Annotated in this window: 51 protein-coding genes, 1 tRNA gene and 1 pseudogene; 32 read left to right on the plus strand and 21 right to left on the minus strand. The window is 72.5% G+C overall.

What is annotated here, in order from left to right; translation table 11 throughout:
• Nucleotides 1–249: 249 nt before the first annotated feature.
• Nucleotides 250–1,461, minus strand: a complete 1,212-nt coding sequence (locus ACFWJO_RS03085; RefSeq protein ID WP_386863104.1) for an IS701 family transposase — start codon at nucleotides 1,459–1,461, stop codon at nucleotides 250–252.
• Between the two features lie 549 nt (nucleotides 1,462–2,010).
• On the opposite strand from ACFWJO_RS03085, the gene crcB (ACFWJO_RS03090) reads away from it, so the two are divergent.
• From crcB (ACFWJO_RS03090) to crcB (ACFWJO_RS03100), 3 genes are read left to right on the plus strand one after another with little or no spacing between them, the layout of a single operon-like run.
• The gene (crcB, locus tag ACFWJO_RS03090) at nucleotides 2,011–2,424 is read left to right on the plus strand and encodes a fluoride efflux transporter CrcB (protein ID WP_386863105.1); all 414 of its coding nucleotides are present in this window, start codon (nucleotides 2,011–2,013) and stop codon (nucleotides 2,422–2,424) included.
• The gene (locus ACFWJO_RS03095) at nucleotides 2,421–2,804 is read left to right on the plus strand and encodes a DUF190 domain-containing protein (RefSeq protein WP_386863106.1); all 384 of its coding nucleotides are present in this window, start codon (nucleotides 2,421–2,423) and stop codon (nucleotides 2,802–2,804) included. The genes crcB (ACFWJO_RS03090) and ACFWJO_RS03095 overlap by 4 nt, the downstream gene beginning before the upstream one ends.
• Nucleotides 2,801–3,154, plus strand: coding sequence for a fluoride efflux transporter CrcB (crcB, locus tag ACFWJO_RS03100; protein WP_386863107.1), 354 nt, complete (start codon nucleotides 2,801–2,803; stop codon nucleotides 3,152–3,154). The genes ACFWJO_RS03095 and crcB (ACFWJO_RS03100) overlap by 4 nt, the downstream gene beginning before the upstream one ends.
• Here the strand turns inward: crcB (ACFWJO_RS03100) and ACFWJO_RS03105 are convergent.
• From ACFWJO_RS03105 to ACFWJO_RS03115, 3 genes are all read right to left on the minus strand, one after another.
• Nucleotides 3,151–4,275 carry a 4Fe-4S binding protein gene (locus tag ACFWJO_RS03105; protein ID WP_386863108.1) on the minus strand — a complete coding sequence of 375 codons (1,125 nt, stop codon included), beginning with the start codon at nucleotides 4,273–4,275 and terminating at the stop codon, nucleotides 3,151–3,153. The two genes, crcB (ACFWJO_RS03100) and ACFWJO_RS03105, sit on opposite strands and share 4 nt — an antisense overlap.
• Nucleotides 4,276–4,382: 107 nt before the next feature.
• The gene (locus ACFWJO_RS03110; protein WP_386863109.1) at nucleotides 4,383–5,915 is read right to left on the minus strand and encodes a DHA2 family efflux MFS transporter permease subunit; all 1,533 of its coding nucleotides are present in this window, start codon (nucleotides 5,913–5,915) and stop codon (nucleotides 4,383–4,385) included.
• 14 nt (nucleotides 5,916–5,929) lie between these two features.
• Entirely contained in the window at nucleotides 5,930–6,541 is a 612-nt protein-coding gene (locus tag ACFWJO_RS03115) for an NADPH-dependent FMN reductase (RefSeq protein WP_386863110.1), read from the minus strand.
• Between the two features lie 126 nt (nucleotides 6,542–6,667).
• On the opposite strand from ACFWJO_RS03115, the gene ACFWJO_RS03120 reads away from it, so the two are divergent.
• The gene (locus tag ACFWJO_RS03120) at nucleotides 6,668–7,372 is read left to right on the plus strand and encodes a TetR/AcrR family transcriptional regulator (protein ID WP_386863111.1); all 705 of its coding nucleotides are present in this window, start codon (nucleotides 6,668–6,670) and stop codon (nucleotides 7,370–7,372) included.
• Here the strand turns inward: ACFWJO_RS03120 and ACFWJO_RS03125 are convergent.
• From ACFWJO_RS03125 to ACFWJO_RS03135, 3 genes are all read right to left on the minus strand, one after another.
• Nucleotides 7,348–8,286: a hypothetical protein gene (locus tag ACFWJO_RS03125; RefSeq protein WP_386863112.1), complete on the minus strand. Its 939-nt coding sequence runs from the start codon at nucleotides 8,284–8,286 to the stop codon at nucleotides 7,348–7,350. The genes ACFWJO_RS03120 and ACFWJO_RS03125 overlap by 25 nt on opposite strands.
• A gap of 232 nt (nucleotides 8,287–8,518) precedes the next feature.
• Complete coding sequence (locus tag ACFWJO_RS03130; protein WP_386863113.1) at nucleotides 8,519–9,553, minus strand: serine hydrolase domain-containing protein; 1,035 nt, start codon at nucleotides 9,551–9,553, stop codon at nucleotides 8,519–8,521.
• 44 nt (nucleotides 9,554–9,597) lie between these two features.
• On the minus strand, nucleotides 9,598–9,753 hold the full coding sequence (locus ACFWJO_RS03135; protein ID WP_386863114.1) for a hypothetical protein: 156 nt from the start codon (nucleotides 9,751–9,753) through the stop codon (nucleotides 9,598–9,600).
• 160 nt (nucleotides 9,754–9,913) lie between these two features.
• Here ACFWJO_RS03135 and ACFWJO_RS03140 point away from each other — a divergent pair, with 160 nt between their 5' ends.
• Nucleotides 9,914–10,273 (plus strand): ArsR/SmtB family transcription factor, encoded by a 360-nt coding sequence (locus ACFWJO_RS03140; RefSeq protein ID WP_386863115.1) that lies wholly within the window; start codon nucleotides 9,914–9,916, stop codon nucleotides 10,271–10,273.
• 142 nt (nucleotides 10,274–10,415) lie between these two features.
• Here the strand turns inward: ACFWJO_RS03140 and ACFWJO_RS03145 are convergent, their stop codons facing one another.
• The 5 genes from ACFWJO_RS03145 to ACFWJO_RS03165 all read right to left on the minus strand — a co-directional run bounded on the left by ACFWJO_RS03145 (nucleotide 10,416) and on the right by ACFWJO_RS03165 (nucleotide 15,152).
• The gene (locus ACFWJO_RS03145; protein WP_386863116.1) at nucleotides 10,416–11,321 is read right to left on the minus strand and encodes an RNA polymerase sigma-70 factor; all 906 of its coding nucleotides are present in this window, start codon (nucleotides 11,319–11,321) and stop codon (nucleotides 10,416–10,418) included.
• Nucleotides 11,322–11,374: 53 nt separating this feature from the next.
• Nucleotides 11,375–12,691 (minus strand): NAD(P)/FAD-dependent oxidoreductase, encoded by a 1,317-nt coding sequence (locus ACFWJO_RS03150; RefSeq protein WP_386863117.1) that lies wholly within the window; start codon nucleotides 12,689–12,691, stop codon nucleotides 11,375–11,377.
• Nucleotides 12,692–12,870: 179 nt separating this feature from the next.
• Nucleotides 12,871–13,476, minus strand: a complete 606-nt coding sequence (locus tag ACFWJO_RS03155) for a dihydrofolate reductase (protein ID WP_386863118.1) — start codon at nucleotides 13,474–13,476, stop codon at nucleotides 12,871–12,873.
• Nucleotides 13,476–14,273: a thymidylate synthase gene (locus ACFWJO_RS03160; protein ID WP_386863119.1), complete on the minus strand. Its 798-nt coding sequence runs from the start codon at nucleotides 14,271–14,273 to the stop codon at nucleotides 13,476–13,478. The genes ACFWJO_RS03155 and ACFWJO_RS03160 overlap by 1 nt, the downstream gene beginning before the upstream one ends.
• Nucleotides 14,274–14,351: 78 nt before the next feature.
• Nucleotides 14,352–15,152, minus strand: coding sequence for a hypothetical protein (locus ACFWJO_RS03165; RefSeq protein WP_386863120.1), 801 nt, complete (start codon nucleotides 15,150–15,152; stop codon nucleotides 14,352–14,354).
• Nucleotides 15,153–15,507: 355 nt separating this feature from the next.
• On the opposite strand from ACFWJO_RS03165, the gene ACFWJO_RS03170 reads away from it, so the two are divergent.
• Nucleotides 15,508–16,971 carry an MFS transporter gene (locus ACFWJO_RS03170; RefSeq protein WP_386863121.1) on the plus strand — a complete coding sequence of 488 codons (1,464 nt, stop codon included), beginning with the start codon at nucleotides 15,508–15,510 and terminating at the stop codon, nucleotides 16,969–16,971.
• Between the two features lie 24 nt (nucleotides 16,972–16,995).
• Here ACFWJO_RS03170 and ACFWJO_RS03175 read toward each other — a convergent pair whose 3' ends face one another.
• A complete protein-coding gene (locus ACFWJO_RS03175) occupies nucleotides 16,996–17,403 on the minus strand; it encodes a four-helix bundle copper-binding protein (protein ID WP_386863122.1) in 408 nt (135 codons plus the stop codon).
• 163 nt (nucleotides 17,404–17,566) lie between these two features.
• Entirely contained in the window at nucleotides 17,567–17,914 is a 348-nt protein-coding gene (locus tag ACFWJO_RS03180) for a VOC family protein (RefSeq protein WP_386863123.1), read from the minus strand.
• Between the two features lie 374 nt (nucleotides 17,915–18,288).
• On the opposite strand from ACFWJO_RS03180, the gene ACFWJO_RS03185 reads away from it, so the two are divergent.
• The 3 genes from ACFWJO_RS03185 (at nucleotide 18,289) to ACFWJO_RS03195 (ending at nucleotide 21,450) form a co-directional block, all read left to right on the plus strand.
• On the plus strand, nucleotides 18,289–20,457 hold the full coding sequence (locus tag ACFWJO_RS03185) for a HEAT repeat domain-containing protein (RefSeq protein ID WP_386863124.1): 2,169 nt from the start codon (nucleotides 18,289–18,291) through the stop codon (nucleotides 20,455–20,457).
• Between the two features lie 158 nt (nucleotides 20,458–20,615).
• Nucleotides 20,616–20,957: an ArsR/SmtB family transcription factor gene (locus ACFWJO_RS03190; protein WP_386863125.1), complete on the plus strand. Its 342-nt coding sequence runs from the start codon at nucleotides 20,616–20,618 to the stop codon at nucleotides 20,955–20,957.
• Nucleotides 20,958–20,973: 16 nt separating this feature from the next.
• Complete coding sequence (locus ACFWJO_RS03195; RefSeq protein WP_386863126.1) at nucleotides 20,974–21,450, plus strand: GNAT family N-acetyltransferase; 477 nt, start codon at nucleotides 20,974–20,976, stop codon at nucleotides 21,448–21,450.
• 339 nt (nucleotides 21,451–21,789) lie between these two features.
• On the opposite strand, the gene ACFWJO_RS03200 is transcribed toward ACFWJO_RS03195, so the two are convergent.
• Both ACFWJO_RS03200 and ACFWJO_RS03205 read right to left on the minus strand, forming a co-directional pair.
• Nucleotides 21,790–22,551, minus strand: coding sequence for an aquaporin (locus ACFWJO_RS03200; protein WP_386863127.1), 762 nt, complete (start codon nucleotides 22,549–22,551; stop codon nucleotides 21,790–21,792).
• 32 nt (nucleotides 22,552–22,583) lie between these two features.
• A complete protein-coding gene (locus ACFWJO_RS03205) occupies nucleotides 22,584–22,892 on the minus strand; it encodes an ArsR/SmtB family transcription factor (protein ID WP_385691281.1) in 309 nt (102 codons plus the stop codon).
• A gap of 74 nt (nucleotides 22,893–22,966) precedes the next feature.
• On the opposite strand from ACFWJO_RS03205, the gene ACFWJO_RS03210 reads away from it, so the two are divergent.
• Nucleotides 22,967–23,389 carry an arsenate reductase ArsC gene (locus ACFWJO_RS03210; RefSeq protein ID WP_386863128.1) on the plus strand — a complete coding sequence of 141 codons (423 nt, stop codon included), beginning with the start codon at nucleotides 22,967–22,969 and terminating at the stop codon, nucleotides 23,387–23,389.
• Nucleotides 23,390–23,643: 254 nt separating this feature from the next.
• Here the strand turns inward: ACFWJO_RS03210 and ACFWJO_RS03215 are convergent, their stop codons facing one another.
• The gene (locus tag ACFWJO_RS03215) at nucleotides 23,644–24,009 is read right to left on the minus strand and encodes an ArsR/SmtB family transcription factor (RefSeq protein ID WP_386863129.1); all 366 of its coding nucleotides are present in this window, start codon (nucleotides 24,007–24,009) and stop codon (nucleotides 23,644–23,646) included.
• A gap of 206 nt (nucleotides 24,010–24,215) precedes the next feature.
• On the opposite strand from ACFWJO_RS03215, the gene ACFWJO_RS03220 reads away from it, so the two are divergent.
• Nucleotides 24,216–25,613 carry an NAD(P)-binding domain-containing protein gene (locus ACFWJO_RS03220; protein WP_386863130.1) on the plus strand — a complete coding sequence of 466 codons (1,398 nt, stop codon included), beginning with the start codon at nucleotides 24,216–24,218 and terminating at the stop codon, nucleotides 25,611–25,613.
• A gap of 241 nt (nucleotides 25,614–25,854) precedes the next feature.
• On the opposite strand, the gene ACFWJO_RS03225 is transcribed toward ACFWJO_RS03220, so the two are convergent.
• Entirely contained in the window at nucleotides 25,855–27,753 is a 1,899-nt protein-coding gene (locus ACFWJO_RS03225; RefSeq protein ID WP_386863131.1) for a TerD family protein, read from the minus strand.
• Between the two features lie 832 nt (nucleotides 27,754–28,585).
• Between ACFWJO_RS03225 and ACFWJO_RS03230 the strand changes: the two genes are divergently transcribed.
• From ACFWJO_RS03230 to ACFWJO_RS03240, 3 genes are all read left to right on the plus strand, one after another.
• A complete protein-coding gene (locus ACFWJO_RS03230) occupies nucleotides 28,586–28,909 on the plus strand; it encodes a hypothetical protein (protein ID WP_386863132.1) in 324 nt (107 codons plus the stop codon).
• 163 nt (nucleotides 28,910–29,072) lie between these two features.
• On the plus strand, nucleotides 29,073–29,516 hold the full coding sequence (locus tag ACFWJO_RS03235; RefSeq protein WP_386863133.1) for a GntR family transcriptional regulator: 444 nt from the start codon (nucleotides 29,073–29,075) through the stop codon (nucleotides 29,514–29,516).
• An 11-nt stretch (nucleotides 29,517–29,527) separates the two neighbouring features.
• Nucleotides 29,528–30,097 carry an HD domain-containing protein gene (locus ACFWJO_RS03240; protein ID WP_386863134.1) on the plus strand — a complete coding sequence of 190 codons (570 nt, stop codon included), beginning with the start codon at nucleotides 29,528–29,530 and terminating at the stop codon, nucleotides 30,095–30,097.
• Here ACFWJO_RS03240 and ACFWJO_RS03245 read toward each other — a convergent pair.
• Together ACFWJO_RS03245 and ACFWJO_RS03250 are read right to left on the minus strand one after the other, a co-directional pair.
• A complete protein-coding gene (locus ACFWJO_RS03245) occupies nucleotides 30,085–30,558 on the minus strand; it encodes an NUDIX hydrolase (RefSeq protein WP_386863135.1) in 474 nt (157 codons plus the stop codon). The two genes, ACFWJO_RS03240 and ACFWJO_RS03245, sit on opposite strands and share 13 nt — an antisense overlap.
• Nucleotides 30,555–31,325 (minus strand): helix-turn-helix domain-containing protein, encoded by a 771-nt coding sequence (locus tag ACFWJO_RS03250; protein ID WP_386863136.1) that lies wholly within the window; start codon nucleotides 31,323–31,325, stop codon nucleotides 30,555–30,557. The genes ACFWJO_RS03245 and ACFWJO_RS03250 overlap by 4 nt, the downstream gene beginning before the upstream one ends.
• A gap of 630 nt (nucleotides 31,326–31,955) precedes the next feature.
• Here ACFWJO_RS03250 and ACFWJO_RS03255 point away from each other — a divergent pair.
• The 16 genes and pseudogenes from ACFWJO_RS03255 to ACFWJO_RS03330 all read left to right on the plus strand — a co-directional run bounded on the left by ACFWJO_RS03255 (nucleotide 31,956) and on the right by ACFWJO_RS03330 (nucleotide 44,110).
• Nucleotides 31,956–32,210, plus strand: coding sequence for a hypothetical protein (locus tag ACFWJO_RS03255; protein WP_386863137.1), 255 nt, complete (start codon nucleotides 31,956–31,958; stop codon nucleotides 32,208–32,210).
• 137 nt (nucleotides 32,211–32,347) lie between these two features.
• Nucleotides 32,348–32,608, plus strand: a complete 261-nt coding sequence (locus tag ACFWJO_RS03260; RefSeq protein WP_386863138.1) for a DUF6284 family protein — start codon at nucleotides 32,348–32,350, stop codon at nucleotides 32,606–32,608.
• Nucleotides 32,605–32,943, plus strand: coding sequence for a hypothetical protein (locus ACFWJO_RS03265; RefSeq protein ID WP_386863139.1), 339 nt, complete (start codon nucleotides 32,605–32,607; stop codon nucleotides 32,941–32,943). Before ACFWJO_RS03260 ends, ACFWJO_RS03265 begins: the two co-directional genes overlap by 4 nt.
• Nucleotides 32,940–33,965: a DUF2637 domain-containing protein gene (locus ACFWJO_RS03270; RefSeq protein WP_386863140.1), complete on the plus strand. Its 1,026-nt coding sequence runs from the start codon at nucleotides 32,940–32,942 to the stop codon at nucleotides 33,963–33,965. The genes ACFWJO_RS03265 and ACFWJO_RS03270 overlap by 4 nt, the downstream gene beginning before the upstream one ends.
• The gene (locus ACFWJO_RS03275; protein WP_386863141.1) at nucleotides 33,962–34,300 is read left to right on the plus strand and encodes an RRQRL motif-containing zinc-binding protein; all 339 of its coding nucleotides are present in this window, start codon (nucleotides 33,962–33,964) and stop codon (nucleotides 34,298–34,300) included. Before ACFWJO_RS03270 ends, ACFWJO_RS03275 begins: the two co-directional genes overlap by 4 nt.
• A 15-nt stretch (nucleotides 34,301–34,315) precedes the next feature.
• Complete coding sequence (locus ACFWJO_RS03280) at nucleotides 34,316–34,534, plus strand: hypothetical protein (RefSeq protein ID WP_386863142.1); 219 nt, start codon at nucleotides 34,316–34,318, stop codon at nucleotides 34,532–34,534.
• An 81-nt stretch (nucleotides 34,535–34,615) separates the two neighbouring features.
• A complete protein-coding gene (locus ACFWJO_RS03285) occupies nucleotides 34,616–36,163 on the plus strand; it encodes a hypothetical protein (RefSeq protein WP_386863143.1) in 1,548 nt (515 codons plus the stop codon).
• A 2-nt stretch (nucleotides 36,164–36,165) separates the two neighbouring features.
• The gene (locus tag ACFWJO_RS03290; RefSeq protein WP_386863144.1) at nucleotides 36,166–38,277 is read left to right on the plus strand and encodes a hypothetical protein; all 2,112 of its coding nucleotides are present in this window, start codon (nucleotides 36,166–36,168) and stop codon (nucleotides 38,275–38,277) included.
• Between the two features lie 211 nt (nucleotides 38,278–38,488).
• Nucleotides 38,489–38,986, plus strand: a complete 498-nt coding sequence (locus tag ACFWJO_RS03295) for a hypothetical protein (RefSeq protein ID WP_386863145.1) — start codon at nucleotides 38,489–38,491, stop codon at nucleotides 38,984–38,986.
• A gap of 258 nt (nucleotides 38,987–39,244) precedes the next feature.
• A pseudogene (locus ACFWJO_RS03300) lies at nucleotides 39,245–39,400 on the plus strand (hypothetical protein); the annotation flags it as partial.
• A 30-nt stretch (nucleotides 39,401–39,430) separates the two neighbouring features.
• Nucleotides 39,431–39,619 carry a hypothetical protein gene (locus tag ACFWJO_RS03305; protein WP_386863146.1) on the plus strand — a complete coding sequence of 63 codons (189 nt, stop codon included), beginning with the start codon at nucleotides 39,431–39,433 and terminating at the stop codon, nucleotides 39,617–39,619.
• 8 nt (nucleotides 39,620–39,627) lie between these two features.
• Nucleotides 39,628–39,906, plus strand: a complete 279-nt coding sequence (locus ACFWJO_RS03310; RefSeq protein ID WP_386863147.1) for a hypothetical protein — start codon at nucleotides 39,628–39,630, stop codon at nucleotides 39,904–39,906.
• Nucleotides 39,907–39,991: 85 nt separating this feature from the next.
• Nucleotides 39,992–40,948 carry a bifunctional DNA primase/polymerase gene (locus tag ACFWJO_RS03315; protein WP_386863148.1) on the plus strand — a complete coding sequence of 319 codons (957 nt, stop codon included), beginning with the start codon at nucleotides 39,992–39,994 and terminating at the stop codon, nucleotides 40,946–40,948.
• Between the two features lie 191 nt (nucleotides 40,949–41,139).
• Nucleotides 41,140–42,330, plus strand: coding sequence for a DUF3631 domain-containing protein (locus tag ACFWJO_RS03320; RefSeq protein ID WP_386863149.1), 1,191 nt, complete (start codon nucleotides 41,140–41,142; stop codon nucleotides 42,328–42,330).
• Nucleotides 42,331–42,515: 185 nt separating this feature from the next.
• Nucleotides 42,516–42,713 (plus strand): helix-turn-helix transcriptional regulator, encoded by a 198-nt coding sequence (locus ACFWJO_RS03325; RefSeq protein ID WP_386863150.1) that lies wholly within the window; start codon nucleotides 42,516–42,518, stop codon nucleotides 42,711–42,713.
• Nucleotides 42,713–44,110: a tyrosine-type recombinase/integrase gene (locus ACFWJO_RS03330; RefSeq protein WP_386863325.1), complete on the plus strand. Its 1,398-nt coding sequence runs from the start codon at nucleotides 42,713–42,715 to the stop codon at nucleotides 44,108–44,110. The genes ACFWJO_RS03325 and ACFWJO_RS03330 overlap by 1 nt, the downstream gene beginning before the upstream one ends.
• 165 nt (nucleotides 44,111–44,275) lie before the next feature.
• Here the strand turns inward: ACFWJO_RS03330 and ACFWJO_RS03335 are convergent.
• Nucleotides 44,276–44,348: transfer RNA gene (locus ACFWJO_RS03335), tRNA-Arg, on the minus strand.
• Between the two features lie 261 nt (nucleotides 44,349–44,609).
• Here ACFWJO_RS03335 and ACFWJO_RS03340 point away from each other — a divergent pair.
• Nucleotides 44,610–46,253: a dynamin family protein gene (locus tag ACFWJO_RS03340; protein WP_386863151.1), complete on the plus strand. Its 1,644-nt coding sequence runs from the start codon at nucleotides 44,610–44,612 to the stop codon at nucleotides 46,251–46,253.
• Nucleotides 46,254–46,696: 443 nt separating this feature from the next.
• Nucleotides 46,697–48,456, plus strand: a 1,760-nt coding sequence (locus ACFWJO_RS03345) for a YfjP family GTPase (RefSeq protein WP_386863152.1), incomplete at its 3' end; no start/stop codon positions are given.

The following is a 48,456-nucleotide window of genomic DNA, read 5'->3' on the forward strand; positions in this document are numbered from 1 at the left end:
ACGACGCCCGGCCCTTCACATGGACCAAGACCGCCGACCAGATCCTCGACCGCATCTGCCGCTACTGCGACAGGATCTCCGAACCAGGTCACTAGGGGGTGTCCTCCGCCGGAGACGCCCGCCGTCGGGCGCCGGCGCGGGGTCGGGGGCGGGTCCTGGTACGGGGTGGGGCGTCGGTACGGGGTGGGGCGCCGGTGCGGGGTCCGGAAGCCCCAACTCCCGGACCCCGGTCTGCAGGGGGCCGCGCCGTCAGCTCGCCGAGCGGGCGGGAGCCGTGGCGTACGGGGCGTCCTGGGCGGTCGCGAGCACAGTCGCCGCGTGGGCCGCGGAGGCCAGCGTGATGTGCCGGTGCCAGCCGCGGAACGAGCGGCCCACGAAGTCCCGCAGGCCCGCGCCCTCGCCGACCGCCCGGAAGTCCCGCTCCACCCGGCGCGACAGCTTGGTGAGCCGCAACAGCGGTCCGACCGCCGAGCCGGTCAGGTCGGTGATCCACAGCCGGGCCGGGGCACGCCGCGGGTCGTCCCACTCGCCGAGCAGGAGCAGCGGCCGCTGCCGCTCGCCCGCCGGTACGGGCAGGGTGACCCGCACCGCCGTCGCGAGGGAGGTGCGCGAGGTGCGCACGCCGGCCGCCGAGTCCACCCAGCTGACCGGGCGGCGCAGCCCCTTGAGGGACTCCAGGATCTGCAGCGCGGTGAGCGGTCCGGCGCCGAAGCCCGGCAGCGAGCGGTCCGCGACGGTCAGCCGGCAGCCCGCGCCGATCCGGGCCACCACCGGGACGCCCGCGAGGGCCAGCCGGTGCAGGGCCGCCCGCCCGGCGCCGCCGCGGATGTCGAGCAGCAGCGGCTTGCGGGCCACGTCGGGCCAGCGGGAGGTGTCCAGCGCCGCGTTGACCGCGCACTCCTCCAGCGTCTCCTCGGCCGCGCCCTCGGGCACCTCGGCGCGGTCGCGCCGCGTCGGGTCCTTGACCCACGGGTCGGGCAGGAAGAGCCGCCAGTTGACGGGGACGCTGGTCTCCTCGGAGGCGAACCACACGCCGAAGGCCTGCTGGCCGCGGAACACCTGGCCGCGCTCGGGGTCGAAGCGCCGGTCGACGCCGACCGAGTGCTGCCCGGCCTTCGGTATCGGCATGGGCCGGACCACCCAGGCCTGCGGGGAGCCGGTCCGCTGGACGAAGCGGGCGAGCTCCGCCCGCATCGGCCGCCAGTCCCACGTGGAGCTGGAGATGAAGTGGTGCAGGCTCTGCTCGGCGGCCGGGCCGCCGATCTGCGCGGCGATGTTGCGGATGGACTTGCGGCCCTGCGCGGTCAGCAGCCCGCTCAGGTACTGCTCGGCCTTCATCCGCTGGTCGCGGCGCGGGAAACCGGAGAAGAGCGCGGCGCAGAGTTCGCCGTACACGTCCTCGCCGGCCGCGTCCCGGTGCGCGGCGACGGTCCTGAACCTGGTTGCGACGGATGTACTCACGACACTCCTGCCATGGGGGGTTGTGCAGCTCCCTCCCGCTGCACCTCCACGGTCCCGTGTCGGCGCCGCCAGGAGGAGGTGTAGCCGGCACCCGTCTGGGCCGCCTGGTGGTGGCCGGACCACACACCCTCCACGGGAAGCCCCCGGCAGGGCCTCTCGCCGGCCGGACACCGTCGCGCCGCCGGTCCGATCGGGGCCGCGATACCCCACGGGGGGATCTGACAGACTCGCCGCACGGCCTTTGACCGGTGTGACTATCCGCCCGGAACATCAACGCGAGGCAGCACGGGCCGGGCTCCGGTTAATGCCCCAGGCCGGGGACCGCGCCTGTGCGCCTCGTTTCTCTTCGGGCCCGCGCCCGCTTCGGGCCCGTTCCGGATCCGCGCCCGGGTCCGCTTCGGGGTCGTTCGGGTCCGCCTCGTGTCCGCGTCGGGTCCGCGCCCGGGTCCGCTTCGGGGTCGTTCGGGTCCGCCTCGTGTCCGTGTCGGGCCCGCGCCCGGGGCCGGGCTCCGCGTCGGTCGCGGCGCCGTATGCGCCTAATCTGGCCTCATGGGATTCCGCGCACAGCTGCCGGTCGTCGGGGCCGTCGCCGTCGGCGGCGCCCTCGGTGCCGCGGCCCGCTACGCGGCGACCCTCGCCTGGCCCACTCCGGCCGGCGCCTTCCCCTGGACGATCCTCACCGTCAACGCGGCCGGCTGCGCGTTCCTCGGCGCGCTGATGGTGTTCGCGACCGAGACCGCCTCACCGCCCCACCCGCTGCTGCGCCCCTTCCTCGGCACCGGCGTCTGCGGCGGTTTCACCACCTTCTCGACCTACACGCTCGACACCCAGCGGCTGCTCGCCGCCGGCGACGCCCCGCGCGCCCTGCTGTACCTGGGCGGGACCGCGGTCACCGCGCTCGCCGCCGTCTGGGCGGGCGTCGTCGCCGCCCGGGCCGCCGCCGCGCGAAGGAGGCCGTCATGACCCGGCTCGCGGGCCCCGCGCTGCGCCTGACCGTCCTCGTCGGCGAGAACGACACCTGGCGCCACCGGCCGCTGTCCACCGAGATCGTGCACCGCGCGCACGCCGCCGGACTCGCCGGGGCCTCCGTGTTCCACGGCGTCGAGGGCTTCGGCTCGTCCGCGCTGGTGCACACCGCCCGGCTGCTCTCGCTGGGCGAGGACCTGCCCGTGGCGATCCTCGTCGTGGACACGGAGGAGCGCGTACGGGCCTTCCTGCCGGAGGTGGAGGAGCTGCTCACGGACGGCGGGCTCGTCCTCCTCGACGCCTGCGAGGTCGTACGGTACGGCCCGGCCGGGGCGTCACCGCGGCCGGACGGGGCGGAGCGGGAGCCGCGCGGGTGAACTGGCTGCTCGTCGTCGCGGGCGCCGCCGTCGGCGCGCCGCTGCGCTACCTCACCGACCGCGCCGTCCAGGCCCGCCACGACTCCGTCTTCCCCTGGGGCACGTTCACGGTGAACGTCGTCGGCTCGCTCGTCCTCGGCCTGCTCACCGGCGCCGCCTCCGCCCGCGTCGGGCTGCTCCTCGGCACCGGTCTGTGCGGCGCCCTCACCACGTACTCGACCTTCTCGTACGAGACGCTGAAGCTGTACGAGACGGGCGCGCGCGGCTACGCGGCGGCCAACGTCCTCGGGAGCATCGCGGCCGGACTCGGCGCGGTGTGGCTGGGCGTCACGCTCGCGGGCACCCGCTAGGGGATGCCCGGCGGCTGGGTGGCGTCCTCCTTGGGGGCCGGTTTCCGCCAGCCCCCGCTGACCTCCTTGACCGCCTTGTGCGGGAAGCGGCGCTCCGCGTACTCCTTCGCGGGGGAGCCGGGCAGGACGTACAGGGTCTCGGCCTTGTCCTGGAGGGGCCGCAGAACGGTGTCCATGAAGTGCCGGCGGTCGTCGAGGTACGGCCCGAGGACGTCCTCGCCCGCGGGGCAGACGGCCAGGCAGTAGGCGGCCTTGTAGTTGGGCTTGAAGGCCAGGCTCTGCCACATGGAGGCGTTCTCGGCGTCGGTGACCCGGGAGCGGAAGTCGGCGGCGTCCGCGCTGTCGGCGACCGTCTGCACGTAGTCGGTGAACCCGGCCATGAACTCGCGGTAGTTGTGCGTCGCGCACCCCAGGAAGTCGAAGTCGCCGTCCTTGGAGATGGCCCCGACGGGGCAGGCGGCCACGCACAACTTGCACTCCACGCACGGGTTGTAGTCGAGCGGCTCGCCGTACGAGGAGACCTCGGCGTCCAGGAGGACGGTCGCGAGCAGGACGAAGCTGCCGAAGCGCGGATGGATGACGTTGCGGTGGAGGCCCATCACGCCGAGCCCGGCCGCCACCGCGACCGTCTTGTGGGCGACGACCCAGATGCGGCCGGGGAAGTCGTCCATCTCCATGGGGAAGGTCGCGGAGGGGTTCACCGCCCGGTATCCGGCGTCCTGCAGTTCCCGTACGACCGTCCGGGCCGCGTCGTTGACGAGTTCGCCGGCCCGGTGGAACTCGTGGTTGGCGACGCTGCGGGCCGCCGAGCGGACGTCGTCCCGGTTCATCCGCACGACGAGCGAGACGAGCGTCCGCGTCCCGGGCAACGCGCCTTCCGCGTACTCCCGTTCGCCCGCCAGATCGGGATGGTCCAGGCTCACGGCCGCCGCGTCGTCCGCACCGGCCCGCAGGCACAGCTCGCGCAGCCAGTCGGCGTCGACCACCGCGGGAGCGGTGCCGTTGCCGGAGCCGGAGCCGGAGCCGGAGTCGGTACCGGAGTCGGCGGCGCGCGCGGCGAGCACGGCGCGTACGGACGGATGGTCGGCCAGCCGGGCCGGAAGCTTCTTGGCTGCTCCCATGGAACGCCACGCCCCCCTAGGGTGTGTCAGTTTGATTTCTGGACACACTAGGGGGGTGGTGAGTTGGAAAACAAGACCGACTTGCGGGGGAGGGAGCGGTGGCGAGGTCAGGGGCGGCGGCCCGGAAGGAACAGGGCGGGCACGAGCGCCAGGGCGAGCAGCGCCGCCGCGACCGCGTACGTGATCCGGAAGCCGGCCGGGTCGGTGCCCGCCGCGCCGAGGACCACCGAGCACAGCGCGGTACCGACCGACGCGCCGAGCTGCGAGTTGATGCTCAGTGCGGTGCTCGCCGCAGCCATCCGCTCCTTCGGCAGGTTCCGGCTCGCGGTGGTCATCGTCGGCATCAGGACCATGCCCGCGCCCACGCCCATCACCATCGCCGCTCCGACCACCCGCCAGGCCGCCACGTCCGCGACGCCGGTCTGCAGCGCCGAGAGCCCCATGCCGAACGCGGCGAGGACGACGCCCGCCGGGATCAGGCGCCGCGGCGAGGTGGTGTCGATGCGGCGGGCGGCGATCTGCATGGTCACGCCGACGGCGATCCCGATCGGGGCCGCGAGCAGTCCGGCCGCGCTCGCGCTGAACCCGCGGGCCGCCTGCCAGTACACCGGACCGAGCAGCATCGAGCCGAAGTAGCCGCAGGTGAACAGCGCGAGGGTGCCGATCCCGGCCGCGAAGGTGCGGTCGCGGAGCAGCCGCAGGTCGAGCAGCGGCTCACGCGCCGTCAGGGCCCGCCGTACGAAGCCGGCGACGAGGAGCAGACCGGCTGCGGTGGGCAGCAGCACGCCGGGTGAGCTGAACGCGCCTGCCGCCGCCGCGCCCTCGCCGCCGCGCGCGAGCCCGTACAGGAGCAGCGCGAGCCCGGGGGAGAGCATCAGCAGACCGGGGACGTCCAGGCGCGGCGCCGGGTCGCCGGCGCGCGGCGCGTCGGGGCGCAGCAGCCTTCCCGCGAGCGCCAGGGCGAGCGCGCCGAGGGGGAGGTTGACCAGGAAGATCCAGTGCCAGGAGGCGACGTCGACGAGCCAGCCGCCGAGCGTGGGCCCGACCACCGGGCCCACCAGGACGGGCAGTCCGCCCAGCGCCATCGCCCGTCCCATCCGGGCCGGGTCGGCGGCCCGCATCACCATCGTCATGCCGACCGGCATGAGCAGTCCGCCGCCGAGTCCCTGGACGGCGCGGAAGGCGATCAGGCTGGCCGCGTCCCAGGCGAGCGCGGCGAGCAGGGAGCCGAGGGTGAAGAGGACAAGCGCGGTGAGGTACGTGCGCCTGGCGCCGATCCGGCCCATGGCCCAGGACGCGGTCGGGATGACGGCCGCGAGGGCCAGGGTGTAGGCGGTGGCCGTCCACTGGATGGTCTCCAGCGGGGCGAGGAACGCCTCGGAGAGGCTGCGCAGGGCCACGTTGACGATGGTCATGTCCAGGACGGCCATGACGGAGCCCAGGATGGTGACGGCGAGGACCCGGTTGAGCGGCGTCCCGGCGGCGCCGGACGCGGAGGCGGACACGGACGTGGACGTGGACGTGGACGTGGACGCGGACGTGTATGCGCGTCCGGGTCCGGATGGGGCGGCGGGTGTGCTCGGGGCGATCGTCGTGCGGTTCGGGAGGCGGGTGTCGTCGCGGAGTGGGGTCTTGCTCATGGCGGGCAGCCCCCTCAGGCCTGGTACGGCAGTTCGGTACGGGCGGTACGAAGCGCCCGTCCCCACCACGCGAGCTGGCCCAGCATGCCCTTGGCGGCGCCCTCCGCGACCGTCGCGTCGCGCGGCTCGCCGTCCTCGCCGAGCGCCGACCACGGGCCGTGCAGGCTGACCGAGTCGCGCACGGTGGTGGCGTGCAGTTCGGCGAAGACCAGCCGGAGCTGCTCGACGGCCCGCAGGCCGCCGCCGATCCCGCCGTACGAGACGAAGCCGACCGGCTTGGCCTGCCATTCGGCCCGGTGCCAGTCGATGACGTTCTTCAGCGCGGCCGGGAAGCTGTGGTTGTACTCGGGCGTGACGACCACGAACGCGTCGGCGGCCGCGAGCCGCGGCGTGACCTCGGCGAGGGCGGCCGTCGCACGGTCGCCGGGCCGGCCGCCCCAGGCGGGCATGGCGAGCGGCAGGTCGACCTCGGCGAGGTCGATCACGTCGAGCTCCAGGCCGCCGTGCCGCTCCGCGATCCCGGTGAACCATCGGGTGACGGCGGGTCCCGTGCTGCCCTCGCGGACGCTGCCGACCAGGACGACGACGCGCAGCGGTGCGTGGGTTCCGGCAGTGGTTTCGGACATGACTGTTCCCCCTCGGCGAGTGGCCGGGACGCCCGGTGCGTCCGGCTCACCAGGAAGGTACAACGCTCGTTGTAGAAAGTGCAACGTGCGTTGTAGTCGAGGGGTGGTCACGCATAAGGTGCAGGCATGAGCAGCAGCACCAACGACGCCTGGATGGAGCGGGCCCGGCGCGAGGTCCCGCCCCGCAAGCTGGAGAAACAGCTCGCCATCGTCCGCGCGGCCTGCGCGGTCTTCGGCCGCGAGGGCTACGCGCGCGCCTCCGTCGACGCGCTGGCCGCCGCGGCCGGGGTCTCGACGCGCACGCTCTACAACCACTTCCCGGGCGGCAAGGCCCAGCTCTTCCAGACGGTCGTCACCTGGACGTCCCACCAGGTGCGGGACGCCCAGCTCACCCGGCTGCACGCCCTCGTGGACCCCGAGCGGCCGCCCCACCCCGACGCGCTCGAACGCGACCTGGTCGCCCTCGCCCGCGCGTTCACCGACCTCATCGCCGAGTACCCGGACCACTTCGCCCTGGTCCGCCACATCTCCGCCGAGGCCGACCACGTCCCCGCGGAGGTCCGTGAGGCCTGGCAGGAAGCGGGGCCGGCACCGGTCGCCGCCGCGCTCACCGCCGCGTTCGGCGCACTCGCCGACGGCGGCCTCCTCGACCTGCACGGCGACGCGCCACTGGCGAGCGGCCACTTCCTGGCCCTCACCTCGGCCACCGTCCTCCAGCGCTCCCACTACGGCGTCCTGCCGCTCCCGGAGGCCGAGACCGAACGCTTGCTGCGCGGCGGCGTGGCGGCCTTCCTGCGCGCCTACGGCTACCGGCGTACGGGCGGCAGGTAGACGCGCGGGCCGGGCCGCGGACCGGCGGCGGCAGCCGGGGCGACGACCAGCGAGAAGCCGTGGTTCGCGGCCACGGACCGGATGTGCTCGGCCGACAGGGAGCCGGGGCGCTCCAGCGTCAGCGCCGGCAGCCCCGCCCGGCCGCGGCCGGCCGGGCGGTGGAAGGACACGACGCTCACCGACACGGGGCCGTGGTGCGGATACCGCCGCCGCGCCGCGTCGTCGTCGCGATGCGCCAGGACCCGTACGCCGGGCTCGTGTCCGAAGTCGCGGACGGCACCTTCACCGCGCCAATGGGGAAGCTCGCCGGACCGGTTGGCCGAGGTGACGAAGAGGAAGCCGCCGCTGGGACGGGACTTGGGGACGGCTTTGGCGCCGGGCTCGGTGCGGGGCCGGGCGTGGGGCCCGGTGCGGGGCTCGGCATGGGGCATGGTGCCGGGTGCGCGCTCGGGTTCGGGTCCGGAGCGGATCCGGTCGAGGGCCGCGGCCAGGAACTCGTTCGACGGGCAGAGCCGGCCGGGAGCGATGACCCGCACGGTCCTCACCCCGTCCCGTACCGCCGTCAGATGCCCGGGCAGCCGGTCGACGGCCGGTCCCCGGAAGCCGAAGGGACCGAGCTCGTACAGCTCCTCCATCAGTGACCACACCTGCCTGCGGGGCAGTTCGGCAGGCAGCCGGGTCCAGTCGAAGAGGCCGGGGACCAGGGACGGCACGGTGGTGACGCTGCCGGGCTGCCCTTCCGGGCGGCCCTTCAGCCGGTTGACCCGCGCGACGGCCTCCGGTTCGGGACGGGCGGTCAACGCGTAGAAGTTGGCGAAGCCGTGCAGCACCGCGCGCCCGTCGGCGAGTTCGCCGGCCGCGTGGCGCACGGCGGCGGGTTCGTCGAGGAAGGCCGCCGAGGCCGCGTCCGGCACTGCCGTTGCCGTTGCCGTTGCCGTTGCCTCTGCCTCTGAAAGCATGCTCGCCGACGGGGAATCCGTATCCGTGCCGACCTCCGTCATCAACGCCGTCCGCTGTTCTCCCACCGTCGCACCTCCGCTTGATCGTTTACGGCGTGCAACGATTCCGGCCTGATCCGGTCACAATCGTCACTGTCGGTCACGGTCGGTCGTGGTGTCGGTCGCGTCCGTCGCGGTCGGGGTGTCGCTACGGGAACACGGCCTCGCGGAAGGCGTCGCGGACGGCGGTCACCGGGCCCGTCGCGCGCGTGAAGTAGAGCTTGTTGGTGAGGAGTACGGCCCAGCGCCCGCGCGTGGGGCTGACCCACATGCCGGTGCCGGTGAAGCCGTAGTGGACCCAGATGTCGTCGTGCGCCGTGGTGCCGGGCGCGAGGTGCCAGAACAGGCCGCGCGCCGGTACGAGCCGGCCGGTCCGCACGCGGAGCGACTCGGCCACCCACTCGGCGCCGAACGGCGGCCGGACCGGGTCGAGCACCTGCCGCAGGAAGCGCCCCAGGTCGCCGGTGGTGGAGAAGGTGCCGGCGATACCGCAGGCGCCGCCGAGCAGCCGGGTGGAGAAGTCGTGCACGGTGCCGCGGAGATGGGCGCCGGTCTCCTCGTCGTACTCGGTCGGTGCCGCCCGCGCGGCCAGCGGCGCGGGCAGCGGCCCGTACCGCGTGTCCGTCATGCCCAGGGGCTCCCACACCCGGGTCCCGGCCAGCTCCCGCAGGGGCGTCCCGGTCAGGAACTCGGCGAGGTAGCCGAGGACGAGCGCGGCGCGGTCGGTGTACTCGACCGCCTCACCCGGCCGCCGCCGCAGCCGCTCGCGCAGCACTCCGTCCCGTACGTCCTGCGGATCGGTCCCGTAAAGGGCACGGAGGTTGGCGCGCAGCGGCAGCCCGGCGGTGTGGGTGAGCAGCTGGAGCGGAGTGACGTCGCCCAGCGCGTGAGGGGCGGCTTCGGGCCAGAACTCACCGATCCTGACGTCGAGTCGGAGCTTGCCGCTCTCGACGAGCGTGCCGACGACCGGCCAGACGGCGATGACCTTGGTGAGACTCGCGAGGTCGAACAGCGCGTCGCCGGCGCGGACGGGCCGCTCCCCGGGCGCGAGCGCACCGACGCCCCCGCCGGCCAGCCTTCCACCGGCGTCGCCGACGGCCCACGCGGCCCCGGGATACACCTGCCCGCGGACCCCGTCCTCCAGAAGCCGCTCGATACGGGACGCGGCGACGGTCGTGTTCACATCAGCTGTCTACCCGTCCGACGGCCCTGACGACCGTGCCGCCCTCACTCGGGAAGCAGCCGCTCCAGCATGAACTGCGTGTCGGGGTCCGGTTCGAGGAACAGGGACTGCACGCGGTAGCGCCGGGGCGCCAACTCGACGCGGAGCGCGTAGCGGGCGAAGTCGGTCTCGTCGAGCCAGGTGAGCGGGGTGTGCGGCATGCGGCGGATTCTGCCGCACGACGCCGACAGACCCTCGCGGCCCTCGCGGCCCTCGCGGCCCTCGCGGTGATCGTCACCGGAGGCCTGTGGGCCGTCCGTCCCTTTCCGCCAGATCCGCTCGGCCCGTCCCCGACGGCCCCGATGTGCCTACGATTCCCTCATGGCTCCACGCGACGGCACCCCTGACGCCACCGGCGCGCACCAGCGCACACCCGGCGCCCGCGAACTAAACGCGGCCGCACGCGTCTTCGCGCTGCTCGCCGATCCCACCCGCCTCCACCTCGTGTGGCTGCTCTCGCGCGCCGAGTCGGACGTCAGCGCGCTCGCCGAGACGGTGGGCGCCGCCCGGCCGGCCGTGAGCCAGCACCTGGCCAAGCTGCGGCTCGGCGGGCTCGTGGAGTCCCGCAAGGAGGGCCGCCGGGTGGTCTACTCGCTGCCGGACGGCCACATGAAGCGGCTGGTCGTCGAGGCCATCAGCCACGCGGACCACCAGGTGACGGGCGAGCCCTGGCACGACTGACGCCCGGCCGACGCCCGGCCGACGTACGGCTGGCGTACGGCTGGCGGTCGGCCCGGGGCCCGGGCCGGGCGAGGTGGCCCCGCCGGGCCGGGCCGGACAAGGTGGCCCCGGGCCGGGCGAGGTCGGCTCCGGGGCGGGGCGCTCAGCGCAGGGTGAGGGAGGTCTCGGCGGCGACGTGGGTCAGCTTCTCGGGATTGCGCACGAAGTAGATGCCGGCGATGCGGCCGTCCTCCACGCGGGCCGCCATGATCCCGTCCAGCTCGCCGTCGACCCGCACCGCGAGCGCCGGGCTTCCGTTGACCGTCGTGGGCGTGCAGGTCACCGTGACCCCCGCCTTCGCGGAGCCGCCGAGGTAGAAGCGGACGAAACTGTCCGCGCCGACGATCGGCTGCAGCGCGGCGCGCTTCACGCCGCCCCCGTCGCTCACGAGCACCACGTTCGGGGCGAGCACGTCCAGGAAGGCCTGCGGATCCCGGGCTTCGAGCGCTCGCCGGAACGACTCGAGGACCGCCCGCGCCTTGTCGGGGGCGACCCTCGTACGCGGGCGGCGGGCGTCCACGTGCCGGCGGGCGCGGTGGGCGATCTGGCGGACGGCCGCCGGAGTCTTGCCCAGGGCCTCGGCGATCTCCGCGTAGTCGACGTCGAAGACCTCGCGCAGCACGAACACCGCGCGTTCGGTGGGTGCCAGCGTCTCCAGGACGAGCATCATCGCCATCGACATGCTCTCGGCCAGCTCGACGTCCTCGGCCACGTCCGGCGCGGTGAGCAGCGGCTCGGGCAGCCACTGGCCGACGTACGCCTCCCGGCGGCGCTTCAGGGAGCGCAGCCGGTTGAGCGCCTGCCGGGTGGCGATCCGTACGAGATACGCGCGCCGGTCCGTGACCTGGGCCAGGTCGACCTCCGACCAGCGCAGCCAGGTCTCCTGGAGGACGTCCTCGGCGTCGGCGGCCGAGCCGAGCATCTCGTACGCGACGGTGAAGAGGAGGTTGCGGTGGGCGACGAACGCCTCGGTCGCCTCGTCCGTGCCGGTGCGGTCGTCGTCGTCCATGTCCGGGCGTTCTCCTTCGTGTCCTGTGAGGGGCGTCAAGTGGGCTGTAGAGACTACGACTTGACTGCCACCGTCACTCGCCCGCCCCGGTCGGCCCCTGCCGAAGACCCGCGTCCGACTCCCTGTGCCGCCTGGGCCCCCTGGGCCCCCTGGGCTCCCTTGGCCCCCCTGGCGTCCTTGGCTCCCTTGGCCCCCTTGGCTCCCTTGGGCCAGCTGTGCGAACCGGGCTCGCGGGCCTCCTTCGCGAGGTGCTTGACGCTGAACTCGCAGGACATCTCCTTCAGCCTGGCCCCGGCGCGCCCGCCGACGTACAGCGGCAGCGCGGTGTCGTCCTTGCGGGCGAGCTGGAAGACGGCGGTGCCGCGTCCCAGGCTGATGCACATGGCGGAGAAGGAGAGGTCGACGGGCTCGGGCCGCTCGCCCGTCAGGCGGTGGAGCACCGTGTCGGCGGCGTGGGCGCCCAGGCAGCCCGCGGCGTAGGCGCTCATCCGGAACGAGCGGTCGGCAGGGGCCGCGGAGTCCCCGGCGGCGACGATCCGCTCGTCGTCCACGGAGGTCAGGGTCTCGTCCGTGAGCAGGCGGCCGGCCGCGTCGGTGCTCAGTCCGCTGCGCGCGGCGAGATCGGGCACGCCGAAGCCGGCGGTCCAGATGGTGACCGCGCTCGGCAGCGTACGGCCGTCGCCGAGGTGGACGGCGTCACGCGTCACGGCCACCACCCTGGTGCCCTCCGGCCCCTCCGACCCGGAAGCTCCCAGGACGGTCACGCCGAGGTGCGCCAGCCGCCTGGCCGCCGTACGCCGGGCCCGGGGGTGCAGGTACGGGCCGAGCGTGCCGCCGCTGACGAGGGTCACCCGGCGGCCCTGCTGCGCGAGTTCGGCGGCGGTCTCGATGCCGGTCGGGCCGCCGCCGACGACCGTGAGCGGCGCCGAGGCGGGCGTCGCGTCCATGACGGACCGCAGCCGCCGCGCCTCCTCGAGGGTGGCGACCGAGTGCGCGAACTCGGCCACACCGGGCACGCGCGGAGCGGCGCTCGCGCTGCCCACCGCGTAGATCAGGTGGTCGTAGCCGAGGGTGCCGCCCTCCGCCAGGGCGACGGTGCGCGCGGCCGCGTCGATCCGCGTCACGCCGTCGACGACCAGCCGGACGCGCTCGGCGAGGACGTCCCGGTACTCGACGACCGCGTCGTGGCTGCCGCCCACCAGCTGGTGCAGCCGGAGCCGCGGGACGAAGACGGGGCGCGGGTTGACCAGGGTCACGGTCACGTCGTCGCGGCGGGTGAGCCGGTTCGCGGCCATCACGCCAGCGTACCCGCCGCCGATCACGACGACGTGGGCGGCGTTCCGGGTGGCGGCGCTGGTGTTGTCGGTCATGGTGTCCCCTCCGTCTGCCGTGTCCCGTCTTCTTGACGGGTTCGGCATCAAGACACCGGGCTGCCGTCAGCCGTGACGAAAAGTGACCCAGGTCACTACCTTCCCCTCGGGGAGGGGAGGGGAGGGGAGGGGAGCGGGAGGGGAGGGGAGCGGGAGGGGCGCGGCGGGGCCGCCGCTGCTCAGCGGCGGACGAACGTACGGATGCGGTAGCGCAGCCCGGTCGTCGAGGTCGCCCAGTCCGAGCCCCGGTCCGAATCCCGGTCCGAATCCCGGTCCGAGCTCAAGTCCGACCCCAAGTCCGAGCCCAAGTCCGAGTCCTGGTCGGCGACCTTCCACGTCGCCGCGTCCAGGCTGGGGGCGTACGTGTCGCCCTGCACGGTCACGTCGACCTCGGTCACGGAGACCGTCGTGGCGTACGGCAGGGCGGCGCGGTAGATCTCGCCGCCGCCCATCACCCACACGGCAGGCACGGCGGCGTCGGGGGCCCCGGCGGTCGCGGGGCCGGCGGGCTCGGTCGCGAGCGCGAGCGCCTCGGGGACGGATCCGGCGCGCTCGGCGCCGTCGGCGGCCCAGAGGGGGTCGCGCGTCACCACGATGTTGCGCCGGCCGGGCAGCGGGCGGAACCGTACGGGCAGCGAGTCCCAGGTCTTGCGGCCCATGATCACGGGACGGCCGAGCGTGGTGGCCTTGAAGTGGGCCATGTCCTCGGGCAGCCGCCACGGAATCGTGTTCGCGACGCCGATCACGCCGTCGTGGGCCTGTGCCCAGATCAGCCCGACGCCCATCAGATCGCGACCTGGGCCTTGATCGCCGGGTGGTGCTGGTAGTTCAGCACCTCCACGTCGGAGCGCTCGTAGGAGAAGAGCGAGTCCGCGCGGTGGAGCTTCAGCTCGGGGAACGCGTACGGAGTGCGCGAAAGCTGCTCCTCCACCTGCTCGACGTGGTTGTCGTAGATGTGGCAGTCGCCGCCGGTCCAGATGAAGTCGCCCGGCTCGAGACCGGCCTGCTGCGCCACCATGTGGGTCAGCAGGGCGTAGCTGGCGATGTTGAACGGCACGCCGAGGAACAGGTCGGCGCTCCGCTGGTACAGCTGGCAGGAGAGCTTGCCGTCGGCGACGTAGAACTGGAACAGCGCGTGGCAGGGCGCGAGCGCCATGCGGTCGAGCTCGGCGACGTTCCAGGCGGAGACGATCATCCGGCGGGAGTCGGGGTCGCGGCGCAGGGTGTCGAGGATCTCGCTGATCTGGTCGATGTGCCGGCCGTCGGGGGCGGGCCAGGAGCGCCACTGCACGCCGTAGACCGGCCCGAGGTCGCCCTTCTCGTCGGCCCACTCGTCCCAGATGGTGACGCCGTGCTCGTGCAGCCAGCCGACGTTGGAGTCGCCGCGCAGGAACCACAGCAGCTCGACGACGATCGACTTGAGGTGCACCTTCTTGGTGGTGACCAGCGGGAACCCCTTGGAGAGGTCGTAGCGCAGCTGGTGCCCGAACACGCTTCGGGTGCCCGTCCCCGTCCGGTCGGCCTTGGCCGTCCCGGAAGTGAGCACGTGCCTCAACAGATCTTCGTACTGGGTGTCCACCACGTTGCCCGAGTCTAATGCCCGCTTCCGGCCGTTCCCGTCCGCCCCGCGCGGGCGCCGGTCTCGCGGCGTAGGCCCCGCTCAGGCGGCGCGGCGGTTGCCGTCCTCGTCGCAGGGCAGCTCGGAGGCCTGGTGGTGGGCGAGGAAGTCGCGCGTCGCCTGGCGCTCCACCTCGGTGATGGCGGTCGGCCGGACGTCGACGATGCCGCCGAAGGGCCGGTCGACGTCCCGGATGATGACCAGCATCGTCGTCAGGAGCGCGGTGATCACCGTCAGGGTGATCAGCTGGCCGCGGTTGTTCCTGCGGGGCAGGCAGATGCCGAGGGCCGTCACGGTGATGAACAGCGTGGCGAGCATGAACCAGAAGATGGCGCTGGGAATGCTCGCGCTGGCCTGGGTCAGGCGCTCCTCGCGCTCGTCGGAGCGCTTGTTGTCGGCGCCGATCAGCATGCCGAAGGCCGGCTTGCCCTCCAGGGTGCGGAACGTCAGCCGGAAGTCGGTGGACCACACGCTGGGCGCCGGCGATCCGTGTCCGTCGGACATGGCGGGCCACTCCTGTTCACGGACCGCGCGGGCGTAGCAGACGGCGTCGGCCTGGATCCGCCCCCGCTGCGCCGCGGGCGCGTACTCGGCGGTCTCCACGAGCTGGTCCAGGGCCCGTGCCTCACCGCGCGAGGCGACCTCCGCCTTGCCGTACGAGCCGTTGGCGGTGACCAGGACGAAGGAGAGGAGCAGGACGGTCATGGTCAGGAGCGGGCCGACGAGGTCCTTGACGGCCATGCCCGTGCCGTCGTCCTCGCTGAGCAGCCTCGGCCGCAGGAACCGGTTGGCCGCGAGGCCGGCGATCAGGGCGACGGCGGCGACGACGATGACGAGGACCACGGGGGAGCACCTCCGGGAACGGGTGGGCGAAGTCCCGGAGTTGCCGGGCCCGGCGATCGTGACCCGTGGCGACAGGCGCCCGGAACAGCGGAAACGTTCGCTCGCCTTCGTACGGAGGACAGGGCGTCCGCCGTAAGGCCCACGCGCGCTGACTGCCCTCATACGTCTCGCGCATCTCGCGCGTCCGCATCCCACGCGTCTCATGCGTCAATAGGTGCGCAACCATGCACGCATCGACTACGGTGGAAGGACCGCGACCGGTAGCCAAGACCCGAGACCCGCGACCGGTAACCCGAGAGCCCAGAGCCCAGAGCCGAGACCCGTGAGGTACCCGTAGCCGACCGAGGGATGCCGCATGCTGTCCGTCCTGAGGAACCGCACCTATCGCCATCTGTTCACCGCCCAGGTCGTCGCCCTCGTCGGCACCGGCCTCGCGACCGTCGCCCTGAGCCTGCTCGCCTACGACCTCGCCGGGGGAAACGCCTCCGCGGTCCTCGGGACGGCCCTGGCGATCAAGATGGTCGCCTACGTCGGCACGGCCCCGCTCATCAGCGCCTTCGCCGACCGCCTGCCCCGCCGGGCCCTGCTGGTGACCATGGACGCGACCCGCGCCGGCGTCGCGCTGACCCTGCCGTTCGTCACGCAGGTGTGGCAGGTGTACGTGCTGATCTTCCTGCTGCAGGCCGCCTCCGCCACGTTCACCCCCACCTTCCAGGCGACCATCCCCGAAGTCCTTCCCGCGGAGCGCGACTACACCAGGGCGCTGTCCCTCTCCCGCCTCGCCTACGACCTGGAGAGCCTCTTCAGCCCCGCCCTCGCCGCCGCGCTGCTCTCCCTCGTCTCGTACGAGTGGCTCTTCACCGGCACCGCCGCGGGCTTCGCCGCGTCCGGCGTCCTCGTCGTGTCCGTACTGCTGCCCAGGCCCCGGCCTGTCGAGCGCGCCGGCGGCCCGTACGCGAAGGCCGTCTTCGGGACGCGGCTCTTCCTCGCCACCCCGCGCCTGCGGGCTCTGCTCGCCCTCGACCTCGTGGTCGCGGCGGTCGGGGCCATGGTCCTGGTCAACACCGTCGTCCTCGTACGCGACGCGTTCGGCCGCTCCGCCGGTGACGTCTCGCTCGCCCTCGGTGCGTACGGCGCCGGATCCATGGGCGTGGCCCTGGCGCTGCCCCGCGTCCTGGACCGCGTCGGCGACCGCACCCTCATGCTGCCGGCCGCGTTCGTCATGACCGCGGTACTCGGCGCCTTCGCGACGGGGCTGGCGGCGGGGTGGGGTACGGGGGGACCGGGCGCGGCGGGTCCGGGTACGGCGGGTCCGGGGGAGCCGGCAGGTACGGCCGGACCGGGGGCGCCAGGAGGCACGGCGGGTCCGGGGGCGGACGACCCCTGGGCGTGGGCGGCCCTCCTCGTGGCCTGGCTGCTCATCGGTGCGGCGACCTCGGCGATCCTCACCCCGGGCGGACGGCTCGTACGGCGCTCGGCCGGAGCGCCCGACCTGCCCGCCGCCTTCGCGGCCCGGTTCTCCCTCACCCACGCCTGCTGGCTCCTGACCTACCCCCTGGCGGGCTGGCTCGCCGCCCGCGCGGGCCTGGCCGTCGCGGCGGGCGCGCTCACCGTGATCGCGCTCGCCGCGTCCCTCGCCGCCGTACGGCTGTGGCCGAGGACGGACCCCGCGGAACTGGAGCACGCCCATCCCGAACTGCCCCGGGACCACCCGCACCTGGCGGGCGCCGGCCGGAGCCACACGCACGACTTCCACATCGACGGCCTGCACCCGCGCTGGCCGCCGGCCCGGGACGGGGCCGGCGCCAAGGCCGCCTAGGTCCGCCCTCTCTCCCTGTCAGGTTCAGCCGAGGGCCGCCAGCAGTTCGTCGCACGCCTCCGCGCAGGAGCGGCAGGCCTCCGCGCAGACCCGGCAGTGCTCGTGCATGTCCGCGTGCGAGGCGCACTCGTCACCGCACGCCTTGCACGCGACCGCGCAGGCCCTGAGCAGGGCGGCGGTGACGTCGGCGTTGTATCCCGTGTGGCGCGAGAGGACCGCGGCGGTGGCGTTGCAGATGTCGGCGCAGTCCATGTCGGTACGGATGCACTTGGTCAGGTCACCGACCATGCCCTCCGACAGGCAGGCGTCCGCGCACGCGGTACACGCCTGGGCGCAGGCGATGCATGCCTCGATGCAACGCGTCAGCTTGTTCTGATCGATGCTCCCGAGATCGGCCGGGTAGGTGGCGAGCATGTCCTTGACGGTGCCCATGACGATGACCTCCCTCTGTACGGGCGGGCCGGAGCACCAGCGCACCGCCCCGGCCGCGCCTCACACCCCGCACCTTCAGCCTCCGGCCGCACCGCACCACCCGCAAACGCGCGGGAACGGAGGGAACGGAGGGCGCCGCCCGAGGCGCGGAGGAGCGATCCCGTCAGGGGCCGACGTACTCGTACACGCCTCCGTGAGGGTGCCGCAGGACCGCACGGTGGCCGTTGGGGGTGGGCTGCGCCGGCATCACCACGGTGGCACCGGCCGCCACCGCTTCCTCGACGGCCCCGCCCAGGTCCGCGACCGCCAGGGTGGCGCTGACTCCGGCCACCCGCTGCACCGCCTCGTCGGGACCGCAGTACAGGAGGAAGGGGCCGACGCTCGCCAGGCTCACGCCGCCGAAGGCGAAGCGACCGGCCGTCTCGCCGGTCAGCCGCTCGTAGAACGGGATGGCCGCTTCCAGGTCGTCGACGCGCTGTCGTGCGATCACCGAGTCGATCTTCATCGTCATGCCGGGGCACCTCGTCAGGGTCAGGGTGTCGTCGGACACCGTCATGCTGCTCGGAACGACCTCGGGGGCCTGGCGCCGAGGCAGCGCGACCTCGCGCGGCCCTGGCTCGCCCTCCGGCCCCCCGGTCGCGTCACGTACGTGACGATTCCCGAGGCGGGAATGTGACAGAGGGGCGGTGAGGAAGATCGTATCGCCGACTGAAGCCCCTCCGGCCGCCTGTCTGACGGCTCGTCATGTCGGGAGTCTCTGGCGGGACTTGATCGCTGCATCAGCCAGAGCCACTGTCAAGGTCCGGACGGCCGGCCGGGGATGCCGTCAAGGCGAGAGCCCAGGCCGTCCGTCCGCTGTCAGCGGCGGCTGGCACCATGCTCCGCATGGACCTCCCGCACCCGCTCGACGGCTTGGACGCCCACCCCTGGGCCTCCTCCTCCCATGCGTACGGCAGCGCGGAGGACATCCCAGACCTTCTCCGGGCCCTGACGGACACGGATGCGGCCGCGTCGGACGCGGCGCTCTCCGAGCTGTACGGGAGCGTGCTGCACCAGGGGACGGTCTACGCCGCCAGCGCGGAAGCGGTGCCGTTTCTCGCCCGGATCGCGGCCGCCGGACACCGCACGGCTGACGTCCTTGCGCTGCTCGGCGGCATGGCGGCGAGCGAGGACGAGTGCGGCGTGGCGCCGGGCAGGGTGCGGGCGGCCGTGGCCGGGCAACTGGCGGTGCTGCTGCCGCTGTTGTCCGATGACGATCCGGTCGTCCGCCGGGCCGCCGCCTGGGCGGTCTCGCACACCCGCACCCCCGGGACCGTGCTGCCCGCCCTGCGTGCCCGGTGGGCGGAGGAACCCGAATCCGACGTCCGGGCCGAGGTCCTGACCGGAATCTCTCGGCTCGACCCGCGGCGCGGAGCAGCCGAGGCGGCTCCCGTCCTGGAGCCGTCCCAGCCCGCCGTCGTGCGGCTGGCCGCCGTCTTCGCCTGCCTCGACGGGGGCGCCCCGTGGAACGAGTCCCTGCACACGACGATGCTGTCGCTCCTGCCCGCGGGTTCCCTGCGCTCCGAGTTCGACCTCGAGCGCGGCGAACCGCTGGCCGCCGTCGTCGAAGCCCTCCTGGAACGCGACGACGAGCCGGCGCGGGAGGCGGCGTTCGCCCTGGTCCGCGCGGCTCTGCGGGACGGCCGGGCCGAGGTCCGGTCCGAAGGCCTCTGGGCCGCCGACCGTGCCTGCATGCTCTCGCGCAGTGCCGCGCGGCACCTGGTGGAGAGCTTGCGTGCGGCGGCTCTGGACGAGGAGGCGGTGCTCGGCATGGCGTCTCTCCTGGGACGGCTGGCAGGCGCCGCCGCACCGGCTGCGGACGTTCTCGTCCCGCTCGCCGGACGGAACCCGGACCAGGCGGACGATCACGCCGACCGTGCTCTGGCCGCTCTCGTACGCGTTGCGCCGGACCGGGCCGCCCCGCTCCTCGCCGCCGGCCTCGGGCGCCGCCCGCGCGCCCTCGACGCGGCGGCTGGACTGTGGGGCGCGGCGAGCGGACCGGGGGGCGCGGCGAGCGCTTCCTTCCCGTACCACGGCGACCTGCTGGACGCCGTACGCCTGCGCCTCGCGCGGCCCGCGACCCTCGGCGGCAACGAACCCCCGCAGCTGTGCGCCCTGTTGGCGGGCTGGGGCGCCGGGGCGGCGGCCGCGCTGCCGGAGCTGTGCGCGGCGATCCCTCATCTTCCCGGCCCGGCCTCGCGCGCGCTCGCCTCCGTTGCGGCGAATTGCGCTCCGGCGGACCGCGCCGTGGCCGTCGCCGCGCTGCGGGCGGCCGCCCGCAGCGGGGCCCTCGCGGCGGCGCAGGCCCTGTACGACCTCACGGACGATCCCGCGCTGCTGCTGGGATGCCTCGGACAGGAACTCGGGGGCGGTGGCTGGGGCGTGAGCGATGCCGCCGGGATCGCGGCCGGGCTCGGTTCCCGAGGAGCGGCTCTGGCGCCCCTACTCCAGGGAGCGCTCAGTGACCCGGGCACGTGCACCACGCGCGCGCTGGACACGGACGCGGCCCTCGCCGAAGCGCTGTGGCGTGTGACGGGGGACCCGGACCCCGCGGTCGCCGTTCTTGCCTCGGTCTTCGACCGTGCCGCGCAGAGCCAGTGGACGCGTTGGTCCGTGGCGAGGGCCGCCAGGGTGACCGCGCTCCTCGGCCCGGCCGGTCGTTCGCTCACCGCCAGGCTGGAGGCGGCCCTCGACGACCCGGCGCAGGCGCCGGCCGCGGTGCTGGCCCTCGTCGCCGTGTCGGACCCCGCCGCGCTGGACCATGCCGCGCTCGCCTCGGCCGCCCTGGCGTCGGCCGAGTCGGACGCCGACCCGACGGGGGCCTGCGACGCACTGGAAGCCCTCGGGGGCGCCGCCCTGAACGCCGACCACCTGAGCCGGCTCGCGGTCCTGGCCGACGGCGACGCCCGGGTGATCCGCTCGGGCGTCGAGCCCCACATCATCCGCCAGGACGAAGCCTTCCGTGCCCGCGCCCGGACACTCCTCACCAGCTTCAGGCAGACCACGGAGCCCTGAGCGCGCCACCGTGAGCAAGAACGATCGAAGATCCCTCTCGGCACCGACCGACCCGGTCTTCCGGTCGCGGTCGCCGTCTCCGCTGCGAACACCCACGACAGTCTTGCGATCCAGCCGCTCTGGCCGGATCTCACTTCATCGAATATCGTCGATGATCGATGAAGAGGACCGAGTCGATCACCGAAGAGCAGGCCCGCACGTACGCGACCTGGTTCCGTGCCCTGGGGGACCCCACGCGCGTCCGGCTCCTGCACCTTCTGGCCGCGGCCGGTCGTCCGATGACCGTGGGTGAGCTCGTCGCCCAGGTGGACATCGGTCAGTCGACCGTCTCCCACCACCTGAAGATCCTGGCCGAGGTCCGCTTCGTCCTGCCCGAGAAGCAGGGCACCTCGACCCTGTACACCGTGAACCGCAGCTGCCTGTCGGTGTTCCCGCGGGCGGCCCGCGCCATCATGAGGGAGGAGCTGCCCGGTGACTGCTGGGACGGCTGGGACTGCTGAGTTCGCCGTGGTCCCGATGACCGCTGAGCATGCCGACGAGGTCCTGGCGATCTACCAGGCCGGCATCGACGAGGGCGACGCCACCTTCGAGACCGAAGCCCCGACCTGGGAGGCCTTCGACGCGGCCAGGCTGCCCGAGCACCGGTTCGTCGCCTTCGACCGCGAGGACGGCAGGGTGCTCGGCTGGGTCGCCGCCACGGCCGTGTCCGACCGGTGCGTCTACGCCGGCGTCGTCGAGCACTCGGTCTACGTGCACACCGGTGCCCGGGGGCGTGGTGTCGCCTCCGCGCTGCTGAAGGCCCTCGTCGACTCCACGGAGGCGGCGGGGATCTGGACGATCCAGTCCGGCATCTTCCCCGAGAACGCGGCCAGCCTCGCTGTCCACGCCCGCGCGGGTTTCCGGGTCGTCGGCACCCGCGAACGCATCGGCCGCCACCACGGCCGCTGGCGCGACACGGTCCTCGTCGAACGCCGCAGCCCCCGCGTCGGCTGACCGGCCTCAGCCCCGCTTCGTGCCCGGCTTCCGCCGCGAGCCCCCACCGGCGACCGTCCCGGACTGACAGACGGGCGACGGAACGCCCGCAGGGTCAGACGGCGTCGAGGAGGTGTCCGATCGCGCGCGCCGCGTCGCGTGCCGGGCGGCCCAAGCCGATGAGGGTGGCGTAGGCGGGGCCGGTCCAGTCCCCGTAGGGGATCCCAGGTGTGCCGCCAGGCGCCGCCCGGGGTGTCCTACGCGTCGAGAATCAGGAAGTCCAGGCCGAGACGGCGCAGGTGGTACCGGCGGCGAGGCCGGCCTGGCCGCCGCCGATGACCACGACGGCGACCGGGGCGCTCATGAGCGGCCGCGTACGAAGATGACCGCGACCAGGCACAGGCCGATCACCGCGCCCACCAGCTGCATGCCCACGAAGCCGGGGACCGAGGCCGGGGCGATGCCCGCGAAGGTGTCGGTGAAGGCGCGGCCGATCGTCACGGCCGGGTTCGCAAAGGACGTCGACGAGGTGAACCAGTACGCGGCGCCGATGTACGAGGCCACGGCGACGGGCGCGAAGCGGAGGCGGTCCGTGCGGGCCAGGCCGAAGATCAGCAGGATCAGGCCGGCCGTGGCCACGACTTCGCCGAGGAGCAGGCTTCCGGCCGAGCGGTCGTGCGTGGACCACTTCACCAGCGGCTCGCCGAACATGGCGTCGGCGAGCACGGCGCCCGCGATGGCGCCGATGGTCTGGGCGGGGACGTAGACGGCGAGCTCGCGCGCGTTCACGCCGGCGCCGCCGTGGCGGGCGGTCCACCACTCGGCCGTGGTCACGGCAGGGTTGAAGTGCGCGCCGGAGACCGGTCCGAGGAGGGCGATCAGGACGCCGAGGCCGAAGACGGTGGCGGTGGAGTTCGCGAGGAGCTGCAGCGCCACGTCGTCGGTGAGCCGGGTGGCCTGGATGCCGGAGCCGACGACGACCGCCACGAGCGCCGCCGTGCCGACGAGCTCGGCGGCGGCGCGGGCGGCGAGCGGGGTGCGGGGCGGGGTGGCGCCGGGTGCGGGCTGCGGCGACGGGACGGTGGCCATGGCGTCGCTCACGGCGGGCTCGGTGGCGGTCACGGGCGAGTACTCCTCGGCAGGTGGGGCGAGGCCTACGGGCAGGCTCTCTTGGTGTCGGCGTTGGCGCGGGCGGTGGCGGCCAGGTCGGCGAACTGGCCAGCCAGGGCTTCGATGACCTCGGGCCTCAGGCGGTAGTACGTGAAGCGGCCGCACGGCTCCGTCTCCACCACCCCGGCCTCGCGCAGGACCTTCAGGTGGTTGGAGACGTTGGTCTGCCTCGCCCCGGTCTCCTCGACCAGGTGGGTGGTGCACAGGGTCTCGCGGGCGAGCATGGTCACGATCTGGAGGCGCAGGGGATCACCCAGTACCCGGATCAGATCAGTGTCGACTGACGTCATCATGTGCTGATACTCTCACATCAGTGAGGGCTGATACCAGTCCGGGTTGAGCCCTGCCTGCCGCGAAGGAAGTACCGATGTCCGACACCCCGCTCGCGTCCGTCCTGTTCGTCTGCGTCCACAACGCTGGGCGTTCCCAGATGGCCGCCGGGTTCCTCCGTCACCTGGCGGGCGACCGGGTCGAGGTCCGTTCCGCCGGTTCGCTCCCCGGTGACCGGGTCAATCCCGCCGCCGTGGCCGCCATGGCCGAGCTGGGCATCGACATCTCCGACCAGAAGCCGAAGGTCCTCACCCCCGAGGCCGTCCAGGCCTCGGACTACGTCATCACCATGGGCTGCGGCGACGCCTGCCCGTACTTCCCCGGTAAGACCTACCTCGACTGGCAGCTCGACGACCCGGCGGGCCAGGGCGTCGAGGCCGTCCGGCCCATCCGGGACGAGATCAAGGGCCTCATCGAGGGCCTCGTCGCCGACATCGACGCGAAGAAGCGGGAGGGCTGACCTCGCGCTGGCCGCCTCGCGCCGACCTCGCGCTGGCCTCGCCATGACGCCGACCTCGCGCTGGCCTCGGGCTGATCTCGCGCCCACCTCGCGCTGACCTCGCGCTGATCTCGCCATGACGCCGGCCGCCACGACGGGCGCCCGGCCAGGCGAGGGTGGCTCCGCCCGCCCGCCGCGCGGGAACGCTGAAGACGCGCTCGGCCTTCACGCCCACGGCGACGTCCTGCCGGCCGCCCCTGACGGCCGTGCGGGAATCACGCGCTGACGGCCGCCGGACTGAGGAATTGCCGCATCGCTGCGAGCACGCCGGGTTCGACGCGGTAGTAGACCCAGGTCCCGCGCCGCTCGGACGAGAGGAGCCCGGCCTCCTTCAACTTCTTCAGGTGGTGGGAGACGGTCGGCTGCGAGACGCCGACGTCGGAGATGTCGCACACGCACGCCTCGCCGCCCTCGTGCGAGGCGACAGCCGAGAAGAGGCGGAGGCGGACGGGATCGCCGAGCGCCTTGAACATCATCGCGGTCCGCTCCGCTTCCTCCGCCGTCAGCGGCCGCTCGGTGAGCGGGGGGCAGCAGGGGGCGGCCTCGGGCTCCAGCAGCGGCAGGACCTTGGTGTTCGACATGTGTCTATGTTGACACTCATCGAACACATCTCATAGCCCCCGCTGCGTAGCCCCGCCGCATAGCCCCCACTGCAAGCCCCCACTGCGGAGACCCCACTTCATAGACCCCTCTGTATAGATAGACGCCTATGTTGACGTCTGTCGAATCAGATGGGATTCTTGACTCAACGACATCGACAAACGTCGAAACACCAAGGAGTCGCATCGTGAACGCGTCCACCAGCGAGCTGCCCGTCGTGGTCATCGGCGCAGGCCCCGTCGGCCTGGCTGCCGCCGCCCACCTCGTCGAGCGCGACATCGAACCACTGGTGCTGGAGGCCGGCCCCACCGCAGGGGCGGCGGTGCGCGAGTGGGCGCACGTGCGGCTCTTCTCCACCTGGAGCGAGCTCACCGACCCGGCGGCCGAGAAGCTCCTCGCCCCCACCGGCTGGGTGAGGCCCGACGCGACGACGTACCCGACGGGTGGCGACTGGGCGGAGGCGTACCTCCAGCCACTGGCCGACGTCCTCGGCGACAAGGTGCGGGCCGGCGCCCGGGTCACCGGCGTCTCGCGCGCCGGCCGTGACCGGATCGTCGACGCCGACCGCGAGAACCAGCCCTTCACCGTCCACGTCACGTACGCCGACGGGCGGGAGGAGCGCATCCTCGCCCGTGCCGTCGTCGACGCGTCCGGTACGTGGGCCGTCCCGAGTCCGGCGGGCGGCGACGGCCTCCCGGCCCTCGGGGAACGCGCGGCGGCCGACCGTGTCTCGTACCGCGTGCCCGACCTGAACGACCCTGCCGTACGGGCCCGTTACGCGGGCAGGCGCACCGCCGTCATCGGCTCCGGCGCCTCCGCCTTCACGGCCCTGGCCTCCCTCGCCGACCTGGCGAAGTCCGAGGACGGCACCGGCACGCACGCGACCTGGATCCTGCGCCGCGGCATGTCCGGCTCCACCTTCGGCGGCGGTACGGCCGACCAGCTTCCCGCCCGTGGTGCGCTCGGCCTCGCCGCGAAGGCAGCGGTCGACGAGGGCCACGCCGGTGCAGTCACCGGCTTCCGTACACAGGAATTCGAGCGCGACGGGGACCAGCTGGTGCTCGTGGCGGAGGACGGTCGCCGCCTCGAACCGGTCGACGAGGTCATCGTCCTGACCGGCCTCCGTCCTGACCTGTCCTTCCTCGCCGAGCTGCGCCTCGGTCTCGACGAGCGGCTCCAGGCCCCGGTCGCGCTCGCCCCGCTCATCGACCCCAACCAGCACTCGTGCGGCACCGTCTACCCGCACGGCCACCGCGAGCTCGCCCACCCCGAGGAGGGCGTCTACCTCGTCGGCATGAAGTCCTACGGCCGCGCGCCCACGTTCCTGGCCATGACCGGTTACGAGCAGGTTCGTTCCGTAGCCGCCGCCATCGCCGGCGACTTCGACGCCGCCGACCGCGTCGAACTCACCCTTCCTGAGACAGGGGTGTGCGGCGGCTCCGGCCTCTTCGACACCCCCGACGCCGGGTCCGACGACTCCGGCGGCTGCTGCGCCCCCGCCCCGCAGCCCGTCGGGCTCGGCGTCCCGGCCGCCGCTCTGCCCGTCGTCAGCGACCAGCCATCGGGCGGCTGCTGCGGTTCGTGACGGGCCTCGACATGCAGATCCTGGAGGACGGCCACCAGTTGTCCTCCGCTGTGTATCTCGTCGTCCGGCCGGCCTGCCCAGAGAACATGGCCGCACCGTATCCCTCGGCCGAGGGGGAGGTTCGACCAACGCCACACGGTTCGGCGCGCGCGAGCCGGGTGCGTGTCCGGACGTGGCGCCGCCCCGTCCGGGGCACCCCGTCATCTGACATCTGACATCTGACCTCTGACAGCGACGAGAGCTACTCCACGTCGACGCCGTAACCACGTACGAGGGTCTCCAGGCCGTGGTCGTATCCCTGGCCGACGGCGCGGAAGCGCCACCTCGGGCCCCGGCGGTAGATCTCCGCGAGGAGCAGAGTGCGTTCGCTGGTGGCGGCGTCCAGAGTGGCCTGGGCCGTGGCCGGAGCATCGACGCCCGGTGCGAGGGTCATCCGAACCGCCCCGATGTCCCCGAAGGTGGCGGCACCGTCGATGGCGGCGGCGATCGCGATCCGGTGGGCGGAGGGAGGCAGCGCCGCGAGGTCGATGGCGATGGTTTGCTCGGTCGGGCCGTCGCAGAGGAGACGGATGGCTCCGTCGGGGCTTTCCGGCGCACCGTAGAAGACGAAGTCCCCGTCGCAGGAGACCTGCTCGTCCTCGTCGAGGACGAAGGAGACGACGTCGATCTCGCAGTGCGTCTGCTGTGCCCAGGAAGCACCCACGTGCCACTGGCCGGCGGCGGGAAGCGTGGGGAGATCGATGACTCCGCCGCGCGGTAGGACGTCGGTCATCGCACCGTCCAGAGCGGGGACGTCGGCCGGCTCGGAGGTGGGGGCTCCCAGCCATCCGTGCGCATGGACCGGAAGTCCCAACGCGGCGATGCGGGGCATGCGGCGGTCGAGTTCGCCCCCGGGGAAGAGGACGACGTCGGTGACGCTCGCCGAGAGGTTGATCGCGGCGGCGCCGCCAAGCTCGACGACCCTGGCCCGGGCGGCGGACGCCTCCTCGTGGGTGCCGCCCAGGACCAGGACGCGCCGACGGCCGAACGGCCTGGCGGAACGCTTGGACTCGGATTGCCTGGGCGCGGGCACGTCCGCGACAGCTGCGGTCGCGGCGGGGAACGGCGTCGGCGTAGTGGGGAACGGCGTCGGCGCAGCGGGGGACGGCGTCGGCGTAGTGGGCAGTGTGGGCCGTGTGGCCGGGGCCGCCGCTTCCGGGCTCTTCTTCGGAGTGTGATTCTCGTGCGGTGTTCCGGAGCGCACGTCTCCCAGCAGCTTGAGGAACGTGTGCTCGTCGATGACCGTGACGCCTTCGGCGATCGCGCGCCGGGCCTTCGCCGAGCCCGAGGCCGCGTCGTTGGTGACGAGAGCGCTGGTGTGCCTGCTGACCGACGACATGACGTTCAGGCCGGCGGCGACGGACCGGGCCACCAGCTCGGCCCGGGAGGTCGCCGTCTCGCCCGTGATGGCGATCTTCATGCCCTGGACGAGCGGGCCGCCGGGTGTCAGGCGGCCCGGGTTCCGGTAGGCGCACGGGGTCTTCGGTGGATTCGGCGCGAACTGCGGATCCTGCCGGGGAGGGCAGGGCACCAGCGGTAGCGGGACGTCCAGCCGTGCGGCTTCGGAGAGGGAGGACCGGAAGATCCCCGCGAGGACGCGCGTGTCGTCCAGCGCGTCATGTGCGCTGGTCTGCGGCACGCCGTAGTGGGCGGCCAGTGACGCCAGGCTGAGGTCGGCGGTGGGTGGTTCCACACGCCGGTTCAGGGCCAGGGTGCACAGGCGCTGGGTGACGGGGAGGTACAGCCGGGCGCGGGCGAACTCATGGGCCAGGAAGTCGTAGTCGAACTGTGCGTTGTGGGCCACCATGACGCGGTCCTGCAGCAGCGCTCCGATCCGTCCGGCTACTTGCTCAAAGGTCGGGGCGCCGCTCAGCCGTTCCGCGGTCAGGCCGTGAATGTGCACGGGGCCGGGGTCGCAGCCTGGGTTGAGCAGAGTGGAGTACTCGCCGCTCTGGGTCCCGTCTGGCCCGAAGGTCAGGACCGCGATCGAGAGGATCCGGTCACGCCGGGCGATCAGGCCAGATGTCTCGACGTCGACCAGAGCCCAGTCGTACGCGTAGTCCGGCAGGTGGGACACGTCGAGCGCGGCGGCGAGAGACATGACGGCAAGGATGATCCGGGCGTGATCGTCACTTCAACCCGAATGCCGATTTGTCCCCTCGACCCCACCGGGAGAGCGCCCTGAAACTTCGCGCCGTTTACGGGCCGAAAGGCCGCCAGAGGCCGCCTCTGGCCGGTTGCAGCCGGACGGATCGAGCCACCCCGGTCCCTCCTCCCCGGCCTCCGTCCGTTGACCTGAAACCGCCCCTGACCAGCAAAAAGACCCTCCCGAAGGAGGGTCCCGGTCTTGCGCCCCCGGCAGGACTCGAACCTGCGGCCAAGTGCTTAGAAGGGACCTGTGTGATTCAAGGTGATCGGAGCTCTGACCAGGGGAACTGATCAGTGTGCGATGCCGCCCGCCAGGAATTTTCCGCGTATTCACCGGAGGGGCTGGTTCCGGAGGCGACCCCCGGGGGCCATCGGACGGTAGAGGGACTGGAGTTGCCTGAGGCGCCCACGGTGCCGCGCGGCTACCTCTGGGCTCGCCCTGGCGGGCATCCTGCAAGCGATTCGAGAGCATTGAGCCCCGCCGTCATGGCGAGACGCTGCGATGCCAGAGAGGGGATGGTCGCCACATGGACGCTGGTGTAGCTGCGGTATTGGGCGCTGCAGTAGCTACGGTCGGAACAATTGTGACAACCCTGACTTCAAGATCGCTGGCTAAGACTCAGATGCGGGTCGAGAGCCTGCGGGTGCGTAGGGAGCCTAGAAGGTCGTCCTACGAGTCATTCTCGTCGGCCGCGACCGCGCTCCATGACCATGTTGAGCCATGGGTCACCCTCGGCAGGCTCATGCCATCGTCCCAAGTGACGGGGGCCGAAGCAGGTGTGATCATGGTGAAGGAGGATGAGTTCAGAGAGGGCTACATAGCCCGTGCGATTGAGCTGGCCGATGAGGTCAGCCGTTGCGGGCGCCGCGTCATTCTGGACGGACCCTCCGAGCTGGAGGCCTCCGTCAACACTGTCGTCGAATTGTCCAGCGGCCTGGTTTCCCTGTTCAGGTTCCTTCGCAACGCTGGTCACATCGCTGACGCAGGGGCGACCGTGGTTGCGTGGGACACGTCAGGCTTTCCTGATCAACTGAAGAACCTGGAGCGCGGCATACGAGAGTTCTTGGCTTGCGCCAGCGCTGCCTTGGAACGTGATCCCCTGTGTTGATCGGTCCTTGCGGGCCCGTATCAGTCGACGGGCGCTGCCAAGGACTCTTACGCATGCACAGGCCGGGACAACAGAAGCTTCCGAAGCTCCTACCGGCACATGCCCATCTGCGGTGATCACGTGCGACCCTGGCACTAGTCGAAGGCTCTTGGAAGGAGGTGCCGTGCCGGAGGCCAGCCCGCGCGGAACCTATCTGCTCATCGCCGATGCGCTACGGAAGGACGTAGCCGAGGGGCCCGAGGGCGGTTCGCTGCCCTCGGAGGCAGACCTCATGCGCGCGCACAAGGTGTCCCGCAACACCGTCCGGCGCGCGCTCAAGGTCCTGGAGGCCGAGAAACTCATCGCCTCAGTGCCCGGCGCCGGATGGCGGATCTCGGGCAAGCCCATCCCGCCGCTTGTCGACCGCATGACCAACGTGATCACCGAGGACTCCATGTCGGTAGGCGACGCGTACCCATCGGAATCGAAGCTGGTCGAGCGCTTCGGCGCGTCTCGTACGGCGGTCCGGCGCGCCCTCGCGCAGATGGAGGGAACCGGCCTGCTCGCCACCATTCACGGCAAGGGCCGCACTGTGCGCGCCCTCCCGACGAACCCGGAGGATTCGTAACCTTGGCACGCATGGGGCTTACCGAGTGGGCGTACTCGCTCTCCGAATCGATGCTGTCCGACCCGTTGCCGCGCCGCTGGGCACACTCCCTCGGCGTCGCGAAGCGGGCCCGCTCCCTGAGCCCGATCCTCGGCCGAGACGCCGAGCTTCTGGAGGCCGCCGCCGTTCTGCACGACGTCGGTTACTCCCCTTCCATCGCCAACACCGGCTTCCACCCGCTCGACGGCGCCCGGTTCCTCCGCGACCAGGAGGGCGCCGACGAACGGGTCGTGCGACTCGTGGCCCATCACTCCTGTGCGCTCCTGGAAGCCGAGGAGCGAGGGCTCCGGCATGAGTTGGAGACTGAGTTCGAGCTTGAGCGACCGGAGTTGGTGGACGCGCTCATCGTCTCCGACATGACGACGACGCCGGACGGCGGGCACACCACGCCGGCGGCCCGGCTGGACGAGATCGTCCAGCGGTATGGGCCGGACACGATCGTGGGCCGGTTCATCCAGCGAGCGGCGCCGGAGATCTATGCCGCGAACGAGCGCGTGGAGCACCGGATGGCCGCCGCCGCGGCCAGGGCTCAGCCGAGGTAGGGCTCCCGCTGAGTCTCGTCCAGGCCGTGCGCGATGCGCAGCCGCATGGATGGGTGAATGTCCAAGCCGTCGAGGTCTGCCGGGTCCACCCAGCGGACCTCCTTCGATTCGCTGCTCGTGCGGAGAGAGCCCCCGACCGGGTGGGCCCGGAAACAGATGGAGAACTGCTGCCGCACCTCGCCGTCGTCATATGCGAGGACGTGATCAGGGTCGGTGTAGAGCCCGACGATGTTGTCGACCTCGACGCGGATCCCAGTCTCTTCCTCCACCTCCCGCACGGCCGTATCGCCGATCCGCTCACCGATGTCGTGGCCGCCGCCCGGGAGAGCCCACAGGTCGTTGTCCGTCTTGTGGATCAGGAGGAGGCGCCCGCGGTCGTCGCGGACCACGACCGTCACGGAAGGCACCACTGAGTTGGCCTTTGGCGCTTTCGGGTCGCGGAAGTAATCGATCCGGCTCATGTGTCCGATCCTTGCAGGTCAGTGGGGGAGGAGATAGGTCGTGCGCTCTCCCAGACGCGTTCGACGCTCTCCGCGTAGGCGTCGAACAACTCTCCTCCGGGGACGCGTTGCAGGTGCAGAACCGGTGCCATGTAGGCGCCGACGCCGTACAAGTGCCCATTGGCGAGCATCACGTCATCGGCGCGGTAGATGCTGTTGTAGAGCGTGGTGGAGTGCAGCCGGAACTCCACCCCTGGCAGGCCAAACAGGGGAGCGTAGTTCACCAACGCGTTGCGAATCTTGCTCGCCATGGCACCGCCGATGCCCTCGTCCGCGCCGCGCACGGCGACGGCGGCCGAATCGGGGTCGCCGAGCATGAACCGGATCCGTACGCCAGCGGCCGCTCTCTCCTTCACGACCTGGTGGAATGCCGCATCCTCCGTGAGCCAGAAACCCGAGTAGACCAGCACGTCGAAGTGCCGCGTGGCGCCGGCGTAGAGCTGCGGCCAGAGTCGATTCGGTACGACGGAGCGGTGCGGGTAGAGCTGAACCAGTTCGGCGCTGCCTGCCTCTGTGACCTCCGCCGACGTTCGTTCCTCCGGCCAGAGGTAGGAGACCTCGCGCTGAAGCAGGGATGCCGTCGCGTACTTGTACCGGCGGTACGGCTGACGCTTCGGCTCGTTGACCCAGCGCTCCACGGTCTTCGCCGACACACCTAGGCGTTCAGCGATCTGATCAAGCGTCATGCCGCTTTCGATGATCGCGCCGCGTAACCGTTCGTTCGCCATGCCGTGCTCTCCCCCTGTGGGACGACTTGGGACGACTTCACCGTAGCGAAGACGTCCGGGAGTTGGGCAAGTGCGGGGTTCATCGTCGTGCCTGATCAGGCCACGCTTTAGGTACCTCAGCGGGGCGGGCTCGCGAAGTCGAAGAAACCGAAGGACTTGACGCCGCGAACCATCCACCCCACTATGAGGAACAGGTACTACATGTACCTCACGCCCGGAGGGCTCCGCGTTTGGCGGGTCGGCTCGATGGAAGCGACTGCTGGCTTGAGAACTGAACAGAGGACGCACCGCAGCCTGCACTAGGGAAGAGCGGCCGTCAGCAAGACAATCCAGGCACCTGCGACAAGCCGCGGGCCCTGCCGCACGAGCAGCAAGCACTTTGCTCCGGGTCGCCCTTTGGGGACGGCCGAAGGAGTCCGTCCACTTGCGGTGAGACAAGGGCAGAGATCGCAGGCCCCACGGGGGCCACCTTGCACTTCCTCCTCCTTCGCAGCCCCGGCTGCGGGTGGTTGCCTCCCTCGCCCGTCTCGTACGGGCGGGGTCGAGGGGAGCCGGGGCCGCTATCGGCCGGGACCCATTCCATGTGACGTGCGACGAAGGGAGGCCCTTATGGGCCGCAGGTTCCGTGACATGCAGACGCCGGAAGAGCAGTACTTCGCGCAGTGTGTCGCGAGCGGTACGGCGCGGTCTGGTCCGGTGACACCGGCGAGCCACGAGGTGTGGCGGCAGATGAACGCATACGAGCAGGCCGCGCACCTCGCTCGCCTCGACGGCGGCGAAGCGGAGGCCCAGGAATGGGAGCGCATGGCCGCCGAGCGCTCTGCCACGAGCGATCGCAAGAGCGGGGGCTGGCTGAGGTGCGCGGTGCGTGCGGCCCTCGGCTGAGTCGCCGCAGTCCCGATGGTCGAAGGCCGGGTTCGACTCCCGGCCGGGGCGCTGGCCCGCGCTGACAGGCGAGAACCCCCGGTGCTGCAACACCGGGGGTTCGTTCGGGCCGTTCCTGACTGGAAGGAGCAGACCCAATGAAGTCCATCGCTGCACTTCAGGCCCTTGTTACGGCCTCCGGGCTCGACGGTGAGCCGTCGGGCGCGGAGCTGGACGCGATCGAGCTGGAGATGCCGCTGATTCTGGCGGAGGTCGACCTGCTCGACGTGGAGATCGACCTGCTCGACCGTCCGGCCACGGTGCTGGACGAGCGGCGCATCCGCCGGGCCCGGAACCGGGTCCTGGCCGAGCGCCGTGACCTGACGAACCGCGTGGGCACGCTGGGCGGCGCCGCATGAACGCGAAGATCCTCGGCGACCTCGGCGCGCCGCTGGTGGCCTTGCGGACCCTGAGCGTGGACCAGCCGCACCTGCCGGCGCCGTGCGTTTCGCTCTCGACTGTGTTCCCCGAGCGGCTCGACTTGTCGTTCCACAACGACCTGGGCGCCTTCGAGGCGTGGCGGGAGGCCCTGGGGCTCGACCCGCTGAACGTGGCCCACCACGTTCAGGGTGACGGCCGCACCTGCGTCCTGACCGTTCACGCCGACTACGCCGGCGCCGCGCTGCACCTGACCGGCTTCGGCACCCTCCCGGCCGTCGAGGAGGCCCGTTCACGGGCGGAGGTGCCCGCGTGAACGACGTTCAGATCCGTTCAGCGGAACGGGCCCTGTCGGTCGGCACGTGGCTGATCGTAGGCGGCGCGATGCTCTACTCGGTCCTCACCGTGACGCCGCTCATGGCGGCGCACACGGCGGACGAGTGGGACTGGACCGCCCCGATCCTGCCCCTCGTGGTCGATGCCGCGGTCGTGATCGTGGTCCGCCTGGACTCGGTCCTGGCCCGGCTCGGCGGGCACGGTGGCCGGTGGCCCATCGCGCTGCGGTGGATGACCGGCGGCATGACCCTCGCCCTGAACGTGGCGGACTCCGCCCTGGCGAAAGACCTGGTCGGCGTCGCTGTGCACGCCGTGGCGCCGCTCCTGCTCATCGTCACCGCCGAGACCGGCCTGGCCTACCGCCGGGCCATCACGAACGCGCTCACGGCCGTGCAGGAGCGTGAACGGGCCGAGCGTCAGGAGCGGGAGCGGGCCGCCGTCGAGCGGGTCGAAGCCGCCGAACGGCGTGTCCGGGAGCAGCGGGAGTTCGAGGCCCGGATGGCCCGTGAACAGCGTGAGCACGAAGCCGCCCTGGCACGTGAACAGGCTGAACGCGAGGAGCGGGCGCGGCGCGAGGAGCGCGAGCGGGAAGCCGCCGCCGAGCGTGAGCGGCAGGCCGAGCGTGAACGAGTCGAGCGGGAGCGTGAACAGCAGCGAGCGGCCGAGCTGGAGCGTGAACGGCAGCGACAGGCCCGTGAACGGCAGGCCGCGCAGCAGCGCGAACAGGAGCGCCGGGCACGTGAGGAAGCCGCCCGCCGTGAACAGCAGCAGGCAGCCGAGCGCGCCGAGCGTGAACGTGCCGCTCTCCTCGCCGCCGGCCCCGCCGCTGAGAAGCAGCCGGAAGACCTGGCCCGCCAGACCGTGACCGCCGCCTTCGGCGCAGGTCTGTCGGTGCGGCAGGCCGCCGAGCTGTGCGGCTGGTCCGTGGGCTGGGTCTCCACCCGCTACCAGGAACTCCGCGACATCACATCCGGCCGGACGCTCGAAGGTGCCACGTCATGAGCGGCCTGCCGATCTACCGGTGGCGGCTCGCCCCCGACGGCTACGCCACCTACCGCCAGCTCCGCGCGATGGGGCTCCGCCCCGGCGGGCAGGACGTGGCAGCCCAGCTCGAACGCCCCCGGCGCCGCCGCGGGCCGCTGGTCGCCTACCTCTACCGCATCGACCGGGCCAAGCCCGTCCGTCCCATGACCCCCGCCAAGCGGGCGGCCCTGGCGCGGGCGAACGCTTCCCAGTGCATCTGCCCGAACTGCCGCCGTGACGCCGGGTATCGCATCCCGCGCTCCCTCGGCATGTGCGTCCCGTGCGCGGACGACTCGACCCAACTCGCTTCCTGATCCGGAGGTTTCATCGTGCAGATCGACGACCAGCCCCAGGGCACTCACATGTACGTGCTGACGCTGCAGAGCGAGCGCGGGAGCGTGTGCACCCTGTCCGGCACCCACACCCCGCGTGAGGGGTGGACCCGCTACGACCTCCTCGTCCAGCTCCGAGCCGACGCCTCCCGCCGCTCCCCGTCGATGGAGAACGGCACCGTGCTGTTCTTCTCGCTGGAGCCGAACACCCTCTGACCTGCACATAAGGCAGGGCCCAGCCGTGAACCTTCCACAGCCCGGCTGGGCCCCTAGATCTCCCTAAGGGAGGTAGCAAGGATGACGGACATCAGCACCGAGCCGGTAGTAGGCACCCTCGCCCCGCCGCCGGCCCCGACGACTCCTCCGCCTTCGCCGCCGACCACCGAGCAGCGGGTGAAGGAAAGCCCGAAGGTTGAGCACACCCCGGGCGGCTGGCCCGTGGTGCCGCTCGCGACGACGGGCGTGAACAGCACCGTGGGCGGTATCGCTGCCGCTGCGGTTACGGCGGGTCCGCCCGGCGCCGCCCTCGCTGCCGTCGGTGCGGCGGTCGTCGGCGGTGTGGTCCTGGCCCGCAGGGCGGCCCGCAACCGCACCGTCAAGACCACTGCACGGGCTCGGACCTCGAAGATTCCGCCCTCACGGTTGTCCCGCCAGAGCCCTACCAGCACCGGCGCTGGCAGCCGCCGGGGCGCCGGGTCCAAGGGCGGCTCGGGTTCCTCGCGGTCGGCCAAGGGCCGCACGGGGAACGTCGGCACTTCCTCCCCGTCGGTGTCGCGCACGCAGCCCAAGGGCCGTGTGGGGCAGGTCAAGGCCCTGCGGCAGGAAGCCCGTTCGGCCACCGCTCCGACGCGCGCGGAGCGCCGCGCACAGTCTGTGAACAACCGGCGGGCCGTCGCCGACACCCGCCGCAACACCCCCTCGCCCCGCCACTCCACCACCAGCCGCGCAGGCGGCGGGGGCGGGAAGGGCCGTGCCACGGGCGGCCGTTCGTTGCTGGATGGCAGGGTCCGTGCCGGTCGCGACGCGGCCGTGCAGCGGGCCCGTACGGCCCGGGACCGGTCGGCCGCCCGGGCGGTCGACGGGGCGCGCGGGAAGGTCCGCGCGGGGCTGACGGCGAAGCAGGCCCGGGTGGCGAAGCGGGCCGTCCGCAGGGAAGCCCGACGGGCGTTGTGGAAGTCCGCCGCCCGTAAGCAGGGCCGGCGCCTCCTCGCCGCCCTCCTCGCCTCCCCCGTCGGCGCGCTCGGCACGCTCACCACGCCGCTGGGCCGCAAGCTCGGCATCAAGTCCCTTCAGCACCCCGGCCGGCGCCTGTACCGGCGGCTGCTGCGCACGGCCGAGGAACAGCAGGCCGCCCGTGACACAGCGATCCGCGAGCAGCTGGCCGCCGCCGAGGCCGCGATCGACGCCGACCTCGACGCCGAGCAGCAGATCGGCGACAAGGCCGAGCGTCCCACCTTCCTCACCGCCGCTGCTCCTTCATCTCCTGTGGAGGTCGTGAACGTGTCCGGTTTCAAGTTCGAGGAAGCCGCCGCCGAGATGGCGAACGCGGCCCGCACCTACGAGCCCGAGACGGCCATGGAGATCCTGTCCATGGTCGACAACCTGCCCGAGGCCCTGTCCCACGTGGCCGAGACGTTCAAGATCCTGGCCGAGCGGTCCGACAACGAGTTCCCGCTGGAGAAGGACATCGCCGGCGCGTTCGACGAGATCTACGGCGCGCTGATGCGCGCGGTCGATTCCTCCGAGCAGGTCGGACCGCTGTTCCGGCAGGTCCACGCGCAGGACATCGCCCGCCACGAAGACCCCCGCAACGGCATCGAGGCCGAGAAGGGCTGGAACGTCTGATCATGGCCACCACCGACAACCCCACCACCACGGGGCCGGTGTGGGACTGGAGCGCCGGTCACGGACCCGTGACCGGCGCCCTGTCCGCCACCACCGGCGCCTTTGCCCTCGCCACCACCGGCGCCGCCACCGGCATGCCCCCGAGCTGGGCCCTGGCGGTCGGCACGGCCGGCGCCATCGGCCACACCGTCTCGACCCTCCGCGAGCGGCTGTCCGCCCGCACCATCGCCCTGCGCGCGTCATCCTGGCTGCTGGGCGCCGGGTGGACCACGTGGGCCATGGCCAGCGGTCCGCTGACCTGGACCGCCATCGGATCCCTGGCCGTCCTCGGTGTCGGCATCGGCACCGCAGCCCGCTCGGTCGGCTTCTACGAGGACGCCCGCGAACTCGAGCTCATCGCGCTCGCGGAACGGCAAGTCGCCGCCGAGCTCTCCGCCGAGCGCCGCACCCTCGCCGCCGAGTGGGTCGACCGCATCCAGCGCGTCTGCGGCATCACGCTCACCGTGCTGGCGATCGAGAAGTGGCCCACCGGCACCGGCTTCACCATCGACGCCGAACTGCCCGGCGGCACCACCTACAACCAGATCGCCAAGGACTCCGCCCGCCTGTCGGCCGACGCCCGCCTGCCGCACGGCTGCACGGTCGCCGCCACCCCCGGCATCCACCAGGGCCGCGTCCTGATCGACGTCTCCACCGTCAACGTCCTCGCCGGAGAGATCCCCTACCCCACCAACTACGGGCCGCTGTCCATCCACACCGGCCTGCCCTGGGGCGTCCGCTCCGACGGACGGGAAATCCCGGTCTACCTGCGCGAACAGTGCGCCCTCATCGTCGGGCCGACCGGTTCGGGCAAGACCAACATGGTCCACGACGTTCTCGCCGGATTCTCCCGCTCCACGGACATCCTGAGCTGGGTCATCGACCTCAACGCCGGATCCGCCGGCCTGCCCTGGGTCCGCCCCGCCCTCGACGGCGTCGGCAACCCGCAGGGCGAGACCCAGCCCGGCATCGACTGGCTCGCCTCCACCCAGGAGGAAGCCGAGCTGATGCTCGACACCGCCCTGCGCGTGGGCAAGCACCGCAAGGTCGCCTACCAGGACCTCATGGCCCAGGCCAACACTGACCTGCTGCCCGTCTCCGCGCAGATCCCGCAGATCATGATCCTGATCGACGAGGGCGCGGAGATCCTGGCCAGCAACGACCCGAAGATGCGCAGGCTCGCCACGAAGATCCTGGAAGTCATCCGGCTGCTGCGGGCCATGGGCATCCGGACCGTCCTGACCGCGCTCGGTGCCACCGGCTCGGTGCTGGGCAACCTGATGATCCGCCGCGAGGCCAAGGCGCGCGTCGTCCTGACCGGCGGCGAGGTCGAAGGCATGGACCTCTCCCGGATCTTCCAAAGCACCCAAGGGCTCAAGCCGGAGCAGGCCCCGTACAAGGGCGCCGGGTTCATCGGAACCCCCGAGAGCGCGCCGGGCCTGTTCAAGTCCTGGCGGATCACCCCGAACCAGATCGCCGACATCGTCCGCGCCACCTCCACGCTCCACCCGCGGCTGGACGCGGAGTCCGCGAAGGCGGCCGGCCCCGCCTACGCCCGCCGCTGGGACACCACCCGCACCGCGTGGATGCGCACCAGCACCGTGGCCGACGAGCGGCCCGCCCCGCCGGCCGAGGACCGCCCCGCCCGACCGGGTGGGCTGAACCTCTCCGCGCTGCGCGATACCCCCGCACCGGCCACTGCGGCGACCGATGAGGATGCGCTCGCGGCCCGGTTCATGGCGCAGATCGACGCCGAGTTCGGCACCACCGCCGAGCCGGACACGGACACCCGCGCCGAGCGTCCCGGGCTGAACCTGAGCGCGTTCCGCAACGAGCAGCAGGACAGCGAGGCCCGACAGGCCGCGCTCGCCGTGCTGCTCGCCGCCGGACCGGACGGCACCGGCGCTTCGGCGATCGCCCGCGCGCTCGCCGAGCAGCACGGCACCAGCCGTCAGACCGTCGTCGGCTGGCTCAAGGAATGGGCCGACGACGGCACCGCGGTAAGGGTCGGGAACGGCACCAAGACCCGCTACGTCCACCACCGCCACGCCTCCAGCAGCCCCGACGAGGGCTGACCCGCCTCAGCTTGTCGTCCCGCCCGCAGAAAGGGCCCTCAGCGGGCCTCAGCGGCCCGGAAACGGCTTCTGACCTGGGAGGCGACAAGCGACAAGACAAGACAAGCGACAAGCCGCACGACAAGCCAGACGACAAGCGACACGACAAGCAAGGCCACCGGGCAGCACCCACCTTCGGGGTGCTGCCCGGCCGCCGTGAAAGGGGCACCTTGTGTACGAGCCGACCGCGTACGAGATCACCACCCCGCACCCCTGGACCCAACCCCCTGCGACTGCCGCGCGGCCCGTGATCCTCCCGGCGGAGATCCCGCCGGGGGTCGACTGGGTCACCCTCCCCAACGGGGTCCGCACCCTCGCCTACACCCAGCCCGCGCCCCCGCCGCCGATTCCGGTTGCGGCCGCGCAGCCGATCCCGGCATGGGCCAAGACCACAGCCCTGCTCGCCCCCACCGTCGGCGTCGGCATCGGCGCCGCCGGCATCGGACTCTCCTACGCCGCCCCGGGACTCATCGCCATGAGCCACGCCCTGTGGTCCGCCGCCGCTCTCGTCGTCGCCGCCGTCATCGCCGTCCCCGTCCTCATCCGCACCGCCCGCCGCGCCGTCGGGGGCAGTGGGGCGGGCTCGGGCGGGTCGACGACGCACATCACGCAGAACATCACCGCGACCGGCTTGTTCGGCCGCGCCAACGGCACCATCAACCACCGCTGAGGAGCACCCGCATGGCCGCAATCCTGATCACCTCCTACGGCACCGGACACGACGACAACCCCACCGCCCCCGACCCCGTGATCGTCGACACCACCGCCCTGCACAACCCGCCCGACGACCCCGCCGTCCGCGCCACGCTGAACCAGCTCACCGGGCAGCACCCCGACGTCGCCGCCTACGTCCTGGCCACGCCCGGCGCCCACCAGCTCATCGCCGACGCGCTCGCCGACATCGAGCAGCGGGCACACGCAGGGCGAGCCCTGGGTCCATGTGCACGTCCACTGCTACGGCGGCCGGCACCGCTCCGTCGCCATCGCCGAACAGCTCGCCGCCGAACTGCGCCCGCTCGACCACTACCCCTACGTCCACCACCGGCACATCGACTGGCCGCTCCTGCCCTCCCGCACCGCGTGATCCGACCCGACCACCACTGAGGAGCACCACATGGCCATAACCATCTCGCTGGTCGCGCTCTTCGGCTTCATCCTCGTGATCCTCCTGCGGACCCGCCACCTCGGATACGGAAGCGCGTTCGTGGCCGCCATGTTCGGCTTCACCCTCGCCTCCACCGGCGCCGCCACCCTCGTCAACCACCTCATCAGCGCCGCCCTCAACGCCATCCAGAACCTGTGAGGAACCGCATGCGACTCCGCATCCAGCGGACCACCTGGCCCCGCCCGGCCCTGGTGCTGACCGACACCCCTCGGCCGGACTGCCCCGACTGCCGGGGCGAGGGCGGCCACAACCGGGACTACGGCGACTACGAGACCGGCGAATACGCCGGGACCGAGTGGGACCCGTGCCCCTGCTGGGACGAGAACCGCTCCTGGGTCCTCCTCCCGCTCCCCAGGCTCCCGCGCCGCCGTCAGCCGCACGTCGACCCGTGGGGCAACGGCTACAGCGATGAGCCGCCGTTCTAGCAACGCCAAGGGCGGCCCGCGTCTCGCCAAAGCCTCGGGCCGCCCTCACCTGCCAGTACTTCTCACAGAACTGGAGACACCCAGCATGACCCAACCCGACCCCGTTCGGCGAGACCCGGACGGGTTTCCGAGCATCGACCTGCCCGGTCTCGACCTGCTCGCCCACGCGATCGCGGCGGCTGAGCGCGGGTGGCACGTCTTCCCGCTCCGGCCCCGCGACAAGCGGCCCGCGGGCCACTCGACGGCCCGCTGCCCCGGCACCGGCCGCTGCGCGAACGGGCACCGCACCCCGGAGCAGCGCGCCACGACCGACCACGATCTGCTCGCCGCCGCGTGGACGCATGCCCCGTACAACGTCGGGATCGCCACGGGCCCGTCCGGGCTGCTCGTGGTCGACCTCGACACGCTCAAGCCGACAGACGAAGAAGGAACGCCTGACGGCGTGACTACCTTCGAGGCGCTCTGCGAGCGCGCCGGGCAGGCCGTCCCGACCACCTACCGGGTGCGGACCGCGCGCGGCGGAATGCACCTGTACTTCACCCAACCGCCCGGTGCCCGGCTCGGCTCGACCGCCGGACGGCTCGGGACCCACGTCGACACCCGAGGGTGGGGCGGGTACGTCGTCGCCCCCGGCAGCCACACCCCTGACGGCGCCTACACGGTCCTGGACAGCATCGCCCCTGCGCCGCTTCCTGTGTGGCTCGCCGACACGCTCACCGAGCGGCAGCCCAAGCCCATCGGCGCCGCCGCCCCGGCGCCCGCACTCACCAGCGGCGGCCGCGTCGCCACGGTGGCGCTGGAGCGCGAGACGGCCGCCGTGCAGAACGCCCACGAGGGCGGCAGGAACGCCCAGTTGCTGACATCCGTACGGGCCGTGGGGCGGTTCGTCGCGTGGGGAGACATCCCTCGGCACGTGGCCGAGGAGGCTTTTCAGGCGGCGGGGGAGTCGGCGGGACTGCCGCCGGCCGAGTGCCGCGCCACGATCCGCAGCGCGCTCGACTGGTCCCTGCGCACCGCCCGGCCGAGGCAGGCCGTCGCATGAGCCGCGCCGAATCCCCGCTCCTGAAAAGCCCTACCGCGACCACGCCGCGGGCCGAGGACGCCGAACAGCCTCCCATTGGGCCGGTGGTGGGCGACCCGAAGGGCGTCGCCGAAGGCGTCCTTTCAATCTCTGACCCGCACCCGACCGACCACACAGGCCACTCGGCCGCTGCCGCCTGGAGGGAAAACCGCATGCCCGAGACCGTCGACGGCGCCGCCCTGCTCGACGACGTCGAGCAGTTCCACCGCCGGTTCAACGTCTTCCCCCGCGAAGCCGCCTACGTCGCCGTCGCCCTCTGGGACGCCCACGCCCACCTGCTCGACGCCTTCGACTCCACCCCGCGGCTCGCGTTCCTCTCCCCGGAGCCCGGCTCCGGGAAGTCCCGCGCGCTGGAGGTGGTGGAGACACTGGTGCCCCGCCCGATGCTCGCGGTGAACGCCCGGGCCGCCGCCCTGTTCCGATCCGTCTCCGACCCCGCCGGACGGCCCACGATCCTCTTCGACGAGATCGACACCGTCTTCGGCCCCAAGGCCGGCGACAACGAGGAACTCCGCGGCTTCCTCAACGCCGGCCACCGCCGCTCCGGCGTCACCTACCGGTGCATCGGCGACGGCGGCAACCAGACCGTGGTGGAGTTCCCCTCCTACACCGCCGTCGCGGTCGCCGGACTCGGCTATCTCCCCGACACCATCACCACCCGATCCGTCATCATCCGCATGCGCCGCCGCGCCAGGAACGAGCACGTCGAACCCTTCCGCGCCCGGCTCCACGAGGCGGAGGGCAACAAGCTGCGTGACCGGCTCGCGCAGTGGGCTGACCAGGTCCGTGAGGACATCGCCGGACGCTGGCCGGACATGCCCGAAGGCGTCACCGACCGACCGGCAGACGTGTGGGAGCCCCTGCTGTCCGTCGCGGACGCGGCCGGCGGCGACTGGCCCGAGCGTGCCCGCGCGGCGTGCGTCGAGCTGGTCAACGCCGCCCGCGCCGACGACAAAGGGTCCCTCGGCATCCGGCTCCTGACTGATCTGCGCGACCACGTCATGGTCGGCATCGACCGGCTTCCGACCGTCGCCATCCTCGACCGGCTGTGCGCGCTGGAAGAGGCGCCGTGGGCCGACATGGCCGGACGGCCGCTCGACTCCCGAGGCCTGGCCAAGATGCTCGGCGAGTACATGACCAGCGACAACACCCCCGTCAAGGCCCGGAACATCAAGACCGCCGGGTCCGTGTTGAAGGGCTACTACGCGGCCGATCTGTACGACGCGTGGGACCGCTACTGCCCCCCTGCCCTCCAGGGGGCCGCTACTTCCGCTACCACCGCTACCCCGCAGGTCAGCGCCCTGGAATCGGTAGCGGAAGAGCTCTTCCCGTCCGCTACCTGACCCGCTACCCCGCTACCGGCCTCGCGCCCGAAAGGCGGGGCCGGTAGCGCACGCATCCGCTACCGCTACCCCGTCCGCTACCTCCGATCATGCCCCTGACCAGGGCGGTAGCGGAGGTAGCGGAGGTAGCGGACCTCAGCAGAAGGGGCCAAGAGCCCCGCCCTACAGCGATGAGGAGTTCAATCATGGCTGCCGCGCCCAAGAGCCGCGCGATGCTCACGCTCCCCGAGGTCTGCGAGGAGCTTCAGATCACCCGCTCCACCTTCTACGACTGGCGCCAGAAGCAGCGGGCGCCCCGCTGTATCAAGCTCCCGAACGGCGACATCCGAGTGCGCCGCGCCGACCTTGAACTCTGGCTGTGCGACCACGAGGACGCTGCTTGATGGACACGACGTACGACGTGAAGTTCTGGAAGACCTCCGTGTACCTGGGGAAGACGAAGACCACGTACACGGTCCGCTGGGAGCTGGAAGGGAAGGAGTGGCGGAAGCCGTTCGCCAAGGCCGCCCTCGCGGAGTCCTTCCGTTCGGGACTGGTGTCCGCGGCCAGCAAGGGGGAGGCATTCAGCCTCACCACCGGCTTGCCGGTCTCGTACCAGTCCCGCGCGGCATCCGTGAAGTGGTACGACTTTGCGATCCAGTTCGTTGACCAGCTCTGGGAGCGGACATCCGCGAACAACCGGAAGAACGTGGCCAAGGCGCTCACGCCCGTCACGATCGCCCTGCTCCGCTCGCAGCCGACGGCGTTCCATGGGGTCGACGTACGTAGGGCCCTCCGCGAGTACGCCTTCAACACCAAGCGCCGAGACCAGGCCCCGCCGGAAATCGCCGTGATCCTGCGCTGGGTGCAGCGGAACTCGCTCGACCTGGCCGCATGGGAGGACGAAGGCACCGTTGACACGGTCCTGCGTGCGGCCGGGACGAAGCTGGATGGCACGCCCGTGGCAGCCAGCTCGGCCCTGCGGACCAAGCGCATCTTGAACGTGCTGTTCGAATACGCGATCAAGAAGAAGGTGCTCAAGACGAACCCGCTCCCCAAGGGCAGGGGCACCACGTCGGCCAGGACTTCTTCGGCCGTCGACAAGCGGGCGCTCCTCAACAGAGAGCAGGCGGCCGCCCTGCTCGCATGGGTCTACGCGAGGCCGAGGGGTGGTCGACGCCTCCACGCCTTCTTCGCCACGATGTACTACACCGGTGCCCGTCCCGAGGAGACCGTGGCGATCGACGTCGGAGACGTGCACCTGCCCGGACCTGATGCCGAAGATCAGTGGGGTGAGCTGCTGCTCCACACCGCTCGCCCCGAGGTCGGAGGACAGTGGACAGACACGGGTGAGCTGCGCGAGGAGCGAGGACTGAAGGGCCGAGCGCGCGAAGACATGCGCACGGTGCCATGCCAGCCGGCGCTGACGCGGATTCTCCGGGCCCACATCGAAGAGGAGGGGCTGAAGCCCGGCGATCGCTTGTTGCAGGGGGAGAAGGGTGGGGAGCTCGCAGCATCCGTGATCAGGCGCGCCTGGAGGCGAGCCCGGAAGGAAGTGCTCACTCCGCACCAGTTCGACTCGCCGCTTGGCCGCCGTGTCTACGACCTCAGGGACACGGCCCTGACGAACTGGCTCAACGCCGGCGTACCGGCCGCGACCGTCGCGGAGTGGGCGGGTAACAGCGTCCCCGTGCTCCTGGCGACGTATGCCCGCTGCATCGACGGGCAGCTCGATGACCTGAAGCAGCGCATCGAGCAGGCAGGTGAGCTAGGGGATCCGGCCAGCTCAGGGATCGTCTGACGGCTTCACCGCGTATTCTCCGCAGCCACCCGCAGAAACCCGGTGACAGCCGGACAGCGCCGGACACGCCCCGCGTCGCCGAGGCGGGTCCGGCCCTTGCGGGGCGATCACAGAAACACCCTCTGACCAGCAAAAAGACCCTCCCGAAGGAGGGTCCCGGTCTTGCGCCCCCGGCAGGACTCGAACCTGCGGCCAAGTGCTTAGAAGGCACCTGCTCTATCCGCTGAGCTACGGGGGCCGGCGGTGGTCGGGTCAAGGATAGGGGTCCCATCGGCCCGGCCCGGTTGCTTCACCTGCGTGGCACGATGTGGAGGTTCGGTGAAGCGGTCCGATAATCGCAGGCAGGTGCGATTCGTGCAGCGCTTTTCGCGCCACTCGGGCCGGGTGTTGTGCAGTCGTTATGCCCGGGGTCCCCGGCTACATCCGTTCGGTCGGCGCGCAGAGCCCCAATACGCTTCAAAAAGGCTCCAAAATTGGGCATTCTTCGCATGTGGTGACCTTGGACGAACGGCCTCAGCTGATCGACGCACTCTCCGCCCTGCGCGACCGTGTCGCCGCCGTGCGTCTCCCTCTCCCGCTCCCCGGCGCCATCCGTGCCCGGCAGACCCGGTCCGAGCTGCTCGCCCAGCTCGACGACTACCTCGTGCCCCGCCTGAAGGATCCCGACGCGCCGCTGCTCGCGGTCGTCGGCGGGTCCACCGGGGCCGGGAAGTCCACGCTGGTCAACTCGCTGGTCGGGCGGCGCGTCAGCGAGGCCGGAGTGCTCAGACCCACCACCCGCACGCCCGTCCTGGTCTGCCACCCCGAGGACCACCACTGGTTCGCCGGCATGCGCGTGCTGCCGCAGCTCACCCGGGTCTGGCTGCCCCAACAGGACGACGACCACCCCGAGGAGCCCCCCGAGGACAACGCCCTGCGCCTCGAGACCGCCGCCACCCTCCCCCGCGGGCTCGCCCTCCTCGACGCGCCAGACATCGACTCCCTCGTCGTCGAGAACCGGCTGCTCGCCGCCGAGTTGATCTGCGCCGCAGACATCTGGGTCATGGTCACCACCGCGTCCCGCTACGCCGACGCCATCCCCTGGCACCTCCTCCGTACCGCCAAGGAGTACGACGCCACCCTCGTCACCGTCCTCGACCGCGTGCCCCACCAGGTCATCACCGAGGTCTCCCGGCAGTACGAGGCACTGCTCGACAAGGCCGGCCTCGGCGACACGCCCCGGTTCACCATCCCCGAACTGCCCGAGTCCACCGGCGGCGGCAGCGGACTCCTGCCCGACAACGCCGTCGCCCCCCTGCGCGGCTGGCTCACCCACTGCGTCCAGGACCCCGCCGCCCGCCAGCAGGCCGTCGGCCGGACCGCCGCCGGGGTGATCGACTCACTCGACACCCGCATGCCCGAGCTCGCCGGGGCGGTCGCGGCCCAGTACGCCGCCGCCGTACGACTCGGCGGCGCCGTCGAGGCCGCGTACGAGGAGCAGGGGCGCCGGGTCCGCGAACAGGTCCGCCGCGGCGCCGTACTCGCCGGTGACGCCCGCACCCGCTGGCGCGGCTATCCCCGCGACAGCTCCGCCGACGAACTCCTCGACTCCCTCGTCGAGTCCCTCGCCGCGCTCGTCCACTGCGCCGTCGCCGCCGCCGACGAGCGGGTACGGGACGCCTGGCGCCGCGAGCCCGCCGCGGGCGCGCTCGCCCCCGGCGCAGCAGCCGTGGGCCCCGGCATGGACGACGCCAAGGACGCCGGCGAGCGGATCGCCATGACCGTACGGCACTGGCGGCGCGTCCTGGAGGAGATGGTCGAGGAGGAGGTACGGGAGATGGAACGCCCGGCCGCCGCACGGGGCGGCAAGCGCGCGGCCGCCGCCGCGGCACCCGACACCGGGACCGTCACCGCGCTCCTCGCCGCCGTGCTCCTCGGCGGCCGCCGCACCCGCGCCGCGGGCGACCGGCTCGCCGAACTCCTCGGCGCCCAGGGCGCCCTGCGACTGCGCGACAAGGGCGGTGAACTGATCGCCACGTGCCTCGACCGCGCCCTGCACACCGAACGCGACCGGCGTCTCGCGCCCCTCGACGCCCTCGACGTGACCCCCGAGCCGCAGGCCGAGCTGATCGCCGCGCTCTCCGTACTGCAGAAGGAGAAGTGACGCCCGTGGAGCCAGTGGATGTAACCGACGCTGCCGGTGGTGCCGGGGGGCTCGGGGAGCCTGGGGGGTCCGGGGGGCCTGGCGGATTGCGTGGGTCTGGTGGGGGCGATGGGGCTGGGATGCCTGGTGGGTCCGGTGGAGCTGATGGGTTCGCTGGTGCTGGTGGTGCCGGTGGTGCCAGCGGTGGCGCCCGTGGTGCCGGTGGTACCGGTGGACCCGGTGGCGCCGGTGGACCCAGTGCCGGTGGATCTGGCGGACTCGGCGGGCCTGCCGCGTCTGGCGGGCCTGGCGGGCCTGTGGGACCTCAGCAGTCCGAGGGGCCCGACGGGCCTGAGGGACTTGACCGACCGGCCGCGCTTGATGCTGCCCGGGGTGCAGCAGGCGCCGCCGACGAGGTACGGGAGTCTCCCGGCGCGAAGGAGCGCGACGGGGGGCGCGAGGGCATGCACGACGCGGGCCACTATGGGGGCAGCGACCGCGACGGCGAACGCGTCGGCGACAGCGACCGCGACCGCGACCGCAACGGCGACCGCGGTGCCGACCGCCGCCGAGGCTCCGACCGCGACCCGGCAGAGGGCCGCAGCCCAGCCACGGCCAGCGCACCCGCCCCCGCCTCAGCCACGGCCAGCGCCCCAGCCCCGGCCCCCGCCCCCGCCCCCCACTTCGCCCCCGCCCCCGCCTCAGCCGGCGCTACCACCCCCGCCCCCTGGGACGACGGTCTCATCGCCCGTCGTGCCGCCGAGCGTGCCCATCCCACCCACGAGCCGCCGGCCGGCGCCTCATCCGGCGGGGCCGCCGACGGTCACGACGCCGATGACGTCGACGGCGGCGTCTTCCCGCCCGTGGGCGGCGCCTACGGCGGTGCCCTGCGCACCCGCCTGGACGCCCTTCACGAACTGGTCGGGCTGTCCCGTACCCGGGTCGAGAACGAGGCCCTCGCCGAGGCCGGGCGGGTGCTCGACGAGGCCGCCGCGCGACAGCGGCTCTCGGCCCGGCACACCGTCGTCGCCATCGCCGGGGCCACCGGCAGCGGCAAGTCGGCCCTCTTCAACGCCCTCGCCGGCGTCCCCGTGTCCGAGACCGGCCTGCGGCGTCCCACCACCGCCGCGCCGATCGCGCTCAGCTGGTCCGAGGGCTCCGCGGGCCTGCTGGACCGGCTCGGCATCCCCGGGCGGCTGCGCCGCAGGCCGCTCGCGGGCGGCGCGGGCGACGCCGACCTGCAGGGTCTCGTCCTCATCGACCTGCCCGACCACGACTCGGCCGTCACCACCCACCGCGAGCAGGTGGAGCGGCTGCTGGGCCTGGTCGACGCGGTGATCTGGGTGACGGACCCGGAGAAGTACGCCGACGCCGCGCTCCACGAGCGCTATCTGCGACCGCTCGCCGGGCATGCCGAGGTCACCTTCGTCGTCCTCAACCAGATCGACCGGCTCGGCACCGAGGCCGCCGACCTGGTCCTCGACGACCTGCGCCGGCTGCTCGACGAGGACGGCATGGCCCTCGGCGAGCACGGCGAACCGGGCGCGACCGTGCTCGCCCTGTCCGCGACGACCGGGGAGGGCGTGGCGGAACTGCGCGAACTGCTCGGCCGCTTCGTCCAGGAGCGCACGGCGCCCGAACGGCGTCTCGCCGCCGACGTGGACGCCGCCACGGCCCGGCTGCGGCCGGTGTTCGTCGCGGACGGGCGGCCCGGGCTGGGGGAGCGGGCCCGGGAGGAGTTCGCCGACCGGCTCGCGGTCGCGATCGGCGCGCAGGCGGCCGGCGAGGCCGCCGAACGCGTCTGGCGGCGCAACGCGATCCGCGCCTGCGGAACGCCGTGGCTGCGGCTCTACCGCTGGTACGAGCGGATCCGCACGCACGGCAGCAGCACCGATCCCCGCCTGCGGAACCCGGCCGAGGACGAGCTGACCGCGCGTCAGCGGGTCGAACAGGCGGTGCGGATCGTCTCCGACGAGGCCTCGCGCGGCCTGCCCGGGCCGTGGGCCCAGGCGGTGCGGGAGGCAGCGCTGCGCGGTGCGGACGGGCTGCCGGAGGCGCTGGACGAACTGACGGTGGCCATGGGCGACCCGGCGGCCCGGCCGCCGAGCCCCCCCCCGCTTCCCGCCCCCCCCCCCCCCCCCCCCGCTACCACCCCCCCCCCCCCATTCCTCCCACTCCTTACCGTCGGACCACCCTCCCCATTCTTTCCGCCCCCGCCCCTTCC

The organism is Streptomyces sp. NPDC127092, from assembly GCF_042722475.1.
Lineage (GTDB): Bacteria > Actinomycetota > Actinomycetes > Streptomycetales > Streptomycetaceae > Streptomyces.

Coding starts and splice junctions, on each gene's coding strand:
- ACFWJO_RS03150 (WP_386863117.1), bottom strand. CDS start 12,691: ATGACCGACAACACCAGCGCCGCCACCCGGAACGCCGCCCACGTCGTC.
- ACFWJO_RS03240 (WP_386863134.1), top strand. CDS start 29,528: ATGGGGCTTACCGAGTGGGCGTACTCGCTCTCCGAATCGATGCTGTCC.
- ACFWJO_RS03225 (WP_386863131.1), bottom strand. CDS start 27,753: ATGTCTCTCGCCGCCGCGCTCGACGTGTCCCACCTGCCGGACTACGCG.
- ACFWJO_RS03265 (WP_386863139.1), top strand. CDS start 32,605: ATGAACGCGAAGATCCTCGGCGACCTCGGCGCGCCGCTGGTGGCCTTG.
- ACFWJO_RS03120 (WP_386863111.1), top strand. CDS start 6,668: ATGAGCAGCAGCACCAACGACGCCTGGATGGAGCGGGCCCGGCGCGAG.
- ACFWJO_RS03145 (WP_386863116.1), bottom strand. CDS start 11,321: ATGGACGACGACGACCGCACCGGCACGGACGAGGCGACCGAGGCGTTC.
- ACFWJO_RS03185 (WP_386863124.1), top strand. CDS start 18,289: ATGGACCTCCCGCACCCGCTCGACGGCTTGGACGCCCACCCCTGGGCC.
- ACFWJO_RS03305 (WP_386863146.1), top strand. CDS start 39,431: ATGGCCATAACCATCTCGCTGGTCGCGCTCTTCGGCTTCATCCTCGTG.
- ACFWJO_RS03195 (WP_386863126.1), top strand. CDS start 20,974: ATGACCGCTGAGCATGCCGACGAGGTCCTGGCGATCTACCAGGCCGGC.
- ACFWJO_RS03105 (WP_386863108.1), bottom strand. CDS start 4,275: ATGGGAGCAGCCAAGAAGCTTCCGGCCCGGCTGGCCGACCATCCGTCC.
- ACFWJO_RS03110 (WP_386863109.1), bottom strand. CDS start 5,915: ATGAGCAAGACCCCACTCCGCGACGACACCCGCCTCCCGAACCGCACG.
- ACFWJO_RS03230 (WP_386863132.1), top strand. CDS start 28,586: ATGGTGAAGGAGGATGAGTTCAGAGAGGGCTACATAGCCCGTGCGATT.
- ACFWJO_RS03190 (WP_386863125.1), top strand. CDS start 20,616: ATGAAGAGGACCGAGTCGATCACCGAAGAGCAGGCCCGCACGTACGCG.
- ACFWJO_RS03115 (WP_386863110.1), bottom strand. CDS start 6,541: ATGTCCGAAACCACTGCCGGAACCCACGCACCGCTGCGCGTCGTCGTC.
- ACFWJO_RS03135 (WP_386863114.1), bottom strand. CDS start 9,753: ATGCCGCACACCCCGCTCACCTGGCTCGACGAGACCGACTTCGCCCGC.
- crcB (WP_386863105.1), top strand. CDS start 2,011: ATGGGATTCCGCGCACAGCTGCCGGTCGTCGGGGCCGTCGCCGTCGGC.
- ACFWJO_RS03180 (WP_386863123.1), bottom strand. CDS start 17,914: ATGACGATGAAGATCGACTCGGTGATCGCACGACAGCGCGTCGACGAC.
- ACFWJO_RS03205 (WP_385691281.1), bottom strand. CDS start 22,892: ATGATGACGTCAGTCGACACTGATCTGATCCGGGTACTGGGTGATCCC.
- ACFWJO_RS03260 (WP_386863138.1), top strand. CDS start 32,348: ATGAAGTCCATCGCTGCACTTCAGGCCCTTGTTACGGCCTCCGGGCTC.
- ACFWJO_RS03245 (WP_386863135.1), bottom strand. CDS start 30,558: ATGAGCCGGATCGATTACTTCCGCGACCCGAAAGCGCCAAAGGCCAAC.
- ACFWJO_RS03275 (WP_386863141.1), top strand. CDS start 33,962: ATGAGCGGCCTGCCGATCTACCGGTGGCGGCTCGCCCCCGACGGCTAC.
- ACFWJO_RS03310 (WP_386863147.1), top strand. CDS start 39,628: ATGCGACTCCGCATCCAGCGGACCACCTGGCCCCGCCCGGCCCTGGTG.
- ACFWJO_RS03315 (WP_386863148.1), top strand. CDS start 39,992: ATGACCCAACCCGACCCCGTTCGGCGAGACCCGGACGGGTTTCCGAGC.
- ACFWJO_RS03210 (WP_386863128.1), top strand. CDS start 22,967: ATGTCCGACACCCCGCTCGCGTCCGTCCTGTTCGTCTGCGTCCACAAC.
- ACFWJO_RS03320 (WP_386863149.1), top strand. CDS start 41,140: ATGCCCGAGACCGTCGACGGCGCCGCCCTGCTCGACGACGTCGAGCAG.
- ACFWJO_RS03290 (WP_386863144.1), top strand. CDS start 36,166: ATGGCCACCACCGACAACCCCACCACCACGGGGCCGGTGTGGGACTGG.
- ACFWJO_RS03170 (WP_386863121.1), top strand. CDS start 15,508: ATGCTGTCCGTCCTGAGGAACCGCACCTATCGCCATCTGTTCACCGCC.
- ACFWJO_RS03095 (WP_386863106.1), top strand. CDS start 2,421: ATGACCCGGCTCGCGGGCCCCGCGCTGCGCCTGACCGTCCTCGTCGGC.
- ACFWJO_RS03330 (WP_386863325.1), top strand. CDS start 42,713: ATGGACACGACGTACGACGTGAAGTTCTGGAAGACCTCCGTGTACCTG.
- ACFWJO_RS03255 (WP_386863137.1), top strand. CDS start 31,956: ATGCAGACGCCGGAAGAGCAGTACTTCGCGCAGTGTGTCGCGAGCGGT.
- ACFWJO_RS03155 (WP_386863118.1), bottom strand. CDS start 13,476: ATGGGCGTCGGGCTGATCTGGGCACAGGCCCACGACGGCGTGATCGGC.
- ACFWJO_RS03250 (WP_386863136.1), bottom strand. CDS start 31,325: ATGGCGAACGAACGGTTACGCGGCGCGATCATCGAAAGCGGCATGACG.
- ACFWJO_RS03285 (WP_386863143.1), top strand. CDS start 34,616: ATGACGGACATCAGCACCGAGCCGGTAGTAGGCACCCTCGCCCCGCCG.
- ACFWJO_RS03215 (WP_386863129.1), bottom strand. CDS start 24,009: ATGTCGAACACCAAGGTCCTGCCGCTGCTGGAGCCCGAGGCCGCCCCC.
- ACFWJO_RS03175 (WP_386863122.1), bottom strand. CDS start 17,403: ATGGGCACCGTCAAGGACATGCTCGCCACCTACCCGGCCGATCTCGGG.
- ACFWJO_RS03140 (WP_386863115.1), top strand. CDS start 9,914: ATGGCTCCACGCGACGGCACCCCTGACGCCACCGGCGCGCACCAGCGC.
- ACFWJO_RS03325 (WP_386863150.1), top strand. CDS start 42,516: ATGGCTGCCGCGCCCAAGAGCCGCGCGATGCTCACGCTCCCCGAGGTC.